This window comes from Vibrio sp. ZF57, assembly GCF_001691235.1.
GTDB classification, from domain to species: Bacteria; Pseudomonadota; Gammaproteobacteria; order Enterobacterales; family Vibrionaceae; genus Vibrio; species Vibrio crassostreae_C.
This window is the reverse complement of record NZ_MAKD01000003.1, coordinates 1-45512: the sequence shown is the minus strand read 5'-3', so window position 1 is coordinate 45512 and position 45512 is coordinate 1. Positions and strand designations below refer to the sequence as shown.

The window sequence follows — 45512 nt, the reverse complement described above, 5'->3', positions numbered from 1 at the left end:
GTGGGATGAAAACACTGCCAAAAATTAATCATTGACGCCATAGTCGTTTGTTATATTTTTATTGCGACTTAGCCAAAGACATTACTCCCATTAATGAATGTGAAGCCTGTTTCAACTCATTTTTCTCTTCAATTTTGTCATTGATATACTTTCCACCAGCAGCCATTAACCCAACACCAGTGACAAAAGGAGCAAGCACGGGGAACATTGCAACAGTTAAGCTAGCGCTCCCTATAAAGGCGGTTTGCTTATGTTTAGCCTGATATTTTGCTTTAATTGTCTCGATCTCTTTATGATGTTTAGAAATTAACGACTCAATATATGAGCAAACTTCGCCAGAGACATATTCTAGATCATCAAGTTTAGTGGATGGCAATGTACCAACGAGCTCTCTCAGTTGCTTCCGAAAATCTACATTTTCGTTAGACTGTCTAATTGCAACCATTTGACTAAATTCGATATTTGATAAAAAGTCTAAACGGCTGTTATTTAAGGCATGAACTATCCCTGATGTCTGCCCATCAAATGCTGCCAATTTAGATATTTGGCTATTCTTCATCGAACAAACAAGTTTATAATAATGAGCTTGGCTATCAATACATAGCAATGGATTACTCTTAAGCTCATCTGAGTTCTCAAACAAGTGGAATTGTGGAGCAATTCGCTCACAGATAGCATTAACAATAATAGCTTGCTGTGGCATCCTTAAATGCTCATCACACCACTGTGAGCTCCTACTTTTAAGCATCTCTGTTCGATAATGCCCCATTGCTATAGGAACACGATCTCCAGGGTTACGACCAGGAGCAACAAAGAGTTGACTCTTTTCGATTTTGTCATAGAAGTCTTGTTCATATTTTTGAGAATATTCAAAAATATCTTCACCACTTTGTATACCAGAATCCACATAATGATTAAAAACATCGACAACCAACTGACTAATTTGCTCTTGGGTATGCGTATCGTGTTCTTCTAGCGATTTTTCCCAGCTAGGAAAAATAAAAAATGGTAATAAATCAAAGCTATTCTTATTGAGTTCTTTCATTTGAAGAACGTAAAAAATGGCTTTTACGATATTAATGTATATGAATTTTTCTTCACCTCTATCTCGCTCAAAGTATGGTAATACTGGATCAGGGATAAGAACCGTATCGGAAAATAATATTGACCTTTTGGTCGCATTGAGTTGAGTTTCGTAGAAACGAGAACTTCCCCCGAGAACCAATTTACAAGCATTTAATTCTTGAGCGAACTGAAATGCTGCTGAACCATGCTGAGAGTACAACGCTCGTAAGTTAGCCTCAAGATCTGCAAAGTAATTGTCACCACTAGCCATAGTGTGCACATTTTGCTTCATGTCTTGATGAACAGAGTCAAACGATCGGAAGGATGTTGCACATTTACCAACCAATTTTACGAAAAAATCATTCAATATATCGAGATACGTTGTTTGATATTTGTAAAGCTCTCTAGTATCCACATATCCTCCAAAAATATAACATTTTAATATCGTGCCAGCACGAATTTACGTATTCAGCATATCTCAAGAATCCTATCTAACCAACTGAAAATTAAATATATAATTCAGGTTGAATCTAATTTCTGGTTGAAAAATGTGCAAGCACATATTGCTTCCAATTCAAGGCATGTCATTAATCAAAACTTTCCTTTTATTTGTTTATTATTCAATGATTTAGGTTTGGTTGGACAACATATTCGTGCGTAAGTGTGATTGAAGATTAGTCTGTTGTGGATTAGAACATTTAGCTACATTGTTGGAACTCTAGACATGAGGAGAAGTAAGACAAGTTGAAGGGTTTCAAAGTGAGTTTAATCCCTCTCTGACTCACTTCGGGGCAAAAGTGTTTTAGCTTACCTGCCCCGTATTGAACAATATGAACGCGCAAATATAAGCGGTGAGATCGATAGCTTTACTCAGCGGTATTCCTGCACCATGGTTCGCATTGACATCAGTACGAATCATCACAGGCGCACCACCTTGATGCTTGTCTTGAAATTAACGATACAAAGATTTGGTCGACTCTCTCACAATTAAATCAATCTGAGGCAACCTTGCTTCATGTCGCTCGCCAGATAACAAGTTCAAGATCGACTGAGCACACACTTCACCAATCTCTTCAATTGGCTGCCTTAATGTTGTTAACGCGGGTGTGAAATACTTCGACGTTGGTAAGTCATCAAACCCAATCACTGACACATCTTCTGGCACTTTATAACCGTGATCGTGTAGCGCCTTAATCACCCCGTAAGCGGTTTGGTCGTTAGCAGTAAACAAGGCGGAGAAGTGAACCCTAGATTCTAACTCTTGAATTCGTTTTTCTAATGCTTCGATATCAGTATCAGCAGCAAAAGAAGAGAGTGAAGCAAGCGAGGCCGCCACTGCGACTGTTATTGGCAAAAGCTTAAATTTTTGCATTGTAATTCCCTATTATTTTTTTGAGTTTTCATCGAACAGGGAAATATTAAGCAATGAAAGCGTTGAAAAGTTGGTTGCTGTTCACACTGATAAATCAGCCTAAATGCCATGAAACTTTTAGAATATCCATGACGAAAACTACTGATTTAAGATCAACAGGTTACGGTTGATATTGCGTGAGATATCAGCTTGAAATCGCTTTCATTTCATCGGTATTGGTGGCGGCTATCACGGAAAACAGTGTGTGAAAGTGAAGGAAATATGACGCAGTTTTGATTGGTTTTCATATATATGAAAAGCCTCAAAATCTAAGGTAGATTTTGAGGCTTCTTGGTCTGAGTAAAATACCCAGTTATCTAGAATCAAGCATTCGTTAAAGTGAATCTAGAGACGCAACCCCCATATTGAACAGAGTAAATGCGTAGATATCGGCGGTGAGATCGATCGCTTTGCTGAGCGGCATTCCGGCGCCATGGCCCGCATTAACATCAATACGAATCATCACGGGCGCACTACCTTCATGCTTATCTTGCAGCTCTGAGATGAACTTATAAGAGTGAGCCGGTACTACGCGGTCATCGTGATCAGCGGTCGTCACCAATGTTGCTGGATAATCCGTGCCACGCACCACATTATGAACCGGAGAATAGCCAAGCAGATATTCGAACATCTCTCTGTTCTGCGCGGATGTGCCATAGTCGTACGCCCACCCTTCGCCAGACGTGAATGTGTGGTAACGCAACATGTCCAACACCCCAACAGCAGGCAGAGCCACTTGGAACAGCTCAGGCTTTTGTGTCATACAAGCTCCTACCAGCAAGCCTCCGTTAGAACCGCCGCGAATCGCCAACTTATCGCTACTGGTGTAGTTTTCTTCAATTAAGAACTCGGCAGCAGCAATGAAGTCGTCAAAGACATTCTGCTTTTTCTGCTGAGTTCCCGCTTTGTGCCACGCCTTACCATACTCACCACCGCCACGCAGGTTCGGCACCGCATATACGCCACCCAGTTCTAGCCAACTGCCAACCGTGCCCGAGAAAGAAGGCGTTAGGCTAACGTTAAAGCCACCATAGGCGTACAACATGGTTGGATTATTGCCATCTAACACTAATCCCTTCTTATAAGAGATAAGCATCGGAACCTTGGTGCCATCCTTCGAGGTATAGAAGACTTGTTTAGACTCAAATTGATCCGACTCAAACGGAGACTCAGAGCGTTGGTAGATTTCAGAATTGCCTGATTCGACATCGAAAGAGAAAATCGTTGGCGGCGTTACATAGTTGGTAAAGGTGTAATAAAGCTGAGTTTGCTCGTTTTTTCCACCTAAGCCACTGGCCGTTCCCAGCCCAGGCAAATGAATTTCACGAACTAGGTTACCTTGGTAATCCAACTGCTCAATTTTCGACACCACATCCACCATGTAGTGAGCAAACAAGTGGCCACCACCCGTGCTGATATCCAATGGCTGTGGCTTTTCAGGGATGATTTCGAGCCATTTCCCATCGCGAGTACCAAAGCTCACCACCTTGCCATTAGGCGCATCAAGATTCGTATATAGAATGAAGGTCTCATCTTGGTTATCGATGAGATAAATGTCGCTATCCACATGATCAATCAGCGTGTTCAGCTGTTGTTCTGGTGAGTTTAAATCGATATAGAACAGTCTATTACCCGATGTCGACTCTCGCCCTAGAATGATCAAGTAACGGTCGTCTTCGGTGGTATAGCCTGATACATAGCGGTGCTGCTCAGCGTTGTTCTCACCAAAGATAACTTTGTCGCTAGCTTGCTCTGTACCCAACTCATGGAAGTACAGCTTGTGTTGCTCAGTACGAGCAGAGAGTTCACTGCCGTCTGGCTTGTCGTAACTAGAGTAATAAAAGCCGCGATTACCCAACCAAGAAATACCAGTAAATTTGGCGTCAGTGATTTCGGCTTCAAGCTGCTGTTTAGTCTCGGTATCAATCACGAAGATCTTGCGCCAGTCGCTACCACCTTCAGAAATGCTGTACGCCACTAAGCTGTAGTCTTTAGAAAACGACACCGAGCCTAGAGATGTGGTGCCGTCTTCCGAGAAGGTATTCGGATCTAGGAATACTTCAACCTGTTGCCCCTCTTTCTGACGATAGAGAATACTGTGGTTCTGCAGACCATCATTCTTATAGAAATAGGTATAATCACCTCGCACAAACGGCTGCGAGCTCTTTTTGTAGTCTTGTGCTTTTGCCAGTCGCTCTCTCAGTTCCGCGCGATACGGGATTTGAGCGAGGTAATCAAACGTGATTGCGTTTTGACTCGCCACCCACTGCGCGGTTTCGTCACTTCTGTCGTCTTCTAACCAGCGATATGGGTCTTCGACTATCTGACCAAAATAGTCATCGCTGACGATCTGTTTGTTGGTGACTGGATATTGATACTCTTTTAAATAGCTCATCGTGATCCTTATTAAAAATAATGTGAAATCGTCAGATAACGCGTTCTGATGTGTTCAATCAATAACTTAATCTTGTTCGGTGGCTGACGAGTGAACGGGTACACCGCATAAATACCCAGCTTTTTACCGACTAAATCAGGGAAGATATCCACCAGCTGGCCGTTACGAATATCGTGATACACCAGACAACGTGGCACGTACGCCACACCATGACCGCCCAAAGCGGCTTTTCGTAATGCCGTCGCATTATCAGTAGAAAAAGAGCCCGAGACGCGCACTATGTATTTATCGTTATCGGTAAAGCCATCTTTGCTATGCAGAAACTGCCATTCGCTAGCACCCGTTGTTTGATAGGCGTATTGCAAGCAATTGTGCTCAACCAAATCCTTGGGCTGCATCGGCTTACCGTTCTTAGCGATATAAGATGGCGAGGCACACACCACCCATTGTGAATCCAATATATGACGGGCAATAAGGCTGGAGTCTTCCAAGTAACCGGTTCGAATGACCAAGTCGAGACCATCTTCAACCAAATCAACAAATCGATTGTTAAGAGACATATCGACCGTTAAACCTGGGTGCATATTACAAAACTCGGCCACAGCGTCTGCGAGAATCAAATCTCCGGAGATAGTAGGCACTGACATTTTGATATGACCACTGACATTTTCACCAAAGCCAGAAACTGCGTCCATAGCCTCTTGAGCCGCCTGCTTCACATTTTTGGCTCCGTGTAACATTGCCTTACCCGCCTCGGTAAGCGTCAATTTACGCGTGGTTCGATATAATAGCTGCACGCCAATCTCTTCTTCCAAACGCGCAATTCTCTTACTAACTACCGAATTTGTAAGGTTATTTTGTTCTGCCACCTTACTGAAGCTGCCTAGTTCTACCACCTGTGAAAACAGGATCAAATCGTCTGCTCGCATCTGATTATGCCAATTTTGGAATTAATTATTTTCATTATTTCCCTATATCAATAAAAAATAAAGGGGTAAATTCACGCCAAATTAACAAAACAATTACAAAAACAGTCATTCCAATTACAAGATTCGCCTAAAGAAGGTTCCCGTTTAGAGGCCAAAGCGATTCAAATAATGACAAACCATAACGTGATCTTTACTTCAAACATGAACGTTTGAAAACAGTACGAGGAAGTACCCATGAGTGAAACTCTACTAGCCCTATTGGCATTTTCACCAATAGTTGTTGCAGCGATTCTGCTGGTTGGCCTTAACTGGCCTGCAAAAAAAGCGATGCCTGTGGCATTTGCCTTAACCGTTGCTATCGCCCTACTTGCTTGGGACATGTCTGGCACTCGCGTGTTGGCTTCTGTATTCCAAGGCTTCGGCATTACAGTGTCGGTTCTCTGGATTGTGTTCGGCGCCATCTTCTTATTAAACACTTTGAAACACACCGGAGCTATCACCACCATCCGCAACGGATTCACTGATATATCCGCTGACCGTCGTGTTCAAGCAATCATCATTGCTTGGTGTTTCGGTTCATTCATTGAGGGCGCATCTGGCTTCGGCACACCAGCTGCCATCGCTGCACCACTGCTGGTTGCTATCGGCTTCCCTGCGCTGGCTGCGGTACTGATGGGCATGATGATCCAATCTACGCCAGTATCATTCGGCGCGGTTGGTACACCTATCATTGTTGGCGTAAACAAAGGTTTGGATACGCACAACATCGGTGAAAGCCTGATTGCCAATGGTTCAACATGGGATGCTTACCTACAACAGATCACATCAAGTGTTGCGATCATCCACGCCTGCGTTGGTGTGATGATTCCTGTATTGATGGCGATGATGCTGACTCGCTTCTTCGGTAAGAACAAAAGCTGGACTGAAGGTCTTGATATCCTGCCATTCGCACTGTTCGCAGGTGCCGCTTTCACCATTCCTTACGCACTAACGGGTGTTTTCCTAGGTGCTGAGTTCCCATCACTGATTGGTGGTTTGGTTGGCCTTGCGATTGTTGTAACAGCAGCAAAACGCGGCTTCCTAGTACCTAAATCAAAATGGGATTTTGAGAGCGAAGACAAGTGGCCTGCAGAATGGCTAGGTTCTCTGAAAATCGACCTTGACGACAACAATCAAGGCCATAAGAAGATGAGCATGGCGATGGCATGGGCACCATACGTGCTGCTAGCGGTGACCTTGGTTGCGAGCCGCGTGAGCCCTGAATTCAAAGGCCTACTGAAGAGCGTTAGCCTATCGTTCAGCAACATCCTTGGTGAAACCGGTGTGAGCACTGCGATTCAGCCTCTGTATCTACCGGGCGGTATCTTGGTCTTCGTCGCGCTGGTTGCTGTTCTCATGCAATCTCGCAGCGCAACGCCACTGGCTAAAGCCTTCGGTGAATCGAGCAAGACTCTGATTGGCGCAGGCTTTGTGTTGGTGTTCACCATCCCAATGGTTCGTATCTTCATTAACTCTGGTGTGAACGGCGCAGATTTAGCAAGTATGCCCGTAACCACGGCAAACTTCGCAGCTGACCTCGTTGGTAGCGCATTCCCAGCATTGAGTGCAACGGTTGGTGCGTTAGGTGCCTTCATTGCAGGTTCGAACACAGTTTCAAACATGATGTTCAGCCAGTTCCAATTCGAAGTAGCGCAGACTCTGACTATCTCTAGTGCGGTGGTTGTTGCTCTACAAGCCGTTGGTGCAGCAGCAGGTAACATGATTGCGATTCACAACGTGGTAGCGGCATCAGCAACTGTTGGCTTGCTAGGACGCGAAGGTGCAACCCTACGTAAGACAATCATTCCAACGTTCTACTACTTGGTGATGACAGGCATCATCGGCCTAGTGGTTATCTACGGATTCAAAATGACCGACGCACTTATGTAAACCATAAGTCGTTCAAAAGCACTTGGCGTTAATACTCAATTCCCCGACAGCGACACCGTCTAATAAGACAGTTGATGAGTTCCGGGATGGATACTAGAGCACATCAACACCCATGGGTATTAACGCCATTTTCCCGAATTAAAGCAGCCCAAACCAAGCTCTCAAAGAAGAGCAACATCCCAAGAATTTAGGACTGAAATTATGATCATATCCGCATCGACTGATTACCGCGCCGCAGCAAAAGCGAAATTACCACCGTTTCTTTTCCACTACATTGATGGTGGCTCTTACGGAGAACATACCCTACGTCGCAACACGGCTGACCTAGCTGAGATTGCGCTAAAACAACGCGTACTCAACGACATGTCGGACCTAAATTTGGAAACCGAACTATTTGGCGAGAAGCTAGCGATGCCAATCGCACTGGCGCCTGTTGGTTTAACGGGTATGTACGCAAGACGCGGTGAAGTACAAGCAGCAAAAGCCGCCGACAACAAAGGCATCCCTTTTACCATGTCGACCGTGTCGGTATGTCCGATTGAAGAAGTTGCACCTAAGATTGAACGCCCAATGTGGTTCCAACTTTACGTGTTAAAAGACCGTGGCTTCATGAAGAACGTTCTTGAACGCGCTAAAGCCGCTGGCGTCACAACACTGGTCTTCACCGTGGATATGCCCGTACCCGGCGCTCGCTACCGTGACATGCACTCAGGAATGAGTGGTCCAAATGCAGCAGTACGCCGCGTATTCCAATCTATGCGTCATCCTAGCTGGGCAGTTGATGTCGGCTTACTGGGTAAACCACACGACCTAGGCAACATCTCTACTTATCGTGGTTCTCCTACCAAGCTGGAAGACTACATCGGTTGGTTAGGTGATAACTTCGACCCGTCGATTTCATGGAAAGATCTAGAGTGGATTCGTGATTTCTGGGACGGTCCAATGGTCATCAAGGGCATTCTTGATGAAGAAGATGCAAAGGATGCGGTGAGATTTGGCGCAGACGGCATTGTGGTTTCAAACCACGGCGGCCGCCAGCTTGACGGCGTTCTATCAAGTGCCAAAGCGCTGCCTTCGATTGCTGATGCAGTTAAAGGCGACACCAAAATTCTGGTCGACTCTGGCATTCGTACTGGCTTGGATGTGGTTCGAATGATGGCATTGGGCGCAGACTGCACCTTGCTTGGCCGTTCTTTCGTTTACGCATTAGCAGCGCAAGGACAAGCCGGCGTTGAGAATCTACTCGACCTTTACGACAAAGAGATGCGCGTTGCGATGACATTAACAGGCGCGAGGACAATCAAAGACTTAACTCGTGAATCTTTGGTGGGGTTAGATTAAATCTCCACGATTCAGACTCATGCTTTGGTCTACTTAGGCTGAAGTTCAATCGGTGTCACAGCAATTCCACTACCGTTGTGACACCGTTTAAGCACTGGAAAATAAAATAAAAACTAGGGCGTGTTGATCTTTCGAGCTGATTTTTACAGCGAGTTGCTGGGTATTTATACAAGGCAGAGGCGTCGATGTGTAGCTAGCCTACATGAGAAGCCGATAACGTAGTAGAAATGGCCAGCAAACGCTGCCCGAAGGGTTCGGCTAAAAGCGTTTTACTCTTTGTTGAGGGGGATTTGCTTAGAGTGACTAGGCTACTTCCCCCTCGCCGCGATTAAAACGCTTTTATCTCGAACAAAATTTAACCACGAAAGGTCAACACGCCCTGATCAGTGCCAAATAAGAAGCACAAGGAAGCAAAGATGGAGACAAACACATCCCATGAGCGAGTAATAGACGCACAAGCTTATCAGCAGCTTGAAGCGATACTGGCTCAAAAAATAGAAACAGAACGCATTGTCACGCAAGAGGCAAAGCGATTGGCTTACGGCACCGATGCGAGTTTCTATCGCTTGGTGCCGAAAATGGTTCTAAGGCTTAAAAACTTAGACGAAGTGATATTCACCATTCAAAGCTGTCGCGAACTCGGCATTCACTTTACCTTCCGCGCCGCAGGCACCAGCCTGTCAGGACAAGCGGTTTCAGACTCGGTGCTCATCACCCTTACCGACGACTGGCGTGGTCATGAAATTGTCGATAACGGCAATCAGATCATTCTTCAGCCCGGTGTGATTGGTGCTGATGCCAACAAATACCTCGCCCCTTTCCAACGTAAAATCGGCCCAGATCCAGCTTCAATCAATACCTGTAAAATCGGTGGCATCGCGGCGAATAACGCCAGCGGCATGTGTTGTGGTACTGCGCAAAACTCGTATCGCACCGTTGAGAGCATGAAAATCGTATTGAGTGATGGCTCCCTGCTTGATACGGCTGACAACGCAAGTGTTGAGGCATTCAAGGAATCACATAAAGACCTGTTTGAAGGCATTGTCGAATTACATCAACAGACAGCGTCAAACCAAGAACTTGCAGACAGAATCCGCCACAAGTACCGCCTCAAAAACACCACTGGCTACGCTCTGAATGCCTTGGTCGATTACCACGATCCAATTGAGATCATCAAACACCTGATGATTGGCTCAGAAGGCACGCTAGGCTTCATAGCCGAGATCACTTACAACACGGTGATTGAACACCCGAACAAAGCTTCAGCGCTATTGGTGTTTGCCGACATCGAGCAAGCAAGTAAAGCCGTAACTACATTATCCAAAACTCCGGTTGCAGCCGTTGAGTTGATGGACGGCAGGGCGCTACGTTCTGTCGCGGATAAACCGGGTATGCCTGCGTTTATGCCAAACCTAGATTTAGAAGCGGCGGCTATTTTGGTGGAATCACACGCCAGCTCCCAGCAGGACTTAGATTTACAATGTAAATCAATTTTGGATGCATTGGCTGATTACACGATTGTTGAATCGGTCCCTTTTACGTCCGATCCAAAGACTGTTGCAACCCTGTGGGGCATTCGAAAAGGCATGTTCCCAGCAGTTGGGGCCGTTCGTGAAGTTGGCACAACCGTTATCATCGAAGACGTGGCTTTCCCTGTTGAAAACCTGGCTAACGGTATTCGAGAGCTGCAAGAGTTGTTCGATAAATACGACTACAGCGAAGCGATCATTTTCGGTCACGCCCTTGAAGGCAACCTGCACTTTGTATTTACTCAAGGCTTCGACAGCCAAACAGAAATCGATCGCTACGGCGGTTTCATGGATGACGTTGCCGAACTGGTCGCGGTGAAATACCAAGGTTCCCTGAAAGCAGAACATGGCACTGGCCGTAATATGGCACCTTATGTCGAATTGGAATGGGGTAAAGATGGCTACGCCTTGATGCAACAGATCAAAGCCTTGTTTGATCCAGAAAGACTGCTCAACCCCGGTGTTATTATTAACGACAATCCAAATTCACACATCACGAATTTGAAGCCAATGCCTGCTGCCGACGACCTTGTCGACCGCTGTATCGAGTGTGGCTTCTGTGAGCCTGTTTGTCCGTCTCGTACCTTAACTCTATCGCCACGCCAACGTATCGTGCTGTACCGCGAGTTACAACGCCGCCGAGCTGCGGGTGAAGAGATAGAAGCAAGCGAACTAGAGAAAACCTTTGAATACCAAGGCATTGATACTTGCGCCGCAACCGGCCTGTGTGCCGAACGTTGTCCAGTGGGAATCAACACCGGTGATTTGATTAAAAAGCTTCGTATTGCCAAGTACGAGAAATTTACGCCAATCGCTAAGTGGACAGCGGATCATTTCTCGACCACTACAAAACTCACCAAGGCTGGCCTCAAAACCAACCAAGTAGCGAGCAAAGTATTAGGCGCAAATACTGTCGGCAAGCTAACTAACGGCTTGCGCTCTATCACCAAAGGCGCGACGCCAGTTTGGATGCCTGAGATGCCGCAATCCAATAGTCACACGCTAGTCTCATCACCAGTGACGGCAGAAAACTCAAGCAATCATAAGAAAGTGGTTTACCTCCCTTCGTGTGCCAGTCGAACCATGGGGCAACAAAGTGATGCGGGCGACCAACGTCCTCTTACTGAAGTGACCATGTCTTTGCTCAACAAGGCAGGATTCGAGGTAATTCTACCGAAGAAGCTAGATGACCAATGCTGTGGTATGCCTTACGACAGCAAAGGAATGACCGACTTAGCACAGTCGAAGGCTCAGCAGTTGGAAGAAGTGCTATGGCAAGCCAGTCGTCAGGGTGAATACCCAATATTGATGGATACCAGCCCATGTGCTAAACGCAGTATTGAGCAGTTCACCAAGCCATTAGAGGTGCTAGAGCCGACAGGGTTTGTGAATCAATACTTGCTAGAGCACCTGACGCTTGAGCCACTGAAAGAAACCGTAATGCTGCATGTCACTTGTAGCTCTCGCCGAATGGGCTTAGAAAGTGCGATGCTAAACCTCGCTAAAGCCTGTACCGAAGAAGTGATTGTTCCAGAGCATATTCAATGTTGTGGCTGGGCGGGTGACAAAGGCTTCACTACGCCAGAACTAAATGAAGCGGCAGTCCACCCACTCAAGGAACAAGTGCCGAGCAACTGCACTCGTGGCTTTAGTAACAGCCGAACCTGTGAGATCGGTTTATCACACCACAGTGGCATTCCGTATCAATCAATCTTGTACTTGGTGGACGAAGTGGCGCAGTAGATCCACTCATACTGCGAGCAACGTGCTCTAGCTTAAAACGAAAAATGGCAGCCCAATCAGGCTGCCATTTGTTTATTCGATTTAAAACGTATTACCGAGCTAGATATTGCTGAGCTAGCGGCTACTGAGCTAAGCGCACCAACTCTTCTGGCGAGTAGTGTTCTGCTTCTGCGCCTTTGGCGATTAAGTCGATCACTTGGAACTCGTTCATGTCACCAAACTCTTTGGTTACGTAATCACGGAACGCTTTCTCGTTCGGCCATTTGCCTCGCACGATATAGCCATCTTCCTTATCGAAATCTTCCGTCTCAAAGAAAGAAAAGTCGGTCATACCAATATTGTGGCAATACAAAACTAGATACATGTTGAATCCTTTACACTTAACTAGGGCCTGTTTAACTTTCGAGCCGATCAAAAAGCGTCTCTAAAAAGCAGGGCTAAGGTTACAACATAAATGCTAAATCGAATACCCAATCGGATCGTCAATTTAGAAACCTCAGCGACCGGATCTTTACGTTAGTCATCAAACATCAAGTTAATGGCTGCACCCAACAAGATCAGCCCAACAATTGGCCCCATGACTGCTAATGGCGCGCGCTCAATGTATGGAAGGTTCTCTGCGATCATCAAACCCCATTCAGGTGTTGGTGGCTTTGCCCCTAATCCGATGAAGCTCAGCGAGGTCAGACTTAGAGTGATAACCGGTAGCCTCAACATCGCGTGTCTTAACAACGGTGGCAACACATACGGAAGCAAGTAGAAACGGAAGATTCTAAGCTTACTGGTGCCCCATAGTGGCGCGAGGTGTGTATAAGGTTGAGCCTTGGCTTCTACGATCAAGCTTGAGCAGTGTGCAGCTAGCGGCGCCCACGACACCAATACAATCGCGATTAATGCGCTGTTCGGATTCATCCCCGTTAAGCCTGCAACAAGCAAGCCTGCAATGATGTATGGGATACCCTTAGTGATCTCGATAAGGCCTTGGCTAAAGCGGGTGTTGAAACCCATGATGATGCCCGTCACCAAGCTCAAGAACGTTGCCAATATGCCGGCTTGGAAGGTCGCAATCATACCAGAACCAATTCTCGCCAGTAGGTCTCGACCAATGCCATCTGCGCCCAAAGGTGCTTGCCAACTCGGTGATGCCAAGCGTGCGAATTGGCTAGTGTATGGGTCTCGGAATGCAGCCCATACAACGATAGCAATTAGGAAAGAGAAGATCGCAAAAGCAGTGACACGCTTTGCGCGGTTCTGGGTAAAACGAAACGAAGAGTGGCTACTGATGAGCTTGCCGCTTTTCAGGCTGTGGCCAAGAATCAATTGCTGAACAAACAAGCTCATGCTGCTCACGGCAATTGAAAATAGCAGCAACACCAATAAGCCGCCTTGCAGAATTGGTAAGTCTTGCGCCTTGGCTGCACCAAGAATCATGCGCCCGATACCAGGGATCGAGAAGATAAGCTCAACCGCGACTGCGCCACCAGTTAAGCCAATCACGATCATCGCGATTTGCGGGATCAGACTGCTCAGCGCTCTTTTCAGCGCAAAGCGAATAATTTGATTGGAATGAACGTTGGCACTGAGCCAAGTGATCACCCAAGGTTCATTTAAAACGCGTTGTAAACTGTCTCTGAGTAGGCGACTAAACAGACCACTGGCAGGCAATGCAAGCGCTAAGCTCGGTAGCCAGATGTCTTGCCAACCTTGCCAACCATACGGCGGCAGCCAACCTAACCAGATAGAGAACACCAGTATTAATACCGAGGCCACTACGTACTCTGGCAACGATATTAATACCGTACTTAAACTGCTGTAGCTCTGCCCCAGCTTGCCCTTCTTCCAACTGCGTAAGGTGGCAAGCAGGCCTGCACCACACAGTACGAAAGTCATCACCAATGCGCTAGACATCAAAAACAGAGACGTAGATGCTGTTTTTTGAATGCTTAATGCAACCGAGGAACCATCAATCCATGATTCACCTAGATCACCTGAAAAAGCACTTCCTACCCAGTCGAGCAGGCGCTCAATAGCTGAACGGTCAAGCTGAAGATCAGCGCGTACCGCCGCTAAAGCTTCAGGCGTAAGCAGGTGTTGTTGCCCCGCCCTAGCCCGCAGAATAGATTGGCTTGGATCGATGCCTGCAATGTCAGGCATCAAACCAACAAGAATCACCACCACAATCAGTGAGGCGATTCTTGATAACCAAGGCGTCAAGAGAAATAAGGTTCGACGCAGAGTCTCAGCAGATAACATTTATTTAGTTAGCCTGTGTTGCCGGGTTAACTTGTGTCGCTTTTTTGACCTGTGTAGTTTGGTCAACCAAGCGACGTTCACTTGGGTCACGAACGACATTGCTTACACGCTCACTTTCACCTTGAATCACACGTTCGTGAAGCAGCGGGATAGCCGCGAAATCGTTAAGGATTTTTTGTTCAGCTTCGATGATCGCTTGGTGACGCAGCGCACCTAGCGGTTGTAGGTCAGCGTGATTCAGTGCTTTATCTACCTCTTGAGAACAGAACTGGCCAAGGTTGAATGAACCCTTACAACCAAAGTCGCTCATCATGTAAGCCACTGGGTCACCCGAATCTAGAACCGTTGCACGAGAAAGGATAAACGCGTCAAACTTACCAGATAGCGCATCGTTCTCGATCTGAGCATATTCACGAATATCCAGCTCAACCTTGAAACCAGCCGCTTCAAGTTGTTGCTTCAGTAGCGCTGCCACTTCTGGAAGCTCTGCACGGTCGGTAAAGGTACCAATAACAATGCTTTCGCCGTTCGCTTTTAGCGTTTTGTCAACTGCCTGACCTTCAGGTCGAATTGGTTCAGCCCAAGCAAGTGCAGGACCTAATAGGCCTTGCGCGATATCCGCGTGGTTTTCATAAACAGTATTCACGATCTGCTCACGGTCTACTGCAGCTGCCGCTACCTTACGCAGTTCAATATCGCTAAATACGCCTGACTTGTTGTTCAGGTAAAGCGTATTAGTACGAGGCATTGCCACTTCGTAAAGTAGGTTCGGATCAATGGTCGCGATTTGTGAAACGGGTACCGCTTCAACGACGTCAGCCGTGCCGGTTCTCAGTGCTGCAGCACGAGCAAAACCATTAGGAACGTATTCTGCAATTACAGATTCTACTTGCGCTTTTTCGCCCCAGTAGCCGTCAAAACGTTTCAGTTTCGCGCTGGTTGTGCCGTTAATTTCAGTCAACTCAAACGGGCCAGTACCTGCGCCAATTGGACTAACACGACCATCTTCTTGATAAGCACTTGCTGCTAGGATCGCTAATTGAGGGCTTGATAAACGGCTTGGTAGAAGAGGGTCATCAAAGCTGGTCTTGATCTCTACGCGGTAGTTGTCCATCGCTTTCACTTCGAGATCGACACCATCTAGAATGCGTGGCTTAGGTGCCGCCTCAAGCGCTTTCTGCAAAGAGTTCACTACGGATTCTGAGGTTAATGTAGAGCCATCGTGGAATTTAACGCCTTGGCGAATCGTGAACTGCCAAGTCAGTGGATCAAGATGTTTCCAATCAGTCGCTAGCATTGGTTCTGCTTCTGAGGTTGGGCTCAAGTTGACTAACGTTTCAGCCGTGCTCCAACGTGATAGTTTGAACGCGTCATCAGAAAGTGGCGATAGGCCCGTTCTTGGTGGCTGCATCATCGCAACACGAATTTCAGATTTGACCGCCGCATCGCTCGACTCTGGTTGAGAGTCAAAACAGCCCGTCAAAGGCAGAGCCAACGCAAGCGCGCAAGCCAGTTTGATTGAATTAAAACGCATAGTTATTTTTCTCTGTAAGCAGTGTTGTGTTAATAAGCAGTATTTCGTTAATAAGCAGTATTTCGCAATAAATAAGGTTGTGTTTAACAAGTAGATTTCGAAGGTGGCTGAGCTTCGATCAGCAACTGAGTCGCAGGGTGAGCAGGTGTGCTCATCACTTGAGGTGTCGGTCCATGCTCCACCATCTCGCCATGGTCAAGAACCAGAATTTCTTCACAAAGCGCCTTTGCCGCAACGAGATCATGCGTCACCAAAACGATTCGCATATCGCGCTTCTTTTTTAATGAATTAACCAAGTCCAACAACCTTTGGCGATTCACTGGGTCAAGGCTGGCAGTAGGTTCATCGGCCACCAGCACTGCGGGTCTAACGACAAGAGCCCGAGCGATAGCCACACGTTGAGCTTGGCCTGTAGAAAGTTGATTCGGTTTCAGTAAGAGCAAACTGGCAGGCAATCCAACGTCTGAAAGCGCCTCTTCAATGATGGCTTCATGATTACCCGAAACATCTAAGTTACTTAGAGGTTCGGCTAAGATCTGTCGAACGGTATAGTAAGGGTTGAGGCTAGTGTGGGGCTCTTGAGGCACCAATTGAATCAAGCGACACACCGTTGCTTGCGCTTTGCTATCGCGAATTGGGAGCGAATAACCGAACAAGTTTATTTGACCAACGGTTGGCGCTTTAAGGCCAAATAGCAGTTCAATTAACGTTGATTTACCGGCACCAGAACGCCCAACAATTGCTAGGCTTTTGTCTTCAACATTAAGGTCTATGTTCTGTAGCGCTTTGAACGCTTTACCACCCAACCAACTTGGTACGGAGTAGTAGTGAACACTCACATTGTCGAACTTAATCTCTATCGGTGTTTGTGTTTCTGAATCAGTCACTGGCATTAATGGCGAGGCTTCTGAGTTTAGTGATAAGGTCGAGCTCATTCGATTAAGTCTCTCAATGAACAGCAGAAAGCGTGAGAGCTCGACTCAAGTGCATGTTTCGGTGCACCGTAAGCCACCACACCACCATCATCGATGACTAACAGCTTGTCACACGCCAACGCGCTATGCAGGTCATGGGTGATGAGTAAACCACCAATTTGACGCTGTTTAACATTGTCGCGAATCAGCTTAAGTATCTCTTGCTCTGTCACCGGATCTAACGCACTGGTTGGTTCATCGGCGATGATAATATCGGCGTTACTCAGCAAGCCAATCGCAATACACACACGTTGGCGTTGCCCACCCGAAATTTGGCTCGGGTACAACGGCAAGATGGTTTCTGGATTAGGAAAACCAAGTTGATTCAGCAACTCGGTAATTTGAATTTTTTCTTTTGATTTAAGCTTAGTGCGAGTTCCCGTCAAGGCAAGGCAGAGTTGACCTTCTATTGAAACCAGAGGGTTCAAAGCTTGAAGCGCATCTTGGAAGATAACTGCGGGGCGCTGTGTGGCAGTTCTTTGCAACATAGGCAAACCACACACAGCTTCACCAGATAGAGAAATATGACCTTCAACCTCAACCGTTTCCGGCAGAAAACCTGCAATCGCGCGTGAAAGCATCGACTTACCAATGCCTGATGGGCCCATGATCGCCAGCAGCTCACCTCGATATACATCGAAATGAATATCTTGAAAAAGTGTTCTCGAAGAGGTTTTGATCGTTAATTGGTCAACAGACAGAAGTGGGGCGTTCACGCAGACACTCATAAATGGATGTTATAACATAACAACTCTATCATTAAGCCTACATGATGAAAAGCGAACATTTAACCGTACAGTATTTTATTTACTGTTTGATTGACCATTTTTACTAGGTCATTAGATAAAAAAAGCGCCCTTAGCATAATGCTGTCAGGCGCTTTCAAAGCTACTGGCAAGAACGACTGTGTTTCTAACCTAATGACACGCCGCGGATGCACCTTCTGTTGCAAGGTACTTCTGCTTAACTTGTGCGATAAACGGATACAAGAAGGCAATACGTCCAAGATAAAACAAGGTAAACGCCAACCACAAACCATGATTGCCCCACATATCGATTGATAATGCCTGTACCGCTAAGAAAACCAACAAAGTAGCGATGCTAGAGTCCCTAACCGGACGCGTGGTACCCGTTCCGGTAAAGATGCCGTAAACCGTTAAGCCAAAGCCAGACACCAGCGGGAACACAATCAACCACGGAACCACCTCTTGATATAGAGCGACAAGCGTTGGGATATCGGTAAACAAGAAAACAATGCTGTCTTTGAATACCAAGGTGAGGAAAGTTAGTACGGCAATAAAACTCGCCGTCCATTGGAAGTTAAGTCTTAATACACGATCCAACATTGAAGCATTTTTCTGACCTACCGCTTTACCCGCGAACACACTCGATGCATTGGCAATGCCGTCAAACATGTAACTGACAATGAAGGTCACCTGCATCAAGAGCGCGTTAGCAGCCAGAACATCGGCACCCAGTTTAGAACCAGTACGCGCCATCATATTGAAGAAAACTAAAATACAGATGGTACGAAGTAAGAGATCGAGATATTGCTGGTCTTAATCACCAGTGTCATACCAATAGCAAAGGTGGTAACTTGTGCAATCAAACTTGCGTAAGCCACACCTGCGACACCCAAATCGAAATAAAGTACAAACACCGCATCCAAGACAATGTTCAACACATTACCAAACACTTGTGTATAAAGAACGTCTTTGGCTTTCGCCTGTCCCATTAACCAACCAATAATGGTGTAGTTAAGCAACACGAAAGGCGCGCCATAAATCAAAATACTGAAGTAGATATGCGCGTGCTCGGCTACATTGGCTTCAGGCTCTATCACCCACATTGCGCCTTGCCAGATGAGTGGTTGTATCAAGATAAAGATCAAACCCACTAAACCAGACAGCACAAACGGACGCATCAAGCTACCCGCCAAATCAGTGCGGTTTCCCTTACCCAGTGCCATCGCACTTTGGCCCGTGGTACTGACACGGAAAAAACCAAACAACCAATACATGGTGTTCATAATGATGGTGCCGATCGCCACGCCGCCAATCAGTTCAGCAATACCAAGTTGGCCGATAACAGCGGTATCCACAGCACCTAGTAGAGGCTGTGTCACCGTTGAGATGATGAAAGGGAAGGCAATTTTCAGATAATCTTTGTGGGTAATGGTCATATATTCTAGCGGGTGATATTAAGAACTATTTGCAATTAGAGCGGGATGCTATCGTTTAATCCGTACGTTGTCATCATTTACTTAGAGTCGTTTATCAACAAGCTTCTCTCCTATCGCACCATCAACATAAGAGGCCTTTCTGTCATTGAGCGAGCAAATTAGCCACAACAAATGAGTAAAATCACGCTCGACAAAACACAACAAAACCAATTACTGAGCCAACTCAATGGTTAACCTAGTAAAGGCTCAGTAAAAGCTCACGGGAAGGTAGAAATCGAGCTCGAATATTTCATCACTATTAAGGAAGTGATTCTGATGATAATGCACATACGCGGGAGTCGAGCGCTGTTTGAAACCAGATGTGGGTAGCCACTTTTCTAACACCATACTGATCTGTGGTAGCAGTTCTCCATAGCGGCCATTTAGTCGAAACACAGCGTGTAAGCCGCCCGGAATCACCATCTGATTAACTACGCTACGATACTTAATCGGCTCATCAATCGCGATACACGCCACATAACGACACTGATCCATTTCAACCCAAGCAGGGTTTGAGTGATGCAAACCAAATTGGCTCGAGAAATCACGCTGTTCGGAATTCGCCCACGCTTTCAATATCAACCACGCATTGCGAATAGAGCGGTTATAACCCGTATGTCGAACATAGGCCGCCATGCGTTCAGGCACTTCAACGATCTTGGGTTCGGGCAATACTCGCTGCGCCACATTCAAATAGCCCGCCGCCACTTCGGAATCTTTCAAATAGGGTTTTTCTGCTACTTGTAAATCGTGTTTACGCCACTCGCCCGGAGACATATTAAAGGTCGCTTTAAATGCTCGACTAAACGAAGACACCGAGCTAAAGCCACATTTATGGGCGATCTCGACCACTGACGAGCTGGTATCAAACATCAATTGGTTGGCTGCATACTCCATTCGAGTGCGTCGGATATATTGATGCAACGACTCCCCGACCACGCTTTTAAAGGTGCGATGAAAGTGCTGTTCTGAATAGGCCGCTATCTCAGATAACTCTTTGGCAGACAAAGGCTGACTGATGTCTTGGTGAATATGGAACAGGACATCATTGATTCGCGATATGTGTTGACGTGACATCGTTTAAATAGCATAAATGGACATGTTTAAGAGCATAAACGGACACGCTAGTTTTTACAATTGCCGTGTAATATCAAGCGATAGAATAAAAACGATAAACGACGAGACACAACACATGGAAATCGCACAGTCATTACAACAGATTCAATCTTCATACATTCGAGAGATCCTCGCAGCCGCAAGTGATCCAAATGTCATCTCATTGGCCGGCGGTTTACCGGACGAGAAAACATTCCCAATCGATTTAATGAAGCCAACGCTAGAAAACCTAGCGAACATGCCTGAAGTTTTCCAATACGGTTCGACCGCAGGTTATGGCCCGTTGCTTGATCACCTAACACAAATCTACCAATTGCCAGAGTCACACACGGCCATGATCTGTACAGGTTCTCAGCAAGGTTTGGATTTGATTGCGCGTGCGTATGTTGACCCGGGTGATGTGGTTGTGATGGAAGCGCCAAGCTACCTAGGTGCGATGCAGGTGTTTGGCCTAGTTCAAGCAAACATCGCTACCGTGTCTCAAACTGAATTTGGCCCGAACCTAGATGAACTGGAAACATGCTTTGCCGAGCAAGCGCCAAAAATGTTCTATGCCGTGCCTGATTTCCACAACCCAACCGGTGTGTGCTGGGCAACAGAAACTCGTCAAAAAGTGGCTGAGTTGTGTATCAAATACAACGTAGCCTTCATTGAAGATGCACCATACCGTGAGCTACGTTTCACTGGTACGGAACTGCCATTGGTTTCTTCGTTCTGCCCTGATAACTCTATCGTTCTTCGTTCATTCTCTAAGATTGCATCGCCAGGCCTACGTATTGGCGCGGTAACAGGCAAACGCAGCTACCTTGAGCCACTGATCAAAGTGAAGCAAGGCGCTGACTTGCACTCAAGTGTACCCATGCAAGCGCTGCTTGTTGGCCTTCTAAAACATGAAGACTTTGGCGTGCATATGGAAAACATTCGCACACTGTACAAGTCTCGTTATGAAGTGTTGTTTTCAGAGCTAGAAAAACAACTGCCTGCAGATTGTGTGTTAAAAGCCGTAGATGGCGGGATGTTCATTTGGGTTGAGATCCCAGAGTGCGATACCTTCGAATTAGCTAAGACTTTGCTATCGAATGGCGTCGCGGTAGTACCAAGCCCAGTATTCTATCCAAAGGCCGATGAAGCAAAAGCCGCACTGCGCCTAAACTTCACTAACGCCAACCCAGAAGAATTAACAGAAGCGGTGAAACGCTTAGCGGAAGTACTTAACCAAGCGTAATCGCTGACGATACTGACCGCTTTGGTGATAGCCTGATCGGCTTATTGCCGAGAAAGCCGCAACGAATTAGCATTAAGGGCCAATATCATTCTCAACAAGAGAGTCACATTGGCCTTAATTTTAGGTCGCTATAAAACACAGAAAGGACTTCACTTTGCCTCATTGTATTATCGAACACTCATCCACTATTGATGGTCAGCAAATCAATCAGAAAGTGTTTCTCGGCGCGATGGAATCTCAGTTGTTCTCACCAACAGGAGAAGACATCAAAGTACGCAGCCTTGCCTATCAGCATTACCAAACCGGCGAAGTAAAAGAAGACTTCGTGCATGTCTCTGTGCGTATTTTGTCTGGGCGTAACGAAAGCGTTAAAGCGATGCTCTCCAAGTCCATTTTGGACCAATTACTTGCTCTTCCACTATCCAATGCTTCATTGACCGTAGAGATCATCGATATAGAGACAAGCAGCTATTCAAAAGCCTTAGTTTAAGGACAAGTTACAAACGTACAGCCCCTCACAAATAGGGTATTTTCAAAACATTCGTTAGCAGCATGGAGCAATGAAATGGAATTGGTGATTGGTAACAACCCAGAATTGATAACGAAAGCACAGTCCATTCGTCGTCAAGTATTCGTTGTTGAACAAGGTATCCCCCATGTATTGGATCTTGATGGGTTAGACCCAGTATCACATCATGCACTGATCACCGATGAAGATAATTTAGTCGCGACGGCACGCTTGCACATTGATGAATCAGGACACTCAACCATGGCACGTGTTGCGGTTCTACAGCCTTATCGAGGATCTGGTATCGCGTCTAAAATTGTTAGCGCACTTCTAAAACACGCCTCTGAACATAGTGCCAAAGTCATTGAAATCCACGCCCATCAATACCTAAAGAATTACTATGAAAAGTTCGGCTTTGAGTTCATTCGTGAAGTGGAAATCGTCGGAGAACACCAACTCATTGAGATGAGATACTACATAAGTTCTTAGCCAAGTATTCAGTAGACAACAAAGCACCACTCCTTATTTGAGTTAAAACTGCTTTTCAAATAACGGCCTTTTTATCACACCTAAAACCACATCAAAAATGATGTTATATAGCCCTACGTTTGGTTGGTTTTTGTCCCGCACCGCCTTGGTTATACTGCGCCTGATTTTAATAAGCCAACAAGACAGAACTAAGTTGAAATACTCAGTTCTGATCAAAACAGGCAACCGCTCTGGATTTACGTTCCAGCTCGCAGAAAGGAAAAACCATGTCTCAATATGTTGTATGTGCTCTGTATAAATTCGTAGCACTTGATGATTACCAAGAAATTCGCCAGCCACTAACCGACGTGTTAGAAGCCAACCAAATCCGCGGTACTTTGTTACTTGCGAGTGAAGGCATCAACGGTACCGTTGCAGGTAAGCGCGAATCTATCGACGCCCTTCTTCAATGGTTCAAACAAGATTCTCGCTTGGCTGATGTTGTTTACAAAGAGTCGTTCAACGAAGAACAACCATTCAACCGCACCAAGGTTAAGCTTAAGAAAGAGATCGTAACCATGGGCGTTGAGGGCATCGACCCACGCCACGTTGTCGGCACTTACGTGAAACCAAACGAATGGAACGCATTGATCTCTGATCCTGATGTGATTCTGGTTGATACTCGTAACGACTACGAAGTGGACATCGGCACCTTCAAAAATGCTGTAAACCCAAACACAGAAACCTTCCGTGAATTCCCTCAATACGTTGAAGACAACCTTGATCCTAAGAAGCACAAGAAAGTTGCGATGTTCTGTACTGGCGGTATTCGTTGCGAAAAATCAACAGCCTACATGAAAGAGCAAGGCTTTGATGAGGTTTATCACCTTGAAGGCGGCATTCTTAAGTACCTAGAAGAGGTACCTGAAGAAGAGAGTATGTGGGAAGGCGACTGCTACGTATTTGATGGTCGAGTTGCAGTAAACCACCAGCTAGAAAAGAGCGGTTACGATGTGTGTAACGCGTGTCGCCTGCCAATCACTGACGAAGACAAAGCCTCTAAACACTTCGAGAAAGGCGTAAGCTGCCCTAAGTGTATTGATAAGCACAGCGACGAGCAGAAAGCCCGTTTCCGTGAACGTGAAAAGCAAGTTCAACTGTCGAATGCTCGTGGCGAAACCCACGTAGGCGGCGAAGCTGCTCACCTTATCGAGCAACGCAAAAAAGAGAAGCTTGCACACAAAGAGCAGCAACGCTCTGGTAAGAAAGCAAAGTAAACTTTCTGCTTTAAACTCTTATAGTTCTAAACATATAACTATAAATAGTTAGCTATATACATACAAAAGGGCGCAAGTTCGAGGATAATCCTACGAGTTTACGCCCTTTTTTGATCGCTTTACGGCTTTGTGTTTTGAACCACATTTCTTTCGAAAAATTACTTCTATACTGTTAATAATTCGACTAGAGAGGAAGTGCCAATGCTCAATGAAAACCATGCCTTTATCTTAGATTTCCCAGATCTTAAATTAGACATTGTTCAGCTCAACCACGACGACGAAAAATTCAAAGCAGACATGCAGAAATACCACCAACTCGACTACGACATCCGTCAGCTAGAAATCTCTGGCAGCCCTATCGATGACGACAGCATGCACAACCTCAAAGTAGAACGCATGGAGCTCAAAGACTCGCTACACAAACAGCTCACGCGCCATCACGCGCTTAAGATCGTATAGAAAAATCAATCCAAGACTTTATTCTTAGCCATGCATCACGCATGGCTTTTTGGTTTCATCACTTCGCAAATCTAATCTAATTCGGCTTCTTCAATTATGTTACTGTTTGCTTATTCAAAGGCGTTTGATAAGGAAGCGGTAAAAGTGGCAATGAAAGAAGAGAACATACAACTCCAACTCGCTTCAAATTCTGAATTCGATGAACTGTTTGCGTGTGTTAAACAAGGTATCTTCATACACGTAGATAGCGTTTTCGGCTGGGATGACGACTTTCAACGTCAACGACTTTTAAACGAATACCATCCATCTTGGTTTCATTGGGTATATCGCGAAAATAAAAGAGTGGGGCTCGCCTGCTTTAAACCTTATGACAACGCATACCATATTCATTTGCTGATCATTTTCCCCCAGTACCAAGGTCGTTCGCTTGGCAAGCAAGTCATGACTCTCATACATAAAAAAGCTATGGCAGAGCAACTTAGTCAAGTCACTCTATCGAGTTTTAAAAGTAATGCTCGTGCTATTAACTTTTATCAATCGCTTGGCTATCACGTTGTTGATGAAGGAGATGATGATTTTGTGGGGATGGAGCTCAATCTATACCACAAACACCATCTCTAATTAAACGCCCTAGCCACTCGCCCATTACTGCTCAGTACATAATGACCAATATAAGCCGGGATAAATACCGATTGCCCTTTCGTAAGGGTTAAGTGCTCACCTCTTTGGCTCACTAGCGTTAAATCATCATCTATTGCCATCAAAATTTCAGCACCGCTTGTGATCACTTCTTCTTGCTGAGGGCGATGAAAGATATTGAAATCAAAATCACTGACAGGAATATCATAACTATCACATTGACCCAGTTTTGAGGGCGCTAACAACAAGCGTTCAAACGGGATCGGTTTGAACTCTGTACAGGCAACCAACTCGGCGACATCAATGTGCTTTGGCGTTAAACCTGCTCGCAAAACGTTGTCTGAATTTGCCATGATCTCGAGCCCAGTTCCCTTAATGTAAGCATGCGGAGTATTCGCATTCAAATACATCGCTTCACCCGGGGTCAATGTGATCAAGTTAAGAAGCAGAACACAAAATAGACCAATATCGTTTGGATACTGATGACTAAGCTCAATAACCAAAGCAAACTCCGCTTGGTCTTGATGAGCAGCCGCGTAAGTCAGAAGTTGCTCTAATGCTTGATGTTTACGTTGTTCATTCAACGTTAATAGATCGCGGAAAAACGCCTCTAAACCTAGAGAATCAAGGTGGTTGCCAAACTCTTCAACTAAACCAGCCAGCTCGCTCGAATTCAACTTTCTGAACAACCCTAATATTTCATCGAATTCTCGAAAGCCATTCATTGCTTGATATTCAGTGATCGCGTAAACCAATTCAGGTTTGTGGTTAGAGTCTTTGTAATTACGATGTCCTGCAGTCAGAGGGATTCCTGCTTGCTCCTCTCTTGCAAAGCCAACCTCTGCTTGGCGCTTGTTTGGGTGAACCTGAACAGACAACGCTTTTTCTGCTGCCAAGATCTTAAACAAGAACGGCAGCTCACCAAACTCCTGCGCAATATCGCTTGATAGATAGGCCGGTTTATTCTTGTTAATCAGCTCAGAGAGAGGCACCAAGTGCTGGTCAAGCTTAACCATTGAGCAACCTTTTGGATGCGCTCCCATCCAAACTTCCGCTTGCGGCTCTTGTGACTCATTCTGAAAGCCAAACAGTTCACGTATCGAAGAAATGCTCCCCCATGCATAATTTTGGATGGTGTTTTCCATTGGGAAAAATGAGTGTTCTGAGAGGTGGCTGAGTGACATGGCGTTTTCCGTAGTGAGCCCTTTGAACACAATTCAGAGAGCTGATTTCTAATAACGTAAATAATTAGAAAGACTACAGAGCTCGGCTAGAACCCACATGAGATGAGGTCTTAGACGCAATAGGAAAAATTCTTAGAAACAGGTGAGACCGATGAAAAGCGTGAAAATAGTCACATTTGAATATCACGAGTAGAAAGCGCTGAGAATAAGATAGCGGCTTGTATCGCACTGATTACAGCAGCGATACAAGCATCTGAATACAAATACTAGTGACTGTCTTGTTATCGTTCCTTAAAAACCAGAGCGAGCTTCTGCACTTTTCTGAGGTGATTGAGCTTGTAAGAAAGGCAGTAACAGCAAGCCAATAACGGCCGCACAAGTAGAGATGGTAATGAAGAACCCACTCCAGCCGTAAGCTTCTAGAACGAGCGCTAATGGGTAACCAGAAAGTGCTGCTCCCATATAAGCAAACAAGCCAACAAAACCTGTCGCCGCCCCGGCAGAGTCTTTATGTGAACATTCCGCCGCCGCCATGCCAATAAGCATTTGAGGGCCAAAAACAAAAAAGCCAACGCAGAATAGCCCAGCCGCTTGAAACACAAAGTTGGTTAAAGGCATAAGCCATAAAGCCGAAACCGAAAGGAAGATGCCAATCGCAAACAAGATGTTCATTGGACCGCGGTTGCCACCAAACAACCTATCCGATCCCCACCCAGCAACAAGTGAACCAACAAAACCTCCTATCTCGAACAGAGACAAGGCAGCGTTGGCGTTGATCAAACTGTAATCGTGTTCTTCGGTGAGGTATAAATTGCCCCAGTCGTTAACTGCCGTTCTTACGATGTAAACCAACACATAACTAAAGGCGAGCAACCAAATGTACTTATTGCTGAACACATAGGTTTTCAGGATCTCTCGATAGCTTAACCCTTGCCCATGGCTCTCTTGCGCTAATTCCAGGTGATCACTGCGCCACTTCCCTACCGTCGGAAGTCCCATGGTGGTGGGCTTGTCACGTAAGCGCCAGCAGACAATAAGACCGATAAAAACACCAATCACACCCGGCCAGATAAACCCAGCTCGCCAACTGAACTGCAGCGTTAGATAACCCACAAGAATAGGGATAAGCGCTCCACCAACGTTGTGCGCTGTATTCCAGATTGCCCAGCGAAAGCCTCTTTCGGAGCGAGAATACCAAGTCGTCAATAACTTGGAACACGATGGCCAGCCCCAACCTTGGAACCATGCATTCAGTACCCATAGCGAGATAAAAGCCGCTAACGAACTCGAAAAGCCAAACGCGATGTTTATCAGACCAGTCGCGATTAGGCCAAGCCCCATGAAGTAACGAGGGTTCGACCGATCCGATATCGTGCCTGAGATAAATTTCGATAAGCCATAAGAAAGATAAAAGAGCGTGCCAATTAAGCCGATATCGCCTTTGTCCAAACCTAGATCGGTGATCATTGCAGGCGCGGCGTAATTAAAGGTTTTACGAGTGAAGTAAAAACCCGCATAGCCGACATACATTCCTATCATGATGTGAAGGCGCCAATAGCGATAACTCTGATTGACCTCATCATCAGTTAGAGCATCACTCTCTGACGTTGTTGAGCGCAGAAATCCAAACATATTCGTTCTCACACTTTAGGTAATGTAACGCTGATATTGGTACCCGAAGATGAGCCATTAGCGTTGATTGTCATCTTGCCGCCGAGCGCCTGAACACGCTCTTGCATACCGCGAACACCCATTCCTTTGAGAAGATCTTGCGCTGTAAAACCAATGCCATTATCTGATATCTGAAGATAAGCCTGGTCACCTAAAAGCAGTTCAATTCTGATTTCGCTCGCGTTGGCGTATTTAGAGGCATTGTTTAGAGATTCTTGGCACAGCCTGAAGATAGTGACCTTAAGCGTGTCACTCAAACACGAGTAATCACCTTGCCAATTTAACTGAATATCAACGCCGTGATCCGAAAACTCCATCTCTCGAATAAGCTGTTCCACGGAATCTTTTAGGTCCAGATCGTCCAGCATCTTAGGTCTTAATTTTGTAAGTAGACGTTTGGTGGTGTCATAAACATTCAAAGATAATGATTCAATGGTACCCGCACAGCGAACGCTCATCTCAGCCGCGTCGACACGTTTAATAATGCTTGCCTGAGTACGAATTGCCGTGATGTTTTGGCCGATTTCATCATGCAGTTCACGCGCAATATCACGACGAACCGACTCTTCAGCGGTAACTAACTGACGTGAAAGGTTTTGATTTCTGGAGAGTTCACTTCGCAATTTGGAGTTGAGATCTTTCTGCTTTTGAACCGCTAAACCAAGCAGTATACCTGTGATGGTTTGAGCAGATAGAGACAAGAGTAAGTCGGTAATTTCGAGTTTGGATGTTCCGCTGTGGGCTGCAATCAACGCGACACTATTTAACATTGTTGCAAGCAGAGCACCTTGCCATCCATAACGAACGGCGAGCAAGATAATAGGGATCGCCATACAGAACGGGGCAAAGCGCCTTAGCTCATCAGGCAAACTGGTTTGTATCAAAATACTGGCGACCAACAACACGCTATATAAAGCAATATGACGGATTTTGAACTCAACGACATTATTGATTAAGTAAGAGCTCAATGGTGCACACTTGTTTTGGAATAGATAGTTCCAGACCAGATAACACATCGGCACCAGCATCAGTCCGCCAGTAATACTCACCAACCACACCATGTAAACAGCAGAAACATGAGAACCCACCACGGCAACGTTAATAAATGCTGTGACCATGATTAAGCTCGCCATCACTAACAAGTGACGATTCTGGTCACCAGAATAATAACGCTTGGCAATTAGCGTGGCAGGAATACTCAATCCACTGGCGATGAGTATCGTCAGCCATTGAGGTTCATCAAGTAGCAGAGCTAAAGCGATCGCAAGCCCCCACTCGGCAATATAGATAGCAGGCCAATAGTGAGTGCGAGTGTGCAGCGTCATTCCCAATCGAAGTGAAAACGGGAAAAGCAGAATGGCTAACTCAGGGTCATTAATAAAATAGAAGGCAATAACCCACAAACAGAACCATGCACAACCAGCCATAAAAACCCCACACAGGGAGGTGGCTAGGTAAGAACGCATTAATACTGGTCTTGTGTAAACAATTTAGCTAACTCGACGTTGTTCTTAACATTGAGTTTGTCCATAGCATTGGCACGGTGTACATGCACCGTTTTATGGCTAACCCCTAGCTCTACGGCAATAGATTTTACATCGAGCCCTGTCGCCAATAACTGACACACTTCGCTTTCTCTGCGGGTGAGCTGATTTAAAGAGGCTTTATTCTTCATGGGCGTCGCAAGCTTTATGGCGATATCGGGCGTGAGATAACAGCCACCATTTGCGCTCGTGTGTACGGCTTGGATTAACTCATCAGGGCTACAGCGCTTGCTGAGATAACCTTTGGCTCCTAACTCTAATGACTTCTCAACCATCGCCGGCGAGTCATGAACGCTCAACATGATGCTGGCAATGCCAGATGGAATCTCTTCCAATAAGCTCAGGCCACTTTCGTCTTGCATTGAGATATCTAAGATCACGACATCAGGGTGACAACTTGGCAATCCTAGGCGCGCTTCTGCCGCAGAGTTGAATTCACCCACGACCGTAATATCAGCTTCAAGACTGAGTAATTGAGCAAAGCCAGATCGAACAATGACGTGGTCATCAACAAGCGCAACATTAATCATGATATTAACCAAAATTAAGAGTAAGAAAGAAAAATAGCCCCAACAGGAGCTATCTAAAATTAAGTTTATTGATAGAGATGATACTGAATCGAACTAACGATTGGTATGATCTCACGTGCTTTAAACCAATAAAGCACGTGAGACTCGCTACGCGTTTTGAGACGCTAAGTGTATTTTCTTAGCGTGGCGAATCTTCTTCTCTTCCGCAACCGCAACGAATAGCAGTAACACGATACAAATGGCAGCTGACGTATCAAGCGCTGCGAACGTGCCTTTCCAACCCGTTAAACCAAAAATAGGTGTGCCGTCTGCAATCATACCTAGGCCAAGTTTGGCAAAGCTGTCACCAATTAAGTAAGCAAATGTACCTTTCACGCCATCCGCAACGCTGATTGCTTTCTTAGGCACGAAACCTACTGCAGCAACACCAATCAGCAACTGAGGACCAAATACTAGGAAACCAAGCACAAACAGTGATGCTAGGTACATGAACTCACTGGTTGCATGCTGGTAGAACTCTAGCGAAACGATAATCAGGCCAAGCGATACACAAGCAACCAAAGCACGGCGTCCGTTCGCAAGGTCTGACAGATAACCCCACATTAACGTACCGACCAGTGCACCAACCTCAAACAGAGTGAAGCCTGAAATCGCGGTTTCTTTTGATAGACCTAGCTCTTGATACGCATAAACGGTAGACCATTGATCGATACCGATACGAACAATGTATAAGAAGATATTCGCGAAGCAGAGCAACCAGATCACTTTGTTTTTCAGGATGTATTCAACAAAGATCTCTTTCTTAGTCATTTGATTTTCTTCAGCAGCCGTATCTTCTTCGCTGACTTCTTCATCAAACAACTCTTCAACCGTACCTAGACCATAGGCTTCTGGAGAGTCATTACCAAAGCGCATACCAATAAAGCCAACCACAATCGCAATGATTGATGGGAACACGAACATACCGATCACGTTGCCATCAAAAAGGTAGTTAGCACCGAACAGAGCAACACCAGCGGCACCTGCGCCACCCACGTTGTGCGACATATTCCAAAGGCCTAAATAAGAACCACGCTTGTTACGAGGCGTCCATTTAGTGATGGTCGAGTAGCTTGAAGGACCGCCGGTACTTTGGAAGAAACCACTCAACGCATAGAAGGCAACCATCAAGAATAAGCTAGCACTGCCACCGCCCATACTGAAGCTGAAGCCCAACATAGCGATACCAGAAAGGACAAGCATGAATGGCAGGAACTGCTTGGTGTTTTTACCATCGGCATAATAGGAAACGACGGTTTTACCGATACCGTAAGTGATAGAGAAACCCAGACCGATAAGACCTAGATCCGTCATCGATAATCCATAAGTAGAAATCATGTCGTTTTGCGCGACATTGAAGTTCTTACGGATCAAATACATGGTTAGATAACCAATGAACACGACGAGGTAAGATTGTAGGAATGGTTTAAACCACATTTTTCTTCTAGTTTCGACCGGAAGATCTAGCGTCGGTTTTCGAACCTGATCTAGGAACTTTAACATTGTGAACTCTCTTATTTTTTGTGAGGTCTGCACGGCATAATTGCGGCCATACATTGTTTGTTAGTTGACCGTGAAATAATAAGGAGTCTAAAAATCGACCGCATGAGAGAGGGTCTTAGAATAACTAGGAAAAATTCTTAGTTCAGAATTGGGAGTCAAGAAAGCGTGAACAGCATCACTTTGTTTACGGTCTGTTATGGATTGATATTACGATAACAAAAGTCACTCATTTCAGGGCTGACGAACCTTGTAAATAAACAGAAACGAGTGGATTACTTCACTAAAAAAACACCAGTATCGGTTCATCACCATAAAACTCCATGGTCATGGTGTGTCCGATACTGGTTCAGCATTCATTCTGATTAAAATAGATTCAATAGGCTTGTTACGTTTCGCGTGAATCGTACTACAGTCGTTTACCGCTGCCGTCTTCCCACATTACTTCGCACTCTTCTGTGATAGCGGCTTTCAACAGTTCAACCAACGGAAAAGCTCGGCTACCGATATTGACAGGCGCTTCAACAACTTCTTCTTCATTATCGTCATCAGCATTCTCTTGCTCGATTGGTTTGCTCTGCTCTGCGGCTATCGCAGTACGTAAATTATCCAGAGCTTGAGGAACGTCTGGAGCATCAATGGCTCCTGGAATAGCGCCACTATGTCCAAGCATCTTAATGAACTGAAGACCTACCTCACCAAACATCGTGACGCTAGCATGAGCCTTGCAACTAAAGGTAATTAACATAATGAGCCTCTATCAAATTTAGGTATCTATAAACATTTAGCTATATACAAACTATGTTGAGTAAATCATTGGAAAGCAAGTAGATAATAACTAAATCGCTTTTGCCAAATCGAACCTTGATTATCCTCACGCTCGGACAAGCTTGCGCCGTCAGTGATACACATCACTATTTATTATTGGTTGATTACTTTTTAATATAAAACCTTGATAACAATCACACTAAATAGCCCTCTAAATCTCCGCGTAGCTTATTATCTAATCTACTATTAACTCCATTATCAAAATCTTTGGCACAAATCACATGAAAAGGCTGGTCGGCAGACACCTAGAAGAAATGGCGGACATACGGTCCACCCGCAAGCAAAAAATTGTCCACTCCTTTTCACTGACTGCCGCTGCGTTATTCATTTTCTACACTTGGGCTTACTTCCAAGGCCAACATTACACACTGTCGGTTTTCGAATTGTGCTTCGCCATCATTGCCATTTCTAACGCTTTATATGTAAGAAAAGTCATCAATCCTGAGTATTCCGAATTGATTCTGAGTGGTGTTCTTCTAGTTCAGGGCGTCATCCTATTCTTGTACAGTCACGCCATCCCAGATCGCATCCTCTGGCTCTACCCAATTCTGGCCGCGGTCATTTTCATTAATGATTTCAGAATTGGCATAATCTTCAGCACCTCGTTTTGCCTGTTCATCAGCACCTTGATTACAGCAATGCCCAACAATTTTTCTTTACCATTTAACAGCACACACAGATTTTTCCTTAGCTTATTTACCATGAGCTTGGTGTGCCACACATCCGCCTATTACTACACAAAAGCCGTCAGTTATATTCAACGCCTGTATAAAGAAGGCATTGAAGATCTCGCTTACAGAGATCAGTTAACCGGCTTGGCAAACCGTTGGAGCTTTGAACGCTGGGCGACAGAAAAACTAGCCACCGTGGATAGTGAGCGATCACTTACGGCATTGGTCTTTTTGGATATAGATGACTTTAAAGGCATTAACGACAGCTACGGGCACGATGTGGGAGACAGTGTCTTACAGCATTTTGCCAATCGCTTGAGCAACAACATTCGAACCAGAGACAGAAAAAGCCATGAATACGATTATTCCATCGCGCGCTTTGCTGGAGACGAGTTTGTTCTGATGCTCTACGATGTGCCAACTCGTAAAGATCTAGACGGCATTCTAGATAGGATCTGCGGGCTGTTCGAAAGCGGCTGCCAAACAAACGAGAGAATCAAGGAATTGACGTTAAGTGTTGGGGTTGCTTTGTATCCGCAAGATGCCCAAGAATTACATGAGCTGACGAGATGTGCTGATAAAGCGATGTATGTTGCCAAGCATTCAGGAAAAAACCGATATGCTTATTATCACGACAACCCAGTATCGACCCTGATAGAAGAACTACCAACGAGCCTTGTTAGCTCAGCACCGGATTCATCTGAACTTGAAGATTGCTTTGAAGCGAAGATCGAAGGGAACAATGTTACGCTATTAAAAACGCGCCAACGCTAGCCATTCCTATAGCGGAGCGGCGCTGCTAACCTGCAAGGTACATAAGCCAAAGACTCACTAACCCGATCATAATAATCCATATGACTTGACGTGTTCGGTTTGGGTTATTCCCTTTAGGTCGCCTCACCACGGTTTTAAAAGCGGCTTGCTTAGCCGACTGAATAAACGGCGCCTCAATCTCACGTTTTTTCACGCGGCGTTTAACCGCGCTGTTTGCAACCTCTGTAAAACGCTGACCTTGCTCCGTTGTAAAGTCGTTATCAAAACCCATCCGACCATGCCTTTCGCCATGTTTTTGCTGAACTGCCATAGCGGCCTCCTTGGCGGTCTACTCTCCACTCAAGTATAGACATAATTTCATCTTGTTACCTGTTCAAGATTTTCGAATAAGTCACTCAACGCTATGCCATCTTCTTTTTCAATCAAATTACATAAACTACAGCTATTCAAGTTTATGAGGGTTTTAAAATGACGAATGTAAGAGCAGTAGATCATGTGATTACAGCACATGCCACCTCCGACGGTGATGGCGTCAAAATCCAAAGACTCGCTGGTTTTAACAACGCACGTTTCTCTCCATTTTTGATGATTGATGAACTTAAATCGGATGAAAGCAAAGACTATGTTGGCGGCTTTCCTCCACATCCTCACCGTGGGATAGAAACGCTCACTTACATGCTGCAAGGTCACTTCCAACACAAAGACCATATGGGGAATGTTGGAGAACTGCGCAGCGGTGGCGCGCAGTGGATGGCTGCAGGTCGTGGTGTCATTCACAGTGAAATGCCAATGATGGAAGAAGGCGCGCTGCATGGTTTCCAGATTTGGATAAACCAACCTGCGACACACAAAATGCAGCCGGCGCAATATCACGACTTCCAAAGTGAAAGCATCGTGGAACATCAAAGTGAACAAAGTGGCTTGTTAAGAATGATTGCCGGAGGGTTTGAGCTGCACAACCAAACCGACGATGATTCAGAGGCTTTACGAGCTCAAGGCCCATTACAGAAAACAGGTGTGCCATTAAGCGTTGCGGATTGGCGCTCTCATTCTGGGCAAAAAGTCACGTTAGGGACTAATGTTAATCACAATGCCATGACTTACGTGTACCGAGGCAGTATTAAGATCGGCGACAAAGTCATCAACCAAGGTCAACTTGCCCAACTCACCAAAGCTGACTTGCTGTCTTTGGGTAGCTTAGAAGATTCAGGGGTACTGATTTTTTCTGGTGAACCGATTAATGAACCTGTTGTGCACTATGGTCCGTTTGTCATGAACTCGATGGAAGAGATTGAACAAACAATTCAAGACTACAACAACGGTGTGTTTGAGACTTACTGATGTCTTGGCTTTGAGTTGAGCTTTGAAGATTGAAGATTGAAGATTGAAGATTGAAGAGATTTTGCAACGAACAACGATTTGGTCATCCATTTGATGACTACAAAAACAAGTGACACTATCCACTGCCGGTTACTATCACTTATTTAACCACGCTCCTAGAGCGTGGTTTTTTTCTATTAAATCAGAGACAAACGATGCCTGATTGAACAAATTTAGACCTGATTACAAGTACTCACATAGGTAAGCAGTCGCTTCTTTTACCTGTAGGTCGAATGAAGAGTCACCCGCAACGTCAAAAGACTCACCAGATTGGTATGTCGTCCAGTCATCATCACCAACACGCTTTACAATCAAAGCACCTTTAACAACGGTCATCTTTTCTGGAGCCCCAGTACCGAACGTGTACTCACCAGCCGCCATTACACCAACACTCACATCAGCACCAGACTGGTTAAACGCTAACGACTTAACGCCACCTTCAAAGTATGTGTTTTCTTTAATCATTGTACTTCCTTGTTATCTTCAAATTGCAATTATTGAGCTCACCGAGTAAGCCTATGCGTAAATTTAGGTGATAATTGTTTTAACCAATTCGAGACTTTCCTACAAGAAATAAATACGCATAGCTTAAGCATTTCTGGAGTTCGCTTTCATTGATAGCGTAAATACTGAGGAGCAAGGCTAAAAACCACTAACGCAACCACATTTATTAGAACATTCGATCCTGCTTCTAACTCTTAGAACAATTTTTGCAAACTAAGGTTTTAATTAATAGAATCTAAAACAATATCAGTCGAAAAATGAAGAGATAATGGCAAAAAAGCCGACTAAAAGCAGAGATCTATTTGCCAACTCGTTACTCTACGGCTTCCTATTAGCTGGCTTTATGGTTGCCCTCACCGCCGGCTATTTTGCTTACCAAGCCCACCAGCAATCTGTCAGCCCAAGCAACGTCTATGGCACATGGATAGAGATTGCGGCGCCACCTTACAACACCGACATCCTGACACTTTCAGAAAACGGTGTGATGATGAATCATCGCCTTATCACTACCTCATTCGATTTTGACGGGAAGATCGTCACGATCAACACTGGCTCTGGAACCACCGTTTACACCATCAGTGGTACTTACGATTCGCCTCGCTTAAAGCGATTAGAGCCAAGCGTACCATCTCAGCAATTTATTAAAGAAGGCTACGAAGATACTGCGACTGGTGATACCCATAGTGTCATGCAACAACGACGCGCTTCCTTAGCTGAGCAATTCAAAAGATAACCCTCTTATCCATACTGCCATAAGCATTCGTCTTCAAGTTTACCCGTCGATCGACCCCGCTCGCTCAACATACTTCACTTTGTGATTCAGCTTCAATCCACAGTATTTTCTTATAGTTTGTCGCACCTTTTCATAACTTCATGTCGTGAATTTTCACTTGTGAGATTTTCCTACTGAAGGATGTTTTATTTTATAAAACATGGACTCAGCCTCTCATTCATTAAGCAACAGAATTGTAACAAGATACAATTTTTTAGTTGTCCATCGAAAACGGATTTATTTTCAGTTATGAAATTAAAACTCTCTCGAATACTGACTGGGAAGCTCCTTCAAAACTGACTGGAGCCGTTTTATGGGGCCATTTGGTTCTCGTAACCTTCAAGGAATGAGAGAAAAAGTATGATTCGTATAAATACCTGTGCTGCGAGCATTGCTCTAGCGCTATCTGGTACAGCATTAGCTGCTCCAACAGCACCTAGCATCGACATGTACGGTTCCAACAACCTGCAATTTTCCAAAATTGAACTCGCGATGGAAACCACCTCTGGCTACAACCAGATGGTGAAATATCACGATAAAGCAAAGGTCGACGTCAAGTTCAACCAATGGAGCGGAACGTCAGGAAACACGTACAACATCTACTTTGATGGCGTTAAAGTAGCCACTGGCCCAATCACTGGCAGCCAAACCACGGCTTCATTCGAATATGGCCAAGGCGGCTTATTCGAAATGGAAATAGAAGCGTGTGACGAAACAGGTTGTAGCAAAAGCGCACCCGCTAAAATCACGATTGCCGATACAGATGGCGCACACTTAGCGCCACTTGCGATGAATGTGGATCCAAACAACAAGTCATACAACACAGATCCAAACACGGTAGTCGGTACTTACTTTGTTGAGTGGGGTATTTATGGTCGTGACTACACGGTAGATAACCTACCTGCTGATAACTTGACCCACATCCTTTACGGCTTCATCCCAATTTGTGGTCCTAACGAATCAGTAAAATCGGTAGGTGGAAACAGCTACAACGCCCTCATGACAGCTTGTCAGGGTGTTAACGATTACGAAGTGGTGATTCATGACCCTTGGGCGGCTTTCCAGAAAAGCTTCCCTCAAGCGGGACACGAATACAGCTCACCGATCAAGGGTAACTACGCAATGATGATGGCGCTCAAACAACGTAATCCTGATTTGAAGATCATCCCATCGATTGGTGGCTGGACGCTGTCTGACCCGTTCTTTGATTTCACAACTAAAGCCAACCGTGACACCTTTGTAGCGTCTGTTAAGAAATTCCTTAACACATGGAAATTCTACGACGGTGTGGATATCGATTGGGAATTCCCTGGTGGTGGCGGTGCTGCTCCAGACCTTGGTGATCCTGTAAATGACGGCCCAGCTTACATTGCACTGATGGCAGAACTTCGCGTGATGCTAGATGAGCTAGAAGCGGAAAACGGTCGTACTTACGAGCTCACTTCTGCGATCGGTGTTGGTCACGATAAGATTGAAGACGTGAACTACGGCGATGCTATCCAATACATGGATTACATCTTCGCAATGACTTACGACTTCTACGGCGGTTGGAACAACGTGTTAGGTCACCAAACAGCACTAAACTGCGGTAACTTCATGCGTCCTGGTCAATGTGATGGCACAGGCCTTGATGAAAATGGCGAACAATACACAGGCCCAGCTTACACCACAGACAACGGCATCCAACTGTTGCTTGAGCAAGGTGTTCCAGCGAACAAGCTTGTGGTTGGTACAGCGATGTACGGTCGTGGTTGGGAAGGCGTATTACCCTCATCACTTTCTGATCCGAGCGACCCAATGACTGGCGTAGGTAATGGCAAACTGACCGGCAGCTCTGCTCAGGGTGTATGGGAAGATGGCGTTATCGATTACAAAGGCATTAAGGCGAACATGCTTGGTACGAACAACCAAGGGATCAATGGCTTCGAATACGGCTACGACGAAATGGCAGAAGCGCCTTACGTTTGGAATCGCACCTCAGGTCAGCTAATCACATTTGATGATGACCGCTCGGTAAAAGCAAAAGGCGCGTACGTTCGTAGTCTTGGTCTTGCAGGTCTATTCTCTTGGGAAATTGATGCAGATAACGGCGATATCCTAAATGCAATGCATGAAGGTCTAGCAGGTGGCACCACCGATCCTGTAAACCGTAAACCAACTGCAGCAGCAGGTGCCGACCAATCCGTTGAAGGCCCAGCTTCTGTTTCTCTAGATGGCAGCGCTTCAAAAGACAGCGACGGCACAATCGCGAGCTACGCTTGGTCACAAGTAAGCGGTACGGCAGTAACGCTGGCCAACTCGAATGCAGCAGTTGCAAGCTTCGATGTGGTTGAAGTCGCGCAACAAGAAGCACTCACGTTCAGCCTAACGGTAACTGATAACGAAGGCGCTACTGCAACTGACACCGTTGTTGTAACGGTAACTCCTAAAGACACAGGCCCAGTCAATACAGCACCAGTTGCTGTGGTTACGGCTACGGCTGAAGTGAATGCAGGTGATGTAGTCGTGGTTGATGCTTCGGCTTCAAGCGATTCAGACCAAGACACATTGACCTTCACGTGGGATGTACCTGCTGGTATCGATGCAACGGTTCAAGGTGCTTCAGTGAGCTTTGTCGCGGCGGAATACACGCAAGATACAACGCTGAACTTCTCTGTAACGGTCAGCGATGGCACTGATACATCGGTTGCGGCTACTTCAGTGAAAGTTCTTAAGAAAACCACAGGCGGCGGTACGTGTACTAACGCTTGGGATTCAGGCGCGGTTTACACTGGTGGCGACCAAGTGACTCAAGGCGGTAAGGTTTGGGAAGCGAAATGGTGGACAACCGGTGAAGATCCAACAACGACAGGCCAATGGGGCGTGTGGAAAGAGATCGGCCCAGCAAGCTGTGCTAACTAAAAATAGGATTGAGCTAAACACCAACTAAGCACCTAAAAGCAAGGCCAACCAGATAATGTCTGGTTGGCCTTTTTAATGTTTGTTTTCTTAGCTTTGAGCTTACGATCTTTTTACTGGCGTTCTACTGACTTGCGCTCGTTATACCAATCACAGTAAGCAAGTGTTCAAAAATAGCGCAGGAAAAAAGCTTGAGAACAAGGCTGCTCTTTTCAATAAATAGTTTCGATAAGTAGTTATTCTACAATCAAAAAATCTAACGACGTTATCGAGATTTTTAACAAGCTAGGGTGAACAGTTATTTACTACGATTGGTATTAGACTTAGCCAATTAAGTTATCAAAGCTCTCGAACACTTGTGGGCACTTCATTACTCGCCCGTGGCCCTGTCCTTGAGTCGCAATTAAAGTAACGCGACCCATTTCATTAGCCGCACGCTGAGACACATCAAACTTAGTAAACTTGTCTTGCTCATCATGAACGATGATCGTCTGAGACTCACGAAGCGCTAGCTTTCCATAGGGATCAACAGACTGAATCGGGTAGTTAAACTGCTCTTCGACTTCTCCAACTACCGCCTCGAACAGTTTCATTGAGTAGCCAGAACGCGCAACGCTGCCAAATAGGTTTTCTAGATAATCCAGTACAGGTGCAATCAGCAATAATGGCTTGTTTTCCAATTTAACGTGCTTACATTCCAACGCAGAAGCCGTGCCCATACTGTGACCGACCAAACCTGCTACCTCACCCACCGAATCGAGAATCGCTTCAAGGCCGTTCACAAACGCAGGAATATGACCATGTACACCATCACTGCCACCATGAGCAGGGTGATCATAAGCCAGAGCCGTAAAACCTTTAGCGGCGATATGTTCCATCAGAGGGAAAAACTGACTCGCGGTGCCAGACCAACCATGAGTCAGCACCCAAACAGGCCCCGTACCCAAAGAATAGGTTTTTAAAACGCCATCACGACCTTTGATTTCACTCTTGATAAGCCCTTGGGGATCAGCATTTTTCTGCTCAGTACGCATTGGAGTGAGCAGCAACTTACGTGCTGTTTTCTTCGCATGACTCGGCGCTAGGATGTAATGAAGATTGGTTGTTGCGCCAATTAAGCTGCGCTTGAAGCTGAATTTGTTCGATGTATTAAAGTAGATTTTGTCACTCATGACCGGTCCTTGTATCGCCATCATCATTGGCGGATCGAGCTCGGCCCTGAAAATCGAACGACCGTGCTATTTGTTAGTGTAAAAAATGGCGATAGCGCTTTTTATGGCTGCTTGCCGCCACTTCTCTTAAAATTTCTTATAAGCCTTAGTTAAACAAAACTCAGATGCTTTGCGAGCTAAACCTCTTTCCAGCTAGCGATTAAGCGCTGTACACCACTCCAAAAGTGGGTGTGGCTCGCTTGTTGGCCTCGTAACGAGTAGAACAAGTTGGCACTCAAGTAGAGGCCGTATAACTCAAAGGTTGCCTGTTTAGGATCTAAATCGGCTCTGAACTGTTTGCTCTCAACCGCTTTTGCTACCTGAATCGTCAAGTAATCAATCCACACTGAAATGGTTTTCTGCAGTGCTTTCTGAATCACAGACGTTTCACTGCCCGCATCTTTCCATGCATCAATAAACATGCAACTGCCTTGGAATGAATGGTTCCAGCCCAACCAATTGTCGAGCAGCTGTTTCAATTTCGCTTCAATATCACCATCTCCCAGCTCTCTTGCGGGAATGATGACTCTTTCGGTGAATATGGCGTTGGAATACTCCAGTACAGAGAGTTGCAGGTTTTCTTTAGAGTTGAAGTGTGCAAACAAGCCACTCTTAGACATGCCACACTGTTTGGCTAATTCGCCAATCGTCAAACTCTCAAGCCCGTTTTCACTCGCAAGTGCGAATGCATGACTCAAAATATACTCTTTGGTTATCTTTCCTTTACTCATTATTCACCAAGGATAAATCTGATACGTTATTTTTAGCACGTTCGTTCTTTTTTTCAAGATTTTTTACTTAACCCTAGGTATTCATTTTGTCTTATCAAAGAACTGTGGAAAAATGCGACAGTATTCAAAGGAAATTGAAATCGACTAACAAAGGAAAAACAATGAACACACTTTGGGAACAGTTTGCGTTTTCGGCGTCAGTAACAGGCCCTATCTGTTTAATGCTGTTTCTTGGTGTGATGCTCAAACGAATCGGCTTAATCAATGACAATTTCATTGATGTCGCATCTAAGGTGGTATTTCAAGTCACCCTGCCCGCGATGCTATTTCTGAGTATTGTTCAATCGAATCACAACTTTTCAGCCAGTAGCGCGTTAGTTGCGTTTGGCGTCATCGCTAACTTTATCTTTTTCTTGTTCACGATTTTCTCGACCAAGTTAGTATTTAAAGGTTCGAAAGATCAAGGTGTGATTGTCCAAGGTGGATTCCGCGCTAATACCGCGATCATCGGCCTCGCCTATGTAGCTAATATTTATGGTAACCAAGGCGTGGCATTGGCGGCTATCTATGTCGCATCCCTAACCGTGCTATATAACATTCAAGCCGTAATTGCACTGACACCCAAAGGCGAAGACACAGGCGCGAAAGCGATTAAAGTGATCGCTAAGTCGATTACCAAAAACCCATTGATCATCGCTATTTTCTTAGCGGTCGTCTTCTATGCACTTTCGATTCCTATCCCAAAAATGGTCACTGATGCTGGTCAATATTTTGCCAACATGACGTTGCCTTTAGCACTGCTGTGTACCGGTGGGTCGCTCGATATCAGCTCGCTCAAACAAGAAAAGTTATCGACGTGGTTTGCCTCTAGCTACAAGTTAATTGCCTCACCTTTACTGATTACATTGGCTGCTGGGTACTTAGGGTTTGAAGGGCTCGATCTCGGGCTTATCTTCTTGATGAGCGCTGCACCAACGGCAGCGGCAAGCTATGTTATGGCTCGTGCAATGGGAGGAAATTCAACCCTGGCGGCTAACATCATCGCTCTCACGACCGTTGTTTCTCTTATCACTTGCACACTAGGTATTTTTGCACTCACCGCAATGGGTTTAATATAGCTGCGACAGGCTTCAAAAAACCGACACAAGCCCTGAAATAAAGGTCATAAGCCTTGATTTAGGACTAACTGATTGGGCAGAAAGGCTGCTAGATTTCGTAAAAATTTTACTAAGAGATCTGATATGTCTTCCGTTCAACATACGCCTTCACAACACATCGCCAGTATCGAGTTAGGCCGAGTGATTGCTATCTTGGCGATCATTGGTTTACACGGCCAAATGGCACTCACTTATTGGCAAATAGATGAAGTGCCTTGGATCGGTTATGTACTCAACCAAACCGCTCGTTTTGCGGTGCCTCTGTTCTTCCTGATTTCTGGTTATCTTATTCAGCCTAAGTTGGCTGCATCGCCATGGGAAACCGTCCTTAACTACTCTAAACCACTGCTTAAGGTTTGGTTGGCATGGAGCATCATTTGTTTAGCGATGCCATTCAATCTCGCGAAGGTAGAAGAGTTTGGCTATCTAGGTGAACGTGAAGGCTATTGGGGTTTCTTAATGAGCACTCCTCTTAACTCATTCTTAGAGGGAGGTCTGGTGCATTTGTGGTTCATTCCAGCCCTTGTTTGCGCAGTGTTGATCATCGCTTTATTGGTTGAGTTGAAGCTCAACAAACTTCTATTACCGATAGCCATAGCGCTCTATGGCTATGGTGTTTTGGCAGGAAGCTACGCAACGCTGACCGGATTAGAAGCACCCTTCTTCACGCGTAATGGCCCGTTCTTTAGCACGTTAATGGTGACCTTAGGTTTCCTCATTCGTCAGAATCAATGGAAGGTGTCATCCGCTAAAGCGCTGGCGTTATTAGCGTTAGGCATGTTGATTCACTTTGCTGAGGCGGCGTGGCTCACCACGTTCGACGTCGGGTTCAACATGAATGATTTCTTGTTTGGTACGGCACTATGGGGAATGGGCGTGTTTATGTGGCTTTTGGCTAATCCAAACATCGGCGACTATGCGTGGGTTCGCGCGATCTCGAATCGTATGTTGGGTATCTACGTTTGCCACCTTTTGATCATTATCGTGCTGTTCAATGTCTGCGGAGTTTTGGGTATCACTGAGTTAGCAAAAGACGTGACCGTATTTTTTGGCACCGTATTGTTGAGCTTCGGGTTGGTTGCTGGGATCGAGAAAACACCACTGCGACGCGTGCTACTTCGCTAAATCAGTTATAAAGAGCAACAAAAATTAAAGGCAAGATAACGGATTATCTTGCCTTTATTTCATCATGTCAGTAATGAGACTGTGTCACTCGCTGGAGTGTTATCGGAACGCCATTGCGCCCTTGCCAACACCTTCATAAGCGACGATTTGTAGTGATTGGTTCTCTGCTAGGCTAGGTTCAACTTGATCCGCGATATAGCCAGCAAGTAATTCCACCGTGGTATCTGTCGGTAAAATTTCCGTCTCACTCTTAGCAATCGCTAGCTCAAATTCGCCTTGTGGCGCGGTGTAGCGGAAGCCATAGTGACTTTCATCATTAACACTGTTCGCGTTTTCACTCAGGTTAAGTGATGAAACTGAAACTTGGTCTTCTTTAGAACCTAAATAAATGTCTTCCCAACGCTGAGCAAATGCTTGTTCACGTTGCCCGTCACGCTGACCATCGACCACGATTTCTACTGGAGAACGGTGACCATGCGCGATGCGCTGGCAGTTACCATCATGCTTTTTCAAACCGTGAGTATAGTGGTAGAACGCACCATTAATGTTTTCATGGCGAAGGGTAATCTCTAACCCTGTGACGTTACTTGGAAGGCTGTCGCGAAGAATATCATAAACATGAGCGGTCACACTCTCGATGGTGATCGCTTCAGCGTCAATCAGACAGTAAGCTTCATCAGGGCAGTGCAGGTGCAGGCTCTTGTCACCGCGCAACACATCTACCTTAGAGTAACCGGCTTTGCTTGCTTGATGCACGATTGCAGAGTTTTTCATTGGCAGCAGTAAGCGGTGGTCAACATGTTGATCAACCAACTGTTTGATCTGCTTTTTGACCTTACTAAAATCCAGCACCATGCTCATTTCATTAAGTTCACCAGACATGGTGACATCTAAAATCCAACTATCTCCTACGACCCCTCTGTGTTCACAGATGTATGAAGAATCGATAACGGTAAGGTCTCTTACAAATAGGTTCAAGTTGAACTCCTTAATACTTTAATGAGATACGGGAGGCTGAATAATGTTCAGCAGGCACTTCGTCTCATTGGTGTCTAGATAAAATAGGACGGGCAGGATGTTACAACGAGCTTATAAAGTCCACCTTTTTACACCCTCTTCCGATAAAAGAACAAACTACATACAATTTCCGCTAAAACATAGACCAGCCAGATACGAATAGCCATAAATCGGGTGGGGATTGCCTGCCGTTTCACGACGCATTTTGCTTTAGCCAAAGGCGCGGCGACACTCCGGCAACATGTTGAAAAGCACGTGAGAATCCTGAATAGCTATTGTAACCCACTTCATCAGCGACCCAATTGATCGGCTTATTTTGCAATAACAGAGATTGAGCAACAGAGACTCGCCACTTTTGCACATAATCTCCCGGCGTTTCACCCACTTCCCGTTTGAACGCTTCAATAAACTGAGTACGAGACATCGCGGCCAGTGACGCCATTTCGGCAAATAAACAATGCAAGGCTGCGACAAATGCCTGTGTTCCGTGTGAGCGCTAGACAAGCTCAACTCCCCCGCGCTCAATACATGAAGGTGGCCCTCTTTACCTTGTTGCGCGTTAAATGACGATACTCCACACAGGTTTCCAGAATAGAAAACGCCAGTGCGTATCGAGAAGTGTTCCATTAGTTGTGAAAGCAGATCCATGCATCCTCCGAACGATTCGCTTAGTTTTTAGTTCTTTTGTCCCTCTATAGACCGGACGAGTGGGCTAAATTATTTCAAACAAGATAACCAACACTGACAAGGAACTTGATATGTCACACATGAAATCGACCAGTCAAAAAATCACTCTAATGGCCGCGTTACTAGGCACCAGCTTTTCGTTAATGGCAGCAGACCTTGATATGAGTGTCGACAGCAATAACCTCGCAATTAAAGGCTATGATCCTGTCGCTTACTTTGCCAATGAAGGTCCAGTAAAAGGCACATCTGAGTTCACAGCGACCTATAAGAATG

At 45.5% G+C, this 45512-nt stretch carries 35 protein-coding genes and 4 pseudogenes; 16 read left to right on the top strand and 23 right to left on the bottom strand.

Annotation, left to right across the window (positions count from 1 at the left end):
- Positions 1–58: 58 nt before the first annotated feature.
- The 4 genes and pseudogenes from A6D97_RS00455 to A6D97_RS00440 all read right to left on the bottom strand — a co-directional run bounded on the left by A6D97_RS00455 (position 59) and on the right by A6D97_RS00440 (position 5800).
- Positions 59–1480 carry a hypothetical protein gene (locus A6D97_RS00455; RefSeq protein ID WP_065583583.1) on the bottom strand — a complete coding sequence of 474 codons (1422 nt, stop codon included), beginning with the start codon at positions 1478–1480 and terminating at the stop codon, positions 59–61.
- Between the two features lie 537 nt (positions 1481–2017).
- Positions 2018–2371: pseudogene (locus tag A6D97_RS00450) on the bottom strand (substrate-binding domain-containing protein); the annotation flags it as partial.
- Positions 2372–2810: 439 nt separating this feature from the next.
- Positions 2811–4871, bottom strand: a complete 2061-nt coding sequence (locus tag A6D97_RS00445) for a prolyl oligopeptidase family serine peptidase (RefSeq protein ID WP_065583581.1) — start codon at positions 4869–4871, stop codon at positions 2811–2813.
- Between the two features lie 11 nt (positions 4872–4882).
- Complete coding sequence (locus A6D97_RS00440) at positions 4883–5800, bottom strand: LysR family transcriptional regulator (protein ID WP_017061562.1); 918 nt, start codon at positions 5798–5800, stop codon at positions 4883–4885.
- Between the two features lie 234 nt (positions 5801–6034).
- Between A6D97_RS00440 and A6D97_RS00435 the strand changes: the two genes are divergently transcribed.
- From A6D97_RS00435 to A6D97_RS00425, 3 genes are all read left to right on the top strand, one after another.
- On the top strand, positions 6035–7729 hold the full coding sequence (locus A6D97_RS00435) for an L-lactate permease (RefSeq protein WP_065583580.1): 1695 nt from the start codon (positions 6035–6037) through the stop codon (positions 7727–7729).
- Between the two features lie 201 nt (positions 7730–7930).
- Positions 7931–9070, top strand: coding sequence for an FMN-dependent L-lactate dehydrogenase LldD (gene lldD, locus A6D97_RS00430; RefSeq protein ID WP_065583579.1), 1140 nt, complete (start codon positions 7931–7933; stop codon positions 9068–9070).
- A gap of 416 nt (positions 9071–9486) precedes the next feature.
- Positions 9487–12342 (top strand): FAD-binding and (Fe-S)-binding domain-containing protein, encoded by a 2856-nt coding sequence (locus tag A6D97_RS00425; protein WP_065583578.1) that lies wholly within the window; start codon positions 9487–9489, stop codon positions 12340–12342.
- A gap of 121 nt (positions 12343–12463) precedes the next feature.
- Here the strand turns inward: A6D97_RS00425 and A6D97_RS00420 are convergent, their stop codons facing one another.
- The 7 genes and pseudogenes from A6D97_RS00420 to A6D97_RS00390 all read right to left on the bottom strand — a co-directional run bounded on the left by A6D97_RS00420 (position 12464) and on the right by A6D97_RS00390 (position 20401).
- Positions 12464–12706 (bottom strand): hypothetical protein, encoded by a 243-nt coding sequence (locus A6D97_RS00420; RefSeq protein WP_065583577.1) that lies wholly within the window; start codon positions 12704–12706, stop codon positions 12464–12466.
- A gap of 152 nt (positions 12707–12858) precedes the next feature.
- The gene (locus A6D97_RS00415; protein WP_065583576.1) at positions 12859–14595 is read right to left on the bottom strand and encodes an ABC transporter permease subunit; all 1737 of its coding nucleotides are present in this window, start codon (positions 14593–14595) and stop codon (positions 12859–12861) included.
- 4 nt (positions 14596–14599) lie between these two features.
- Positions 14600–16129: an ABC transporter substrate-binding protein gene (locus A6D97_RS00410; protein ID WP_065583575.1), complete on the bottom strand. Its 1530-nt coding sequence runs from the start codon at positions 16127–16129 to the stop codon at positions 14600–14602.
- 83 nt (positions 16130–16212) lie between these two features.
- A complete protein-coding gene (locus tag A6D97_RS00405) occupies positions 16213–17064 on the bottom strand; it encodes an ATP-binding cassette domain-containing protein (RefSeq protein WP_065583574.1) in 852 nt (283 codons plus the stop codon).
- Positions 17061–17819: an ATP-binding cassette domain-containing protein gene (locus A6D97_RS00400; RefSeq protein WP_065583573.1), complete on the bottom strand. Its 759-nt coding sequence runs from the start codon at positions 17817–17819 to the stop codon at positions 17061–17063. Before A6D97_RS00400 ends, A6D97_RS00405 begins: the two co-directional genes overlap by 4 nt.
- A 201-nt stretch (positions 17820–18020) precedes the next feature.
- Positions 18021–19285, bottom strand: a pseudogene (locus A6D97_RS00395) (MATE family efflux transporter).
- 246 nt (positions 19286–19531) lie between these two features.
- Positions 19532–20401, bottom strand: a complete 870-nt coding sequence (locus A6D97_RS00390) for a GyrI-like domain-containing protein (RefSeq protein WP_065583572.1) — start codon at positions 20399–20401, stop codon at positions 19532–19534.
- A gap of 115 nt (positions 20402–20516) precedes the next feature.
- On the opposite strand from A6D97_RS00390, the gene A6D97_RS00385 reads away from it, so the two are divergent.
- From A6D97_RS00385 to A6D97_RS00360, 6 genes are all read left to right on the top strand, one after another.
- Entirely contained in the window at positions 20517–21665 is a 1149-nt protein-coding gene (locus tag A6D97_RS00385) for a PLP-dependent aminotransferase family protein (RefSeq protein ID WP_065583571.1), read from the top strand.
- Positions 21666–21819: 154 nt separating this feature from the next.
- A complete protein-coding gene (locus tag A6D97_RS00380) occupies positions 21820–22155 on the top strand; it encodes a 5-carboxymethyl-2-hydroxymuconate isomerase (RefSeq protein WP_065583570.1) in 336 nt (111 codons plus the stop codon).
- A gap of 75 nt (positions 22156–22230) precedes the next feature.
- Positions 22231–22662 (top strand): GNAT family N-acetyltransferase, encoded by a 432-nt coding sequence (locus A6D97_RS00375; RefSeq protein WP_065583569.1) that lies wholly within the window; start codon positions 22231–22233, stop codon positions 22660–22662.
- A gap of 266 nt (positions 22663–22928) precedes the next feature.
- The gene (locus A6D97_RS00370; protein WP_017065056.1) at positions 22929–23918 is read left to right on the top strand and encodes a rhodanese-related sulfurtransferase; all 990 of its coding nucleotides are present in this window, start codon (positions 22929–22931) and stop codon (positions 23916–23918) included.
- Positions 23919–24119: 201 nt separating this feature from the next.
- The gene (locus A6D97_RS00365; protein ID WP_009846137.1) at positions 24120–24377 is read left to right on the top strand and encodes a YdcH family protein; all 258 of its coding nucleotides are present in this window, start codon (positions 24120–24122) and stop codon (positions 24375–24377) included.
- A gap of 96 nt (positions 24378–24473) precedes the next feature.
- On the top strand, positions 24474–24998 hold the full coding sequence (locus A6D97_RS00360) for a GNAT family N-acetyltransferase (RefSeq protein ID WP_065583568.1): 525 nt from the start codon (positions 24474–24476) through the stop codon (positions 24996–24998).
- On the opposite strand, the gene manA is transcribed toward A6D97_RS00360, so the two are convergent.
- The 6 genes from manA to A6D97_RS00330 form a co-directional block, all read right to left on the bottom strand.
- On the bottom strand, positions 24995–26200 hold the full coding sequence (gene manA / locus A6D97_RS00355) for a mannose-6-phosphate isomerase, class I (protein ID WP_065583567.1): 1206 nt from the start codon (positions 26198–26200) through the stop codon (positions 24995–24997). The genes A6D97_RS00360 and manA overlap by 4 nt on opposite strands.
- 291 nt (positions 26201–26491) lie before the next feature.
- The gene (locus tag A6D97_RS00350) at positions 26492–27832 is read right to left on the bottom strand and encodes an MFS transporter (RefSeq protein ID WP_065583566.1); all 1341 of its coding nucleotides are present in this window, start codon (positions 27830–27832) and stop codon (positions 26492–26494) included.
- Positions 27833–27840: 8 nt separating this feature from the next.
- The gene (gene uhpB, locus A6D97_RS00345; RefSeq protein WP_065583565.1) at positions 27841–29337 is read right to left on the bottom strand and encodes a signal transduction histidine-protein kinase/phosphatase UhpB; all 1497 of its coding nucleotides are present in this window, start codon (positions 29335–29337) and stop codon (positions 27841–27843) included.
- The gene (gene uhpA / locus A6D97_RS00340; RefSeq protein ID WP_017061545.1) at positions 29337–29945 is read right to left on the bottom strand and encodes a transcriptional regulator UhpA; all 609 of its coding nucleotides are present in this window, start codon (positions 29943–29945) and stop codon (positions 29337–29339) included. The genes uhpB and uhpA overlap by 1 nt, the downstream gene beginning before the upstream one ends.
- A gap of 147 nt (positions 29946–30092) precedes the next feature.
- A complete protein-coding gene (gene uhpT, locus A6D97_RS00335; RefSeq protein ID WP_017061544.1) occupies positions 30093–31487 on the bottom strand; it encodes a hexose-6-phosphate:phosphate antiporter in 1395 nt (464 codons plus the stop codon).
- A gap of 406 nt (positions 31488–31893) precedes the next feature.
- Positions 31894–32232 (bottom strand): DUF1840 domain-containing protein, encoded by a 339-nt coding sequence (locus A6D97_RS00330; protein WP_065583564.1) that lies wholly within the window; start codon positions 32230–32232, stop codon positions 31894–31896.
- A gap of 334 nt (positions 32233–32566) precedes the next feature.
- On the opposite strand from A6D97_RS00330, the gene A6D97_RS00325 reads away from it, so the two are divergent.
- A complete protein-coding gene (locus A6D97_RS00325; protein WP_065583584.1) occupies positions 32567–33757 on the top strand; it encodes a GGDEF domain-containing protein in 1191 nt (396 codons plus the stop codon).
- A 25-nt stretch (positions 33758–33782) separates the two neighbouring features.
- On the opposite strand, the gene A6D97_RS00320 is transcribed toward A6D97_RS00325, so the two are convergent.
- A complete protein-coding gene (locus A6D97_RS00320; protein WP_065583563.1) occupies positions 33783–34067 on the bottom strand; it encodes a hypothetical protein in 285 nt (94 codons plus the stop codon).
- Between the two features lie 158 nt (positions 34068–34225).
- Between A6D97_RS00320 and A6D97_RS00315 the strand changes: the two genes are divergently transcribed.
- The gene (locus tag A6D97_RS00315) at positions 34226–35098 is read left to right on the top strand and encodes a pirin family protein (RefSeq protein ID WP_065583562.1); all 873 of its coding nucleotides are present in this window, start codon (positions 34226–34228) and stop codon (positions 35096–35098) included.
- A 222-nt stretch (positions 35099–35320) separates the two neighbouring features.
- Here the strand turns inward: A6D97_RS00315 and A6D97_RS00310 are convergent, their stop codons facing one another.
- A complete protein-coding gene (locus A6D97_RS00310) occupies positions 35321–35602 on the bottom strand; it encodes a pyrimidine/purine nucleoside phosphorylase (protein WP_065583561.1) in 282 nt (93 codons plus the stop codon).
- 307 nt (positions 35603–35909) lie between these two features.
- Between A6D97_RS00310 and A6D97_RS00305 the strand changes: the two genes are divergently transcribed.
- Both A6D97_RS00305 and A6D97_RS00300 read left to right on the top strand, forming a co-directional pair.
- Positions 35910–36374 carry a DUF2850 domain-containing protein gene (locus A6D97_RS00305; protein ID WP_017065063.1) on the top strand — a complete coding sequence of 155 codons (465 nt, stop codon included), beginning with the start codon at positions 35910–35912 and terminating at the stop codon, positions 36372–36374.
- Positions 36375–36773: 399 nt separating this feature from the next.
- Positions 36774–39314, top strand: coding sequence for a glycosyl hydrolase family 18 protein (locus A6D97_RS00300; protein ID WP_065583560.1), 2541 nt, complete (start codon positions 36774–36776; stop codon positions 39312–39314).
- 320 nt (positions 39315–39634) lie between these two features.
- Here the strand turns inward: A6D97_RS00300 and A6D97_RS00295 are convergent, their stop codons facing one another.
- On the bottom strand, positions 39635–40483 hold the full coding sequence (locus A6D97_RS00295) for an alpha/beta hydrolase (protein ID WP_017065066.1): 849 nt from the start codon (positions 40481–40483) through the stop codon (positions 39635–39637).
- Between the two features lie 176 nt (positions 40484–40659).
- Entirely contained in the window at positions 40660–41253 is a 594-nt protein-coding gene (locus A6D97_RS00290) for a TetR/AcrR family transcriptional regulator (protein WP_017072389.1), read from the bottom strand.
- A 161-nt stretch (positions 41254–41414) separates the two neighbouring features.
- Between A6D97_RS00290 and A6D97_RS00285 the strand changes: the two genes are divergently transcribed.
- Complete coding sequence (locus tag A6D97_RS00285) at positions 41415–42371, top strand: AEC family transporter (protein ID WP_065583559.1); 957 nt, start codon at positions 41415–41417, stop codon at positions 42369–42371.
- Positions 42372–42494: 123 nt separating this feature from the next.
- Positions 42495–43535, top strand: a complete 1041-nt coding sequence (locus A6D97_RS00280; RefSeq protein WP_065583558.1) for an acyltransferase family protein — start codon at positions 42495–42497, stop codon at positions 43533–43535.
- Positions 43536–43634: 99 nt separating this feature from the next.
- Here the strand turns inward: A6D97_RS00280 and A6D97_RS00275 are convergent, their stop codons facing one another.
- Entirely contained in the window at positions 43635–44513 is an 879-nt protein-coding gene (locus A6D97_RS00275) for a 6-carboxytetrahydropterin synthase (RefSeq protein WP_065583557.1), read from the bottom strand.
- A 232-nt stretch (positions 44514–44745) separates the two neighbouring features.
- A pseudogene (locus A6D97_RS22135) lies at positions 44746–45200 on the bottom strand (AraC family transcriptional regulator).
- 110 nt (positions 45201–45310) lie between these two features.
- On the opposite strand from A6D97_RS22135, the pseudogene A6D97_RS00265 reads away from it, so the two are divergent.
- Positions 45311–45512, top strand: a pseudogene (locus A6D97_RS00265) (hypothetical protein); the annotation flags it as partial.

Coding starts and splice junctions, on each gene's coding strand:
- A6D97_RS00445 (WP_065583581.1), bottom strand. CDS start 4,871: ATGAGCTATTTAAAAGAGTATCAATATCCAGTCACCAACAAACAGATC.
- A6D97_RS00440 (WP_017061562.1), bottom strand. CDS start 5,800: ATGCGAGCAGACGATTTGATCCTGTTTTCACAGGTGGTAGAACTAGGC.
- A6D97_RS00435 (WP_065583580.1), top strand. CDS start 6,035: ATGAGTGAAACTCTACTAGCCCTATTGGCATTTTCACCAATAGTTGTT.
- lldD (WP_065583579.1), top strand. CDS start 7,931: ATGATCATATCCGCATCGACTGATTACCGCGCCGCAGCAAAAGCGAAA.
- A6D97_RS00425 (WP_065583578.1), top strand. CDS start 9,487: ATGGAGACAAACACATCCCATGAGCGAGTAATAGACGCACAAGCTTAT.
- A6D97_RS00420 (WP_065583577.1), bottom strand. CDS start 12,706: ATGTATCTAGTTTTGTATTGCCACAATATTGGTATGACCGACTTTTCT.
- A6D97_RS00415 (WP_065583576.1), bottom strand. CDS start 14,595: ATGTTATCTGCTGAGACTCTGCGTCGAACCTTATTTCTCTTGACGCCT.
- A6D97_RS00410 (WP_065583575.1), bottom strand. CDS start 16,129: ATGCGTTTTAATTCAATCAAACTGGCTTGCGCGCTTGCGTTGGCTCTG.
- A6D97_RS00405 (WP_065583574.1), bottom strand. CDS start 17,064: ATGAGCTCGACCTTATCACTAAACTCAGAAGCCTCGCCATTAATGCCA.
- A6D97_RS00390 (WP_065583572.1), bottom strand. CDS start 20,401: ATGTCACGTCAACACATATCGCGAATCAATGATGTCCTGTTCCATATT.
- A6D97_RS00385 (WP_065583571.1), top strand. CDS start 20,517: ATGGAAATCGCACAGTCATTACAACAGATTCAATCTTCATACATTCGA.
- A6D97_RS00375 (WP_065583569.1), top strand. CDS start 22,231: ATGGAATTGGTGATTGGTAACAACCCAGAATTGATAACGAAAGCACAG.
- A6D97_RS00370 (WP_017065056.1), top strand. CDS start 22,929: ATGTCTCAATATGTTGTATGTGCTCTGTATAAATTCGTAGCACTTGAT.
- A6D97_RS00365 (WP_009846137.1), top strand. CDS start 24,120: ATGCTCAATGAAAACCATGCCTTTATCTTAGATTTCCCAGATCTTAAA.
- A6D97_RS00360 (WP_065583568.1), top strand. CDS start 24,474: ATGTTACTGTTTGCTTATTCAAAGGCGTTTGATAAGGAAGCGGTAAAA.
- manA (WP_065583567.1), bottom strand. CDS start 26,200: ATGTCACTCAGCCACCTCTCAGAACACTCATTTTTCCCAATGGAAAAC.
- A6D97_RS00350 (WP_065583566.1), bottom strand. CDS start 27,832: ATGTTTGGATTTCTGCGCTCAACAACGTCAGAGAGTGATGCTCTAACT.
- uhpB (WP_065583565.1), bottom strand. CDS start 29,337: ATGCGTTCTTACCTAGCCACCTCCCTGTGTGGGGTTTTTATGGCTGGT.
- uhpA (WP_017061545.1), bottom strand. CDS start 29,945: ATGATTAATGTTGCGCTTGTTGATGACCACGTCATTGTTCGATCTGGC.
- uhpT (WP_017061544.1), bottom strand. CDS start 31,487: ATGTTAAAGTTCCTAGATCAGGTTCGAAAACCGACGCTAGATCTTCCG.
- A6D97_RS00330 (WP_065583564.1), bottom strand. CDS start 32,232: ATGTTAATTACCTTTAGTTGCAAGGCTCATGCTAGCGTCACGATGTTT.
- A6D97_RS00325 (WP_065583584.1), top strand. CDS start 32,567: ATGGCGGACATACGGTCCACCCGCAAGCAAAAAATTGTCCACTCCTTT.
- A6D97_RS00320 (WP_065583563.1), bottom strand. CDS start 34,067: ATGGCAGTTCAGCAAAAACATGGCGAAAGGCATGGTCGGATGGGTTTT.
- A6D97_RS00315 (WP_065583562.1), top strand. CDS start 34,226: ATGACGAATGTAAGAGCAGTAGATCATGTGATTACAGCACATGCCACC.
- A6D97_RS00310 (WP_065583561.1), bottom strand. CDS start 35,602: ATGATTAAAGAAAACACATACTTTGAAGGTGGCGTTAAGTCGTTAGCG.
- A6D97_RS00305 (WP_017065063.1), top strand. CDS start 35,910: ATGGCAAAAAAGCCGACTAAAAGCAGAGATCTATTTGCCAACTCGTTA.
- A6D97_RS00300 (WP_065583560.1), top strand. CDS start 36,774: ATGATTCGTATAAATACCTGTGCTGCGAGCATTGCTCTAGCGCTATCT.
- A6D97_RS00295 (WP_017065066.1), bottom strand. CDS start 40,483: ATGAGTGACAAAATCTACTTTAATACATCGAACAAATTCAGCTTCAAG.
- A6D97_RS00290 (WP_017072389.1), bottom strand. CDS start 41,253: ATGAGTAAAGGAAAGATAACCAAAGAGTATATTTTGAGTCATGCATTC.
- A6D97_RS00285 (WP_065583559.1), top strand. CDS start 41,415: ATGAACACACTTTGGGAACAGTTTGCGTTTTCGGCGTCAGTAACAGGC.
- A6D97_RS00280 (WP_065583558.1), top strand. CDS start 42,495: ATGTCTTCCGTTCAACATACGCCTTCACAACACATCGCCAGTATCGAG.